The organism is Acidicapsa acidisoli, assembly GCF_025685625.1.
GTDB classification, from domain to species: Bacteria; Acidobacteriota; Terriglobia; order Terriglobales; family Acidobacteriaceae; genus Acidicapsa; species Acidicapsa acidisoli.
In genome coordinates, this window is sequence record NZ_JAGSYI010000007.1 from 1 (window position 1) to 57147 (window position 57147).

Genomic DNA, 57147 nt, shown 5'->3' on the forward strand with positions numbered 1-57147 from the left:
AGAGGCCAAAGCGTTTCTACTGGAGACACTACGCAATGGCCCTGTACCGTCGAAAGAACTTCTTGAGCACGCTCGCGAGACTCGCGACATCAAACGCGACACTTTGATTCGTGCTCAAAAGGCTCTCTCAATTACCCCTCGCAAGCTCGCCATGAATGGTGGATGGGTTTGGGAATTGCCGGTTGCTTTCAAGCTGCCTTGACTGGCTCAATGACTTCCCAATCCTCTGCTTCGATCTCGTACCAGCTTAGATCGTAAGCAGACGGCTCGCCTTTGTAGGCACTGACAACCAAAGCGTCGCCTTGAACGAACATCACCGTTTCAGCATCCCATGTTTTAGCGCGTCGAACCTTAGCGCCTTGCCTCAATGCCATCGTCACACCATCAAATTTAGCCATTACTGATTCTCCTGATAAGTTAGAGTACGCCTGCGAAGTCAGACGCTCTCTAACTAATAGCACAGACTTATACCCTGATTGCACGCCTTGGATAGATATATTTTTCCGCTAGTTTCTTGCTCATTCTTCGCTGTAGTCTATGACCTACAAGGACTAGACATCTCGATTCGGTCCCTGTAGGCCATAGACTACGTGAGCAGTCCATCCGTTTCTTCGGCAGTCGGAAGGTCTGCATCCGCATCTTCGCAGAGGGAAGAAATGGACGAAGATACTGTATTAGTCTGTACATACATATATTCGATAAACAAAGGACTTAGCTTCCACATCTTCGGAGAGTCCACAAGATCGAAGATGGGGAAGATACGGATGAAAAAGGATAATACGGAAGATGCGTACCTTCATAGACAGAGAGGTGGGAAAAGCCGTCCGCATCGACACAACGCCAGCGCATAAAAAGAGGCTGCATCGTCAATCAACAATGCAGCCTAACAACCAATGGGTAGCTTAACTATCTAATCGTTGAATTGATGCGTCATGCTGCATCATGACGAAACGGCAACAACTTACCGCCTCGCTGTGTTTGCTCCAGAAAGTCACCCCATGCTTGCATCATTACCGCACGTGGTTCCAAATAGAGCGCGTGATTGTAAGCAGCACTGACGGCATTACGCGGTGCGTGTGCAAGCTGTAGTTCGATGTGCTCATGGTTGAATCCACGCTCGTGCAAGATGGTGGATGCGAGTCCACGAAAGCCGTGTCCGGTTTGCCTTCCCTTATATCCCATGCGATCCAAAGCAAACAGAATTGTGTTGTTGCTCATCGACTTGTTGGGATTGCGCTCACCTGGAAACAGCAATTCACAATCACCCGTCAACGACTTGAGCAATTCCAGAACTTCGATAGCTTGCGACGAAAGCGGAACGATGTGCGGTGTGTCCATCTTCATGCGTTCAGCAGGGATATTCCATCGCCCATTCTCAAGATCGAATTCCGACCATCGCGCTTCGATTAACTCGGTTGTGCGAACGAATGTCAGCGCCATAAGTTTGATTGCAAGCCGTGTCACTTGCGTCCCTCGGTAAACTTCGATTGCACGAAGCAACGCTGGAAGTTCATTGGCATCGACACGAGCAAGATTGACTTTCTTGGTTGGCTTCAAAACATCTGACGGCTTGAATTCAACAATCGGATTACGCTTTGCGAGTCCATGCGCAATGGCATAGCGGAATACCTGCCCAGTGGTCTGCAAGGCGCGTTTTGCCAAGTCTGCTGCGCCTCTCGCTTCGATTGCTTTCACCATCGCTACAAGTTCGGGCGGTTCGATTTCGCCGATTGGCCTTGAGCCAATATAGGGCAGCACATTGGCTTCCAAGCGCCTTCGTGTCGAGTCAATGTGTTGGGCGCTCTTGTCTTGCCGCCAATGGTTCATCCACAAGGCAGCAACGCTCTGGAATGAGCTTTCAGCGCAGGTCTGGATAGCGATCTTTTCGGCCTTCCGTACAGCCATTGGGTCCGATCCTGCCGCTAGTTGCCTTCGGGCAGCGGCATGACGGTCCCTGGCGACCGCTAGAGGCACTTCAGGGTACTTACCGAGCGCCATGAGCTTCTGAGCGCCATTGAATCGATATTTCCAACGCCAGAGCTTTCCACCAGAAGGCGTTACAAACAAGTGCAGACCTTTTGCATCGGGAATCCGGTAAGCCTTCTGTTTGGGATTGGCGTTACGAACCTTGACATCTGTGAGCGGCATGTTTCCTCCGGGAGTGTGCTCTGCGGAAAATACCACCACATCCGAGAACGCGTAGCACCGAAAGTACCACCTTAAAAAAGTGATTGCAAGGGGATGGCGGTGAACGCTGGCGGACGGAAGATCGAAAATAGCCTGTATTTACTGGATTTCTGTACGGTTCTCTAGCTTTTAAGAATGCTTAAAGCTCGTACAAATTGCGGGAATGGTGGGCAGTGAGGGACTCGAACCCCCGACATCCTGCTTGTAAGGCAGGCGCTCTAACCAACTGAGCTAACCGCCCGCTCTGGCACAGACTTGGGCATGTTAGCCCTCTCACAATCATACCAGCGAATTCCCAGAGCAGACGCGATACCGTTCGAATTGACAACGCCTCTCAAAAATAAGCATGGCTTCGATCAGCCTGGGTCTCCTGGCCAAGCCCATCAACAGTCCACCAACGGCCTAATTGATACACTCGACCGAGTGAAGAGACTCATCATCAACGCCGACGACTTCGGCCTCACCGCCGGCGTAAATCGCGCAATAACGGAACTGCACCGTCAAAAGGCACTGACCAGTGCAACTCTCATGGCTCGCGCTACAGCCACAGACGAAGCCGTTGCTATGGCGGACCCAAGCCTCGGAGTAGGCTGCCATGTAGTCCTTGTCGACGGACAATCCGTTCTGGCCCCGCGACGCGACCTCGTCCTGCTTGTCGATCCGGTAAGCACAGGAGGTCGCTTCAAACCGACGCTCCTCGGCCTTCTGCGTCTTCTGTATTTGCAACGTAAGTCCCGGTCATTTTCGAATCGCCGCCTTGAAGAAGAAATCCAGGCCGAAGCCGCCGCTCAAATCTCGCTCCTTCAAGGCCATGGCTTCAACCTGACCCATATCGACACACACAAACACACCCATATGTTCCCTCGCGTGTTGCGTCCCGTGCTCCGCGCAGCCCGAGCCGCGGGCATCCGCACCATCCGCAACCCCTTCGAGCCAGAATGGAGCATCCGCGCCACTCCCCGCGCGCCTTGGCTTCGTCGTATTCAAGTGCAACTTCTGCGGACCTTCGAGCCCATATTTCGCCGGATCGTAGCCGAAGAAGGCTTCGTCACCACAGACGGCGCGATCGGCGTCCTAGCCACCGGAACGCTCGATCCCGCCACACTTGCCTCCCTGCTCCGCGCCGTGCCGCATGGCACCTGGGAGCTCGTCACCCATCCCGGATACAACGACGCAGAACTCGCCCAAGCTGGCACCCGCCTGCTGGCCTCACGAGAGATCGAGCTAGCCGCTCTCAGCGCCGCATCCTTCGCGCCCGATATCGAACTCATCCACTTTGGCCACCTTATGCATCGCAACAGCAGTTGAGCCAGCATCCGTCCAACTAGCAGTCACCAGATCTTCGCAACATCGTCATGCACTTCTGGAATCTTCCCAGCCACTTCCACCGTCCTATCCAGCAGGCCTATGCGCATCGGAATCACGTGTTACCCAACCTACGGCGGCAGCGGTGTGGTCGCCACGGAACTCGGCATTGAACTGGCTGCTCTGGGCCACGAAGTCCACTTCATCAGCTATTCGCAGCCCTTCCGGCTCACCGGCCGCGAAACCGGCATCTTCTACCATGAAGTTCCAGTTTCGAACTATCCCCTCTTCGAATTCCCACCCTACGACCTGGCCTTGGCTTCGCGCATGGCCGAGGTGGCAGAATATTACCTCCTCGACCTTTTACACGTGCACTACGCCATCCCTCACTCCGTCAGTGCGCTGCTTGCCCGCCAGATGCTGGCCGAACGCGGCAAGCGCCTGCCCTTCGTCACCACCCTGCACGGCACCGACATCACCCTCGTCGGCATGGATCGCTCCTACCTGCCCATCACCCGCTACTCCATCCAGCAAAGCGACGGCGTCACCAGCATCTCGTCCTACCTGAAGGAAGTCACCCAAACCAACTTCGGCATCACCCGGCCCATCGAAGTCGTGCATAACTTCGTCAACTGCGATGTCTATCAGCCCATCGCTGATCTAGAAGCCCGGTCTAAAGCGCGCCGCCGCTACGCCGCCGACGACGAGTTTCTCCTCGTCCATCTCTCCAACTTCCGCCCCGTCAAGCGCGTCACCGATGTAATCCAGACCTTCGCCCAGATCGCCGACCAAATCCCCGCGCAGCTCATCCTCATCGGCGACGGACCCGACCGCTCCACTGCCGAATGGCTGGCGCACACACTCGAAATCCAGGATCGCGTCCACTTCCTCGGCAAGCAGGATCGCGTCAACGAACTCCTTCCGCTCGCCGACCTCATGCTCATGCCCAGCGAAATGGAGTCCTTCGGCCTCGCAGCCCTCGAAGCGATGGCCTGCCAGACGCCAGCTATCGCGACCCGCGTAGGCGGCGTGCCTGAACTCATCACCGATGGCGTCGATGGTCTGATCTTTGCCGTACGCGACGTCGACGCAATGGCCCAGGCCGCTATCGCGCTCCTCACCGACACCGAGCGCCACCAGGCAATGCGCAAAGCAGCTCGCAAAACCGCGCAGGACCGCTTCTGCTCCACGCGCATCGTGCCTCGCTATGTCGAGTTCTACGAGTCGCTCGTCGCACGCACCTGAACCTGAGAGCGGCTTTCAGCGACATTGCCGCCAAACTCCGCCACATTCGCCGGAAGCTCAATCGAAACCAGCGTTCCCCGGCCAGGCCGCGAAACCACAGTGAACCTCGCGCGATTGCCATACAGCACTTCAAGCCGTTCGCGCACATTTTTCATGCCAATTCCTGCGCCTTGACGCTCGAGCGTCGTCGGTGGGTTGAGAACAATCCCAACACCATCATCCTCGACCTCCACCACCACGCTGTCGCCCTGCATCCGGCTGCGAATCGTGATCGTGCCGCCGTGAATGCGCGGCTCAAGGCCATGTTTGATGCTGTTCTCGATCAGCGGCTGCAACAGAATGCTCGGCACCAGCACATCCAGCGTCCGCTCATCCAACTCCTTCACTACGCGCAGCTTCTCCACGCCGAAGCGCACAACTTCGATATCCAGATAGTCGTCGGTAAAGCTAAGCTCCTCGCGCAACAACACATATGTCCCGTGGTCCTTGAGCATCGCCCGCAGCAGGTTTGCCAGCTTTACGATCATCTCCCGGGCCAGATCCGGGCGAAACCGCACCAGTGAAGCAATCGAATTCAGCGTATTGAAGAGAAAATGCGGATTGATCTGCCGCTGCAGCGCATCGAGGCGCGCTTCGAGAACCAGCCGCTTCTGCTCCTCAAGCTTCAGCTCGATTCGCAACGCGTTCCACACCTTGAGCATGATTCCAACCACGACCGGCGCGCACAGCCACACTAGAACCTGCAACAGGTTGGACTCCGAATCCAGCGCAAACAGCCGATGCGGATACTCGCTCGACAGCCACACATGGACCACCTCCATGCCGGTAATCAGCACCAGGAGCAGAATCTGCCGGTCGAACTTCGGCTTCCGCAAATTGCGCCTAACCCATCGATAGATGCTTAAATCCACAAACGGCGTAAACGACCAGATCTCCTCTTTTTCGACCCACGCGCCAAAGACTCCGCAAATGAGTCCCACCCCGCAAAGAATCGGAGCAGCCAGGTATTCATGCCGGATCTCTGCCGGAAGCGCCAGCACCACGGCGCTCAGCATTGCCCACCCCGGACCCAGCATCAGGCCCAGCAGAATCACCGTTTCAAACGAAATATCCGCAGCCTGAAAATTCGGCACATTCAACCGCACCCAAACCCCCAGGGTCAGCGGCACCAGAAAAAATGCCAGCAGGCTAAGAGTTTGCTTGGAACTTCGGTTCTCAGCAAAGAGAAGACGCTGAAAGGTGCGGGATCGGGCCAGCGCGCTCGCAACCGAGGCGGCCACGCCTAATTTCACCAGCAACGTAATGAGAATGAGTTTGTCGTCTACCACGCTTTCACTGTATCGCGCTCGATTGCATCCCGTTTCAGAATCCGTCATCCAATAGCTAGAACCGTGAGGCCGTAAAATAAGCTATGGGTTTTGACCGAGTCGTAAAAGTAGCCGATGCAGACTTCCCAACCCGCTGGGGACACTTCCGCATTCTGGGCTTTGAGGGCCATCTGGCCGAGCCACGTCCCTGCTGCGAAGAGTCTGCAAAGCATGGAAAGCGCATCGAAGGACTAGTCGCCCTCGTCCTGGGAGACATCCACTCCGCACCGCCGCTCGTGCGAATCCATTCCCAATGCCTCACAGGCGACGTCTTCGGCTCCCTGCGCTGCGACTGCCGTCTGCAATTGGAACTGGCTCTCAGTAAAATCAGCCAGGAAGGCGCGGGCATCCTGCTCTATGAGCAGCAAGAAGGCCGCGGCATCGGCCTCATGGCCAAGCTCCGCGCCTATGAACTCCAGGACCACGGCCGCGACACCGTCGAAGCCAACGAAGAACTCGGCTTCGCCGCCGACTGCCGCGAATTCGAGCTTCCCGCCGAAGTCCTGAAGCTCCTCGGCGTCTCAGCCGTGCGCCTGATCACCAACAACCCCGAAAAAGTAGCCGCTCTCGAAACCGGCGGCATCGAGGTAGTCGAGCGCGTCTCAGCCGAAGTAGTCCCGCAGGAATCCTTTGAAAAGTACCTCAAAACCAAGCACGAAAAGATGGGTCACATAGTCGAGTCCTTGGTCACCGAAGAACAGCCCGGTTAACACCCCAAAGGCGTATCGAGTAGTCCGGAGGGAGCCGGGGGCTTCAGCCCCCCGAATAAGTCTAATTTTGCTGAGCCTTTAGGCTCGGGCTCTTGCTTCATTCGCCCAACAGACCACAAGGCTTAAGCCACTCCTTTAGCACCCTCAAACACATCCACAAACTCCCGGTATCGCCTAGCCATTTCCGTCACAGCTTCTTCGCGCGTAATCTTCCCAGCCCGCATATTCACCAGCGGATCCCAGAAATCCGTCCGTCCCACCGCAAACCCGATAAATCCCGGAACCGCCGCAGCCGTCGTCAGCCATTCATGCACCTTCTTGTCATCCTCACCCCGGCCCAGGATGATGCAGCTCACATTGCCGCGCCCGCCCTGCCGCGCCGTAGCCACCATCTTCTCGCAGTCCTCGCGCCGGTCCAGCCCTTCAATCTTCCAGACATCCGGCTCCACGCCCGCCCGCTGCAACTCTTCAATTGCGCCAATCATCAATTGAGGCCGCAGCTCCCGGTCATAAGCCTTCTTGTCGCCCTTGAACTGCTCAAGCTGCTTCTTCTCCGCTGGAACCAGCAGCTCAAACATGAACAGGCTACGCGCCGCGCCTTGCAGATAATCCGAAAGCCGCTTCAACCGCGCCGCCTGCTCCCGATTCAGATCAGCATCGCCGCCCGGGTTGTAACGCACCAGCACCTTGCAGAACGTCGGCTTGAAAGCCTCAATATGCGCCGCAAAATCCTCGCCGTACTCAAAATCGAACTCCGGCTGACCGCTCTTCTCAGCAGCCATGGCAAAGTGAAACCCCAGTGCCGCGGCATCTCGAAGAATCGCCGCCCCAAACTGCTCATCCACCAGAATTCCGGCCTTGTCCTTGTCAACGCCATCCCCAACAGCCTTTTGAAAGCCGTCAAAAATCACCCGCTTGGCTGCGGCAATCTCCGCCGTCTGTTCCGGCGTAAGGTCACCCTTCCAGCCAAACATGCCGGTCTCAAACGATCCGCGATGGTCAAAAGGAAGAATATAAAGTGGCTTGGTAAATCCGCGAGGTGTCATATTGTCTCCAGAGACTGCTCTGATTCATTCCCTGTATCAGATGCAACCCGCAGACATTCTGTTCGCACAATTCTCCAGGAGAATTCACCACACCGGCAGCACTCCGGACACAAATCTACGCTCGCAGCGCCACCAGCACCTTCGCCGTCGTCACCGCCTGACCAACATGCCGCTGCGTGTGGTCGGCAACATGAATCAGCGCCCCGCCGATGCTGGTCGGCAATTGCTTCCGTCCCACCCCGCGAAAGGTATTGAAATCCGCCGTAGCCAGCGCCCGCACCCGCTCCGCCGCATTGCTGAAGGAGGCTTCCACCCCAGCCAGCAACTCCGCCAAAGTCTCATCTCCCACCTGCTCCGACTTCAGCGTAGCCAACTGCTCAGCCGTCAACTGATTCCCTTCCGCATAACTCAGAATCCGGTCCACGCTACCCGCAATATGGCGCAAATGAAACGCCAGCGAAGAAAGCTCCAGCGGCCGCGAGTGTACCTCGGCATCCGTCAGCCCCGAGGTCCACTTCGTCAGGTCATCCAGCCCAAGCTCCAGCGCATGCAAAACAGCCCGCCCCACCGCCGGAACATCCGTATGCGTTCCACGCAGCCATGGCTCTATATAAGGAACAGTTGCAGGCGAAGTACTCATGCGAATCTCATCCTCAAAAACTACAGCTACGTCGTGCTTTTCACCCGCACAACCGTGATCTTGCTGAACCCCTCATCAAACGCCGGCGGCTTCAGCCGTTCAGCCATCTTGTGCATCACGTCATCGCCCACTGGCCGGTCGCGCCTACGGTTCCGCTCCAGACAAACCTCCAGCGGCACATCGAAGAAGACCGCCTGCACCTCATACCCAAAGCTCATCGCCATCTTGATCCACTGGCGGCGCTCATGCGGAGAAAGATTCGTCGCATCGACATAATTCCACGGCATCCGCGCAATCAGCCGCGCACGCAGCAGCGACCGCAGCGTCGAAAACACCAGTCCCTGATACCGCTGCTCCGTGATGTCGTCGAACAGGATCGTCCGCAGCATATCGCTCGACAGCGGCGTCACCCCGCGCCTCTTGAACCAGGTCGTCTTTCCCGAACCCGGCAGCCCGATCGTCAACACAACAAATCCCTTGGGATCTTGCGGCGTCCGTCCAGCCGCCTCGTTCTCCTGCGGCGGCAGCGACGGCATATCCGGCTGCGTCTCCATCTCCAACCGCCCGGTACCAGGGTCTTCTTCCGAATAAGACGGTGCAGCAGGAGCATGGCGTTGAACATGCGGTCTCGCCACTGGCCTAGCTTCCGAACGGGCTTCGGGCCTAGCCTCGGGCTTCCCCGTGCCACTCTGCGCAGAGGCTTGCCGGACAGGCAAATCTTCCGGGTAAGTCGGCACCAGCGGACGCGGCTGGTTCGCCGGCAATTCGTGACCGATCTTTCCGGTCGACTCAGAAATATTGGGCTCTCGTTTTGAACGTCTTCTCATGCTTTAATTCCCGATTATCACACCCATGGCTATCATACTTAGCCCATGCACTTCAAATTGTGCATATCTATGTACCCCATCTTTCCCCGTCTGCCTGACCCTGTACCGCCCGTCACAGGTTTCAGTCTGAAAAAGGACCAAACTAAACCTGCGTTTTCGTTTTGTTCTTGTTGACAGGAGTGTTAGTCTGATGGGTTTGGTGAAAGGCCGCGCCGGGCGCCGAAACTGCTGAAACCAAACATCTGGAGGCCCTACAGTCCAGGCAACTGTCGTTTGATTCTGTATTTTTGAAAGAAAAAACACATCGCAGGTCCTTTAAGGAGAGATAAACATGGCAGTCAAGGTTGGAATTAACGGCTTCGGCCGCATCGGCCGTAACGTGTTCCGTGCAGCTTTGGGGAACCCCGAAATCGACTTCGTCGCAGTTAACGACCTCACCAGTCCCGCAATCCTAGCTCATCTTCTCAAGTACGACTCCATCCTCGGCAACATCGAAAACGAAGTCGTCGCCGGCGAAGACTTCATCTCAGTCGACGGCAAAAAGATCAAGGTCTACGCCGAGCGCGACCCCGCCAAGCTCGATTGGGCCTCCACCGGCGCACAGATCGTCGTCGAGTCCACCGGCCATTTCACCGATGCCACCAAGGCCAAGGCCCACCTCGGCGAGACCGTGAAGAAGGTCATCATCTCCGCCCCGGCAAGCAATGAAGACGTCACGCTGGTTCTCGGAGTCAACGACAGCAAGTACGATCCGGCCGCACACCACGTCATCTCCAACGCGAGCTGCACGACGAACTGCCTCGCACCGGTCGTCAAGGTCATCCTCGAAACCACCGGCCTCGTCTCCGGCGTCATGACCACCATCCACAGCTACACCAACGATCAGGTCATCCTCGACTTCCCGCACAAGGACCTGCGCCGCGCCCGCGCCGCCGCCATCAACATGATCCCCAGCTCGACCGGCGCCGCCAAGGCCCTCAAGCTCGTCCTACCCGAAACCGCCGGAAAATTGGACGGCTTCGCCATCCGCGTCCCAACCCCCAACGTCTCCATTGTTGACCTCACCTACGTCGCCGAAAAGCCAACCGACGTCGCTACGCTCAACGCCGCCTTCAAGGCCGCCTCACAGGGCGCGCTCAAGGGCATTCTCGGCTACGAAGAAAACGAGCTCGTCAGCTCCGACTTCAAGGGCAACGCGCTCTCCTCGATCGTCGACGCAAAGCTGACCAAGGTAGTCGGCAACAGTGTCAAGGTGCTCAGCTGGTATGACAACGAGTGGGGCTACTCCAACCGCGTGGTCGACCTGATCGGCTTCCTCGTCTCCAAGGGCCTCTAATCTTCCAGGCGCGGCGAGAGCCGCGCCTCAGTTCTCTGCTTCCAGGTGGCTTAACCATGCGTCAAGTTCACGAGGTCGTGCGTCTGAGTCGTAGTGTCGGAGGTGTTCCCAAAGGAACCTCGGGCACGATTATGATGACCATGCCCGACGAAACGTCGTGCTGCCTTGTAGAATTTCCAGACCCTGAAGGGAAAGAGATAATTCTGGTCTCCATCCGTGAAGACGATTTGGAGAAAGCCGAGTTCCTACCCACTCCGGAAGACCTTCGCCTCTGGTCCAAGGGCTGGGAAATTAAGAATGACTGAGATTTGATAATGCGCCAAAACATTCCGGGCACATCCCCATACGAGCCAATCATCGGCTTTTCCCGCGCCGTCCGCGCAGGTAACTCCATCTACATCTCAGGAACCGGCCCCGTAGGCGCCGACGATCTGGATGTAGAAGCACAAACCCGCCAGATCTTCAAAATCGCCGCCGAGATCCTCGAGCGCGCCGGTTCCTCTCTCAGCGATGTCGTCCGCACCCGCATGTATCTCACTCACGCGGAAGACTGGGAAATCGTCGGTCGCGTCCACGGTGAGTTATTTCGAGACGTCCGCCCCGCAGCCACGATGGTCGTTGTGGCTCAGCTCCTCAATCCCAAATGGCGCGTGGAAATCGAACTGGATGCCGTCATGCAATCGGCCCCGATTTCCCCCAGCGCAGAAGGCAAGTGATTCCCATGCCCAAACTCTCCAAACTTTCGATCCGCGATCTCGACCTCAACAACAAGCACGTCTTCATTCGCGTAGACTTCAACGTCCCCCTCACCGAAGACGGCTCCGCCATCACCGACGACACCCGCATCCGCGCCACTCTGCCCACCATTGAGTACGCCATTCGCAACCATGCCAAAGTGATCCTCGCCTCGCACCTCGGCCGTCCCAAGGGCAAGCCCAATCCGAAATACTCGCTGCGCCCCGTCGTCGACCGCCTCCGCGAACTCCTCAATCACGAGCACGGCCACGACACCAGCCTCAATCTGAACGTCGCCTTTTCGCCCGACTGCATCGGAGAAATCGCCACCGAACTGTCCAGACAGCTCGAATCCGGCCAGATTCTCCTGCTCGAAAATCTGCGCTTCCATGCCGAGGAAGAAGCCAACGACCCGGACTTCAGCCGCGCCCTCGCCTCGCTCGCCGAAATCTACGTCAACGACGCCTTCGGCTCCGCCCATCGCGCTCACGCCTCCACCGAAGGCATCACTCATTTCCTCAAGCCAGCCGCAGCCGGCCTGCTCATGGAAAAGGAGCTGACCTACCTCGGCAAAGCCCTCGAATCGCCCGAGAAACCCTTCGTCGCGATCATCGGCGGCTCCAAGATCTCCGGCAAGATCGACGTCATCGACAACCTCCTCGACAAAGTCGACACCCTGGTCATCGTCGGCGGCATGGCCTACACCTTCCGGCGCGCCCTCGGCGTCACCACCGGTAAATCCCTTGTAGAAGAAGATAAGATCGACGTCGCAAAAGAAGCCCTAGCCAAAGCCGAAAAGAACGGCGTCAAGCTCGTCCTGCCCGTAGACAACATCCTCGCCGACGACTTCGCCCCCGACGCCAAGACCCAACCCTGGGATTCGTCCGTCAACTTCCCCGCCGACTGGCAGGGCCTGGACATCGGCCCCAAGACCGTAGCGCAGATCACCGAGATCGTCTCCCAGGCCAAGACCATTCTCTGGAACGGCCCCGCAGGCGTCTTCGAATTCCCAGCCTTCGCCGTCGGCACCAACGCCATCGCCGAAGCCGTCGCAGCCAACACAGCAGCCATCAGCATCATCGGCGGCGGCGACAGCGTCTCAGCCATCAACCAGGCCGGAGTAGCCGACAAAATCACCCACATCAGCACTGGCGGCGGCGCCAGCCTGGAGTTCCTGGAAGGCAAGAAACTCCCCGGCGTAGAAGCCTTAACGGATAAGTAATCCCGGACCATCGAGTCAATCGCCTGTGACGTTGGCGTAGTAGCCAAGTAGCGGCAAAACGTGTCCCATCCTGTCCATAGCCAGGATGGGACGCTTCTTAGGGGACAAGCGAGATAACATAACTCGCATGAACATGGACTCGACAAAGCTAGTAGCCATCTATGGCGCCCTGGTATCCACGTTTGCCGTCGGATGGAACGTGTATAGGGACTTCCATGACCGGGCGCGGCTCAAGCTGTCGACAATGCTGGGCCATCCATTCAAAAACGGAGATCGGATGAGCATCATCTCAAGCTCGTTTGCGGTGGAGCGATGGCCTGAACGATTCAGAGACAAAGCTCCTAGTCTCTTTCTAACAATTACAAATATTGGGAAACGGCCCGTAATCGTCGAAAGTTGGGCCATTCGCACCGATAGAAGAAAAACTGGGAATGACAATTTCATTTTTCCGCTCACTGTCCTTCCAAAAGCCTTAAAGGAAGGGGAATACGCGGTGGAGCACACAAACGACTTATCCCTTCTTAAGGACGGTGCAACAAAGATTTATGCGTGGGACACGACCGGCAAGAAATGGTCATTGCCTCGCCGCGCACTTCGCGAGCTTCAGAGGGAGGTTCGGAACATCAAGATCGAAGAATGATGCATAGAGCCAACGACGCCGGTTCCGTGCTTTAGAATCCGGTTTCCCATTATAATCAAGGCTGTGGAGATCACGTTCGACCCGGCAAAGAATGAACGCAATCTCCGCTTGCGCGGAATCAGCTTTGAAAGAGTCGCCGAATTCGATTTCAACTCGGCAACCTTCGACGAAGACAAACGCAAGGACTACGGCGAGATTCGGACACGAGCTCTCGGATACATTGGAGACACGCTTCACGCGCTCGTTTTCACTCTCCGAGATGGCAAAATTCGTGTAATCAGTCTTCGAAAAGCTAATCGAAAGGAGCGAGATCGATATGCAAAAGCGAGATCTTGAAAATCCGAACGTCGAAGCTCCAGACCCCGAATTGATCGACGAAGAAAACCCGGAATGGACGGACGAAATGTTTGCGCGCGCTGTTCCCTTCACCGGCCTGCCAAAAGAGCTGCAAGAACTCCTCTCTCAGCCGAAGACCATTAAACCAGACGCAGAAGACGAGCCCGCTCACCATCCCGCAGCATGAAACGCCAAACCTCGACTCCTCAAGCCCCGTATTCAGGGACAGGATCGTAACGTGAGCACGCCCAAGACAATCCAGCGATTCTCAAGCCACGCCGAGCAAAAGGCCGAGATCAACCGCTACTGGCAAAGCCGCACGCCGGGCGAGCGGTTCATCGCAGTCTGGGAAGCCACAGCCGCCGCCTACGCCTTCAAAGGAATCCGCTACGACGCCACCCGAAGATCTCCGGTAACTCTCACTCGCGTTCAACGAACAAAGGGTTAGACTCCTGCAAGTCGGCCTTCGGTCTCCACAACTCACTCTGTAAGAACTCCTGCAACTCACATCCCACCCACCCGCAGCACGCCAGTGTAAAATCGCTCCGAGTCAAAAAAGCCTCCGGAACCCACCCCAAACCGAGGCTGGCGGAAAGGGCGACAAAATGACGACCGCAATACTGATCCCCAACGCAGAGCGAGTAAAAGCCGCATGCGACCAGTTCGACCACGACAACGAACTGGTCGAACAAACCCTTGAAGAACTCTTCCGTCAGTATCCGGCCAACAGTGACCCTCGCCATGTGCTGCTCAAGGTAGTCGGAGTCAACTCCCTCTACCACACCTGCATCTTCGCCCTCGACGTAGTCGCCCGTCACATCCACGAGCATCACAAGGAAATCGACGCCGCCCTCGCCGCCGGTTCGCCCGAAATTGTCGAAAAAATCGCAAGAGTCAAGGTCAAAGGCAAGATCTATAACTTCTTCTCATTCGCAACCAAATACTGCAGTTGGCAGAACCCAACCGCCTTCCCTATCTATGACGCCCACGTCGATCATTGCCTCTGGACCCTGCAACACCACAACCACTTCGCATCGTTTCTTCATCCCGATCTATGGAATTACCCTAAGTTTCTAAAAATTATGGCCGAATTTCGCACCTTCCACGGCCTCAACGACTTCACATTCAAGGAAATCGATAAGTTCCTCTATCTAGAAGGCGCACCGAAAGCGGCCGCATTCCCCGACGGACCACACTCCGCAGTCGGAGCCTTTGATTTCTACCCCACCGAAGAGCTAACCTCCTGACCAACAAAAAGCAAACTCAGTCTAAGGCGTCAAGCTTCTATCTCAGACGACTTATCCATCTCGATAACTCTTGTAACGCGAAAACTATTCCATGCCCTAACTCGCGGCCCGCCATCCCGGCTGTGCTGTTCGTCACTCAACCCAAGCAAATTCTTCTACTAGAATTGATCCCGAGGAACCCGACCGATCATGTCCCGTAAAGCCCTCATCGCCGCCAACTGGAAGATGTATAAGACCCCAGCCGAAGCCAAAGCCTTTGTAGACGCATTCCTCCCGCTCGTCGCCGGCCACGACCGCGACGACATCGCGCTCTTTCCGTCGGTAACTTCCCTCGCCACCGTCGTCGAAGCAGTCAAAGGCTCGAAAGTAGCCGCAGGCCTCCAAAACATGCACTTCGCCGAAGAAGGCGCCTACACCGGCGAAACCTCCGCCGTCATGCTCAAGGCGGTCGGCGCGACCCACACCCTCATCGGCCACTCCGAACGCCGCCAGTACTTCAACGAAACCGACGAAGTCGTCAACAAGAAGCTGCACACCGCGCTCAAGCACGGCATCGTCCCGGTCGTCTGCATCGGCGAACTCCTGCATGACCGCGAAGCAGGCCTAACGGCAGACGTGCTCGTCAGGCAGCTCAAGGGCGCGCTCGCTGGCGTCACCGCCGAAGCCGCTCACTCTCTCGTCATCGCCTACGAGCCCTGCTGGGCCATCGGAACAGGCAAGACCGCAACCCCGAAAATGGCTGTCGAGGCTCACGCCATCGTACGCGCCGAACTTGCCAATCTCCTCGGCGCAGAAGTCGCCAAAGCTACGCGCATCCTCTACGGCGGCTCCGTCAAACCCGAGAACGCCAAGGACCTGTGCTGCGAAGAGGAAATCGACGGCGCACTCGTCGGCGGAGCCAGCCTCAAACCCGACTCCTTTGCAGCCATCGTCAAGTATTAGTCGCGGTCTCTATCATTCAGGCCGCTCCGGCGGCCTCACCAGCAACTGTCCATCCCGGACAACCGCCTCAAAGATCGGCACTCGCGCCGTAGGATTGTGCAGCGCAGCGCCCGTCTTCACGTCAAAGGCCCACCCATGGTACGGACAGACCACTCTTCCGTCTTCCACCATCCCCTGACCCAGCGGACCCTCATTATGCGGGCAGACATTGCTCATCACCGCAATCTCGCCATTCACCCGGGCCACGCACAATGCACCGTCAGCCATCTCACAAACCTCGCCCTCGCGGGGTAACTCCGCCTCGGCGCAGATTCGAACCAATTCCGGCATCCTCAATTGCTCCTTCCTCAGCATCCATACTAGCCCGAAGCCCCCTGATTTAACCCAGCTCTAAGCCAGCCCGCCAACCAACCGCGATACCATGGAGTTGAACCTCAACCGTTCTACCGCCAAAGATCCCCGACAAATGCCCCGCGCCAAATCATCCCGTCCCACACAAACACCACCGTCAAAACCTCGCAGCCCTCATCCGCCGCAAGCTTCATCCGCATTTGAAAAAGCGATGCGTGATCTGCAACACTCCCCCGGCGCATTTCCCAATGTTTCAGCTCGATGGCTTCTCGCAGCCGCCGGAATCGCCGTCCTGGGCGCAATCTTCTGCGCCTGGCTAACACTTTGCCTGCTCTATTGGCAAGGAAGCTGGCAGCTCCTCTACCACCCAAAATCTACTATGATCCGCACCCCGGCATCCGTCGGAATAGCTTTCGAGCCAGTTCACTTCGCCGCCACCGAAACCGGCACCACCCGCCTGACTGGCTGGTGGATTCCCAATCAAAACTCCCGCTTCACCGTCCTCTATCTCCACGGCTCCGACGGCAACCTGAGCGACTCCGTAGACCCTCTGGCCGCACTCCATCGGCAAAACCTGGCAGTCTTCGCAATCGACTTTCGAGGCTACGGCCAAAGCCAGTCAATCCATGACACGGGTCACCCCGGCGAAAAACAGCTTCGCCAGGACACAGAATGGGCGCTGACCTGGCTCACCCTGACGCGCAACATCCCGGCGAAAAGCATCGTTGTCTTTGGTTCCTGCCTGGGCGCAAACCTCGCCGCCGAACTCGCCGCCGACCACAGCGAACTCGCAGGAGTCATTCTCGACCAGCCAATTCAGAACCCGATGGCCCCAGTCTTCAACGATTCGCGCAGCAGACTAGTTCCTGCCCACTGGCTCGTGCACGACAGATTCGACCTAAGCACAGCGGCACTCTCGCTGCGAGTCCCATCTCTCTGGCTCATGGCCAAACAACAAGACCAGACACCCGCAGCGTACCAGGCCGTCCCAGCCAACAAAACGGCAGTCTGGCTAATCCCACCCACAACCGCCGACGCCCATTTCGCAGAAGCCCTGCAACGCTGGCTAGACGATCTGCAAAACCAGCTAAACCCGATCCCAGGCATCAATCCGCTAACTCGCTAACCTGCTAACTTGCCAACTCGCTAGCCAGCAATCGACCGCTCAATCAGCCGCGTAGTCGAGTGTCCCTCGACAATCGGCACAATCGCCACCTTGCCGCCCCACGACTTCACTTCCTTCGCGCCAACCACGGTGTCCTCGTTGTAATCGCCGCCCTTCACGATCACATCAGGCCTCGCAGCCAGAATCACCTCCAGCGGCGTCGCTTCGCCAAAAATCACCACAGCATCCACAGCCGCCAGCGCAGCCAGCACCCGCGCCCGATCGTTCTCGCTCACCACCGGCCGGCTAGGCCCCTTCAGGCACGAAACGGAAGCATCACTGTTGATCGCCACAATCAGCCTGTCACCCAGCCGCCGCGACTGCTCCAGCACAGTGATATGCCCCACATGCAGCAGGTCAAAACATCCGTTGGTAAACACCACCCGCTCGCCGCTCGCCCGCCAGACCGCCACCCGGCGCATCAGCTCCTCGCGCGTCAGTACCTTGTCCTCGGCATGAAGCGCAATATCCGGTGCAAGCGCCGCCAGCAACTCATGCTTCTCCACCGGAACCGTCCCAACCTTGCCCACGACAATACCAGCCGCAATATTGGCCAGTTGCACCGAGGGCTCAATCCCCAGCCCGGACGCCAGACAAAGCGCCAGCACCGCGATCACCGTGTCTCCCGCACCCGAGACATCGAAGACCTGCCGCGCCACAGCGGGCGCCACAAACCGATTGCCCGGCCGAATCACCGCAATCCCCTTCTCGCTCAGCGTCGCCGTGAGATATTCCAGATCAAATTCCCCGACCATTCGCTCGCCAGCCGCAAGCATCGCCTCAAGATTGTGAACATCCTCCCGCGAAGCAACTGAAAGCTCCTGCAGATTCGGGCAAATCGTCGTCGCGCCCCTATACCGGCTGAAATCCGCCGTCTTGGGGTCTACCAGCACTGGAATCCCCAGCTTCCGCGCCTCGGCAATCACCGCCTGGCATAGCTTCGGCTCCAGCACGCCCTTTGCATAATCGGAAAGCACCACCGCATGGCAGCTTGGCAGTTCCTGCCGCACCCGCGCCAGCAGGCGTTCATGTTCCCCATCGGCCCGCTTACCCAGATTCTCGCTATCCAGCCGCAGCATCTGTTGGCGTCCGCCCACAATGCGCGTCTTGGTAACCGTAGGAAATCCCTCGCACGCCACAAAGGCCGGATCGATCCCGTGTACCCGAAGACCGGAAGTAAGCAGCTCTTCATCCGCATCGCCGCCGGTAAAGCCCACAAGAACCACGCCTGCGCCCAGCTTGGCCAGGTTCATCGCCACATTCGCCGCGCCGCCCGGCTGTTCGCTCTGGTGCGTTGCGCGAACCACCGGCACCGGCGCCTCAGGCGAAATCCGCCCCACATCTCCCCAGATGTACTTGTCCAGCATCACATCGCCGAGCACCAGCAGCCGCTTTGCCGGCCACTCCTGCTCAATCTTATGGATCACTTCGTGCAGTTGCTCGATCAACGAACACCTGCTTCCCCGGATATGATCTGAGACAAAATCTCAGGCTCACCGTGGCTTTGCGAAGCAATCCAATCCAACTCAAGCCAGTCGCAAATCATGTGCCCAGCCAGAATATGCGCCTCCTGAATGCGCGCCGTATCCCGCGAACCCACAGCAAACAGATGATCTGCGAGGGCACCCATCCTGCCGCCGCCCTCGCCAGTGAAAGCCACCGTCGTCACCCCATGCAATCGTGCCGCTTCCAGCGCAGCCACCACATTCCGGCTGTTGCCCGAAGTCGAAATTCCCACCAGCACGTCTCCCGGCCTGGCCATCGCTTCTACCTGCCGCGAAAACACAGCCTCATAGCCGTAATCGTTCGCCACCGAAGTCAGAATCGAAGTATCCGTGGTCAGCGCAATCGAAGGAAGTCCACGCCGCTCCCGGCGAAATCGCCCCACAATCTCCGCAGCCAGATGCTGCGAATCACCCGCGCTCCCGCCATTGCCGCACCACAATATCTGATTCCCGCGATGCAGCGCCGCAGCCATTGCCCGCGCAATCCCCTCAAGCAACTCCTGCTGCTCTTTCACACCATGTATCACTGCCAGATGCTCGACAATAGCCTTGCCGAAAACCGTCTCTCGATCCGGATGGTTTGCCATGCGCTCCTTTGCCATGCGATCCGTTGAAAACAAAACAAGATGCTCGAACCTCACTCACTCCGGCCCGTCATCAACTTATTGCTATCATAGCCGGGTGAAGATCGAGCCAAAAGACCCTCTGCAAGCCAGCACTCAAAACAGCACAGAAACCACACAATCCCGCCCCACTCTGCGCACCGTCTTTCTCGATCGCGACGGCGTAATCAATCGGAAAATGCCCGAAGGCCAGTACGTCACAAGCTGGCAACATTTCGACCTTCTGCCCGGCGTGCCCGAGGCCATCGCCCGTCTCAATCAAGCCGGCCTCCGCGTGCTGGTCGTCACCAATCAGCGCGGCGTCGCCCTCGGCCTCTACACCGCGGCAGACGTAGACGCCATGCACACCAAACTCCAGCGTGTCTTATCTGTATCCGACGCACACGTGGACGGCTTCTACTTCTGCCCGCACGACAAGCACCAATGCAACTGCCGCAAACCACTGCCCGGTCTATTCGAACAGGCAAAGAAGCAATTTCCCGAGATCGAACCAGCCACCAGCCTCGTCATCGGCGATTCCCTCTCCGACATCGAATTCGGCCACAACCTCGGCCTCCAGACCATTTTCCTCGAAGGCGACGAATCCCACCGACAGCACCAGAAACCCGGCGCATCAAAAGCCGCCGACCTGGCCGACCGACGCTTCCCATCCCTGCCCGACGCAGTGGATTACCTGCTGGCCTAAGCCGCAACGCCTATTCGCCAATCGCCGCCAGCGTCGCGTAAGTCTCCGTAATCCCGGCCTCAAGCTCAGTCATCGGGCCGTCATATCCAATCGCCCGAAGCGCCGTCAGATCAGCCTCCGTAAAGTGCTGATACCGCCCTTCCAGATCCGCCGGAAACGGAATGTACTCGATCGGGCACTCGCCATGCACCGTCATCAGCGACTTCGCCACATCATTAAACGTCCGGCTCTTGCCCGAACCCGCGTTCGCCAGTCCCCGATACACCTTTGCATTCTCCCCCGCCTTGGGAGCATACGGCCCAATCTGCGCAAAGAACATATTCAGCCGAGCCAGATCGCGGACATACACAAAGTCCCGCCGCTGCTCTCCGTCAGCATAGCCGCCTGTACCGGCAAACAGCCGCACCTTGCCGGTTTCCTTCATCTGCTTTGTAAAGTGATGAATCACTGAAGCCATGCGTCCCTTATGCTGCTCACGCGGCCCATACACATTGAAGTAGCGCAACCCCACAGCCGTGATCGGAACCCGTCCCAGCGTCAATTCATTGCGAAAATAATGATCGAAAACCAGCTTCGAATACCCGTAAATATTCAGCGGACGCTCATTCTCAAGCGTCAGCGTAAACCGCCCCGGCCCGCTCAACCCATAGACCGCCGCCGTCGAAGCAAACACCAGCGGCGCGTTCCGCTCAATGGCAAAGCGCAGCACTTCCTTCGTGTACTCGAAGTTGTTATCCAGCATGTACACGCCGTCGTCTTCCAGCGTGTTCGAGCAGGCTCCCTGATGCAGAATCGCCTCGACCTTCCCAACCCCAAGGGTGCCTTCCCCAATGGCCCGCCGGAACTCGCGCTTGTCCATATAGTCGACGTAGCGCGCTCCATGCAGGTTGGTAAACTTCCTGGCATTGGCGAAGTTATCCACGATCAGGATGTCGGTGATGCCGTGCGCGTTCAACTCGTGCACAAGATTGCTTCCGATAAATCCCGCTCCGCCGGTAACGATGTACATGTATGAAACTTCTCCTCAGAAAAATGGGGGATGTAGACACCAACTGCCGGAGTAACGTTAAAGATCCGGCAAATTACGTTCAAAGTCCGACGATCTACATTAAAAATTGGACAACCTGCGTTGCGAATTGGACAGTGAATGTTGCCCATCCCGACAAGCGCATCCGCCTTACTAGTCTCGTAAAACCACCAATTTGGGATCAAGTACGGCCGCGACTGCTTCCGCCATCTCCTCCACCGTGATCGAAGTCAGGCACTTCCTGCCCTCGACAATGCAGGTCTCGAGATTGCATCCAAAGCAATTGACCTTATGGTAAATGACTCGATGTTGCAGACCGGCCGGATACCAAACCCCCGGCAGCCCACGCGCAGAAAATGCAATCACGCAAGGCACCCCAGCGCAAGCCGCCAGATGCATTGGCCCCGAGTCCGGACCAAGAAAAACATTTGCTCCCTCGAAAACAGCCGCAGTCTCTCGCGGACTCAGCCGTCCACATAGATTCACTTTGGGCCCGGGCCAGTCCCGCGCGACATACTCGCTAATCTCGGCATCTTCCTTCGCGCCAATCAGCGCCAACCCGAAGCCGGGATAGCCCACCGCAAGCTTCGTCAAAAGTGCACGCCAGTTCTCCTGTCCCCAATCCTTGGCCTGCATCTTGGTGCCCGGCCCGCAGACGATAAGCGGTCTGTCCGCCAACTCGCCCAACGCAAAGCGCGCAGCATCTTTTTCCGCCGCAGTAAGCCGCAGACTCCAGTTCTCAAGTCTCTCCGGTGCTGCGTCGCCCAGAACCCGCACCGTCCGCCCCAGCCGAACAGCCTCAGCCTGGAACATCCCCGTCGCCTGGTCCTGAATACGAACCAGCTCCTCCTCCGCAGGCACGCCCACAATGCGCTTCACCCCGCCTGCCAGCCGGAAGAACCAGCGATCCCGCCGCGCCGCCTTCGCGCTTCGCACTGGCATCAGATACACCAGCACATCCGGTGCAAAACGGCGAATCTCGCCAGCCAGCCGCAGCAGCTCCGAGGGGCTGCGAGTGCCAATGGTGTAACGCATATATCCATGCACCAGCCCTGACTCGCCCAGCACAGCAGCCGAAGCGGGAGCCTTCGCATGTACAGGGAAATTCGTCAGCAGAATTCGCCTGGAGTTGGGATACGCCCGTTCAATCAGGTGAAAGCACGGCAGCGCGACCGTCGTGTCGCCAAGGCTGCCAAGTCTGTAAATAAGAACTCGCTGAACCGAAGTGTCTGGCTGCAAAAGGAGTGTCTCCCGAGTCAGTGCGCTGCGGTGAACCGGAGCAGGTTGCGGTCCCGCTCCGAATTGAAATCAAGCAATCTCAGGGACTCGCACATTAAAATGCCCGCAACTCCAGAATCGTTCGCAGAATATCCTCCGGCTGCGGCAGAATCGCGTCTTCTAGCTCCGGCTGATAGGCCACAAAGCTGTCCATCGCCGCCACGCGCTTCACCGGCGCATCGAGATCTTCAAAAAGCTCGTCAGCGATGCGTGCGGCAATCTCCGCGCCATAACCCCAGCTCTTCATGTCCTCGTAAGCCACAATCACCCGACTGGTCTTCCTGACCGACGCGACAATCGCTTCCCAGTCATACGGACTCAGCGTGCGCAGATCGATCACTTCCGTCTGAACGCCGTGTTCCCGCTCCGCTTTTTGCGCCGCCTGCAACGCTCGCGGCACCAGCGCACCATAGGTCACAATCGTCACGTCCGTTCCTGAGCGCGCAATCGCCGCCTTGCCGAACGGCACCATGTACTCCGGCCCCGGATAAGGAGCGCGCCCGTAAGGCTCGCGATAAAGCCGCTTATGCTCCAGAAATAGCACCGGATCGTCGCAGCGAATCGCCGTGCGCAGCAAGCCGTTGGCGTCGAGAGCATTCGATGGAAACACCACCCGCAGCCCCGGAATATGCGTAAAAATCGACTCACCGCTCTGCGAGTGATAGATCGAACCGCCCGTCAGATAGCCGCCAATCGGCACACGAATCACTACCGGCGCGCGGAAAGCTCCATTCGACCGCCAGCGCATCAGCGCCAGCTCATTCCGGATCTGGTGGACCGCTGGCCAGATGTAGTCGAAGAACTGAATCTCAACCACCGGCTTCAACCCACGAACCGCATACCCGACCGCCCGTCCGACGATATTCGCCTCAGCCAATGGCGAATTGAACACGCGCGTCGAGCCAAATTCCGTCTGCAACCCCGCGGTCAGTCCGAAAACCCCACCCTTGCCCTTGGCTTCTTTGAGAGCATCCGCGCGCGTAGCGTCGGCCACGTCTTCGCCATACACGAGAATGCGTGGATCGCGTCGCATCTCATCGCGCAGGCAAAGATTGATCAGGTCGGCCATCGTCCGTTCGGAATCCGGTTCGCCCGCCTTGATCTTTTTAGGCTCTGTCGCCAGTTCCGAGCGCGTCGGGTCAAAATCTTCCGAGTAAATATGCCTGCGAATGCTCGAAATCTCAGGGATCGGCGCAGCGACTGCACGAACCGCAGCAGCCGCCACATGTTCGTCAATCTGCTGCTCCAGCGCATTCAGTTCGCTGGTGCTCAGAATGCCCTCCCGCAGGAGGCGCATCTGGAGCTTGTGCAGCGGATCGCGCATCGCGTCGGCTGCTCGCTCCTCATGGAGACGGTATTTCTTGTCATCGTCCGAGAAGGAATGCGAGTAAACCCGCACGCAATGTCCATGCACAAAGGCTGGCCCCTTGCCCGCGCGACAGTGTTCTACGGCAGCCGCAAATGCGTGATAACTGGCCTCCGGATCGGTCCCGTCGACCTCGGCAAAATAGAAATTCGGGAAATTCGCCACCAGCTTCGAGATATTCCCGCCCGGCGTGTTCACTTCGACCGGAACTGATATCGCGTAGCCGTTGTCTTCCACGCAGAAGATGACCGGAAGCTTCTGATTCGAGGCCGTATTCAGCGCCTCCCAGAACTCGCCCTGCGACGTCGCTCCCTCGCCGATGCACGTCAGCACCACCTCGTCGGACTCGAACCGGACGTCGTGAAATGCCCGGTAATCAGCCCCGCCGGTCTCTTGACCAGCCGGTTTTGCCGCTGCGTCCGGAAAGCGGGAGTAGTAAAGGCCGGCCTCCGCCACGCCAACCGCGTGGAGCGCCTGCGTAGCCGTAGAAGAAGAAGTACTGACGATGTGCAGCGCCGGGCTGCTCCAGTGAGCAGGCATCTGCCGTCCGCCGCTGGCCGGATCGTCCGCCGCTCCAACAGCCTGCAGCAGCATCTCCTCGGCTGTCACGCCCAGCGTCAGGCACAACGCCCGATCCCGATAATACGGAACAAACCAGTCGTAGCCGGGGCGAAGCGCCAACCCCGCCGCAACCTGCAATGCCTCATGCCCAGCAGCGGAAATCTGAAAGAAAATCTTCTGCTGCCGCTTGAGCATGATCTCCCGGTCGTCGATCCGACGCGAGGCGTACATCAGCCGGTAAAACTCGACCAGTTGGCTCGCAGTCAGCGGCGCCAGATCGCCCTCCGATGCAGTGGTGGTTCCGTTTGCAGAGCCGGAAATTGCGGTCTTCGGAGAACCCGAGGCCTTCCCTGAAACTACTTCCCCTGTCCTCAAAGCAACACGAGCCATCTTCGCAACCTCCCCGTCAATCCTATCCAAGACCCTGCCCAACCGGCCTGTCTCCCCCAAACCTAACCCTTGTCGATTGTATCAACCCCACCGATCCTGACAATGGTGTCCGCAATCACACCCATTCCCCCCTCCCTCCGTCGCGGCATATTGACGATTGAATTGTCGCCGTGTTTCTATTCGTCGTACCGTGATGACCGGATTGGACCCGGGATCTAAGGCGAATAAATTCTGTAGACGCCCGATTCCAAACCCCAACATCTGACGGTAAGACTAGGCGGAACCAGTTTCTTAAACTTTCAGGAGGCACATCCCCGAATGGTCGTTTCAATTTCTGCACTTGCCACGCTGGCCGATCCACTCGCCAGCGGTGTTTCAGGCAATGACACGGTGTATCTTTGGATCGCCATCGCAGCCGGAGTCCTGGCCCTCGCCGCGGCCCTTCTTTTCGCCCGTTCCGTCCTGGCTTCCGATCAGGGCACTCCCGAGATGCAGCACATCGCATCCGCCATCCGAGAAGGCGCACAGGCCTTCATGGGCCGCCAGTACAAGACCATCGCCATCATGGCTGTCGTGCTCGCCGGGGTTCTCTACGCCGGATATCTGGCCTACCCGCTGACTGCTCCACTTGCCTCGAAGGTAGTTATCAGCTTCCTCGTCGGCGCGGCGTGCTCCGGCTTCTCCGGTTATACCGGCATGTTCGTTTCGATCCGTGCCAACCTGCGCACCGCCGCCGCAGCCCGCACCAGCCTATCCAAAGCGCTCACGCTCGCCCTCCACGGCGGAGCCGTCACCGGCCTCATCGTCGTCGGCCTGGCGCTGCTCGGCATCAGCCTGCTCTTTCTGCTCTTCGGGGGCACCGGCACTCACCCCGAGGCAGTTCCCTACCAACTGGTGGGCTTCGGCTTTGGAGCCTCGCTCGTCGCGCTTTTCGCCCAGCTCGGCGGCGGCATCTACACCAAGGCAGCCGACGTCGGCGCTGATCTGGTCGGCAAAGTCGAGGCAGGCATCCCCGAAGACGACCCCCGCAACCCCGCCGTCATCGCCGATCTCGTCGGCGACAATGTCGGCGACTGCGCCGGCCGCGGAGCTGACCTCTTCGAGTCGAGCGCCGCTGAGAGCGTCGGCGCCATGATCCTCGGAGCCGCCCTCTATCCCGTCTTCGGCATCAAGGGAATCCTCTTCCCGCTCATCGTTCACGCCATCAACATCGTCTCCTCCATCATTGGCGTCTCCTCGGTACGCAGCAAGGAAACCGACGACCCCATGCACTCGCTCAATCGCGGCTTCTACATCACCAGCTTTCTCGCCCTGGTCGGATTCGCCGCAGGAGTCCATTTCCTCCTTCAGGACCGCTGGTGGCTCCTCGGCGCAGGCGTCGTCGGAATCATCACCTCATTCCTCTTCGTCTCCATCACCGAGTACTACACCGAAACCCGTTATCGCCCTGTGCAATCGATAGCAGAAGCCTGCAAGACCGGCCCAGCGACTAACATCATCACCGGCCTCGCCGTCGGCATGGAGACGCCTGCTCTTCCCGTCGTCGTCATCAGTGGCGCATTGCTGCTCAGCTACTACTTCGGCGTTCGCGGCCTCGAAGACGCCACCGGCATTGCCGACTACGCCAAAGGCATTTATGGAACGGCAATCGCCACCATGGGCATGCTCTCCAGCGCCGCCTACATCCTCGCCATGGACACCTTCGGCCCCATCACCGACAACGCCGGCGGCATCGCCGAAATGAGCAATCAACCCCACGAAGTCCGCGACCGCACTGACCGGCTCGACGCCGCCGGCAACACCACCAAGGCGCTGACCAAGGGTTATGCCATCGGCTCCGCATCCCTGGCTGCGTTCCTGCTCTTCTCGGCTTATCTCGAAACCATCCACAACATCGTCAAACACCGCGTCGAAGCCGCTGGATTCACCCTTCCGCTCGATTGGACTTTCTCCAACGTCAACCTCGCCAGCATCCCGGTCTTCGTCGGAGCACTCCTCGGCGCAATGCTGACCTACCTGTTCTCCTCCATGGCCATCAGCGCCGTGGGCCGCGCCGCGGAAAAAGTCATCGAAGACGTTCGCGCCCAGTTCAAGGAAAACCCCGGCATCATGAACGGCACCAGCCGCCCCGACTACGCCCGCTGCGTCAACATCGTCACCGGCGCCGCGCTCAAGGAGATGGTCCTGCCCGGAGCCCTCGCCGTCCTCATGCCCGTGGTCATCGGCGTCCTTTTCCGGCACCTTAGCACACGCTTCCACCTGAAGAGCAGCACCGACCTGCCCATCGCCTTCGGCAATATCGTCAATCTCTCGGGAGCGGAAGCGGTCGCAGCCTTCCTGATGGTCGGAACCATCAGCGGCATCCTGCTGGCAATGCTCATGAACAACGGCGGCGGAGCCTGGGATAACGCCAAAAAACTCATCGAAACCGGCCATTTTGGAGGCAAAGGCTCCGACGCTCACAAGGCCGCGGTTGTTGGCGACACCGTAGGCGATCCATTCAAAGACACCGCCGGACCGAGCCTGCATGTGCTGATCAAGCTGCTGGCCACGGTTACGCTTGTCCTCGCGCCGCTCTTCGTCTAGGAAGCTGTCAACACACCTCAGACGGTATGCGCCGCTCAGATTCCTGCCGGCGCTTACCGTCTGTAGCTTTCGATCATCTTGTCACGAATCCCATGGGCCAGCTTGGCTATCTGCTCCGCCTCGCGAACGGCATCGGCCGATCTTCCAACCTGGTCTACCTCGGACTTCAGGTGGGTCGCCAGCCTGAGCAGCTTCTGCCCATCTTCCGCGATCTGTTTCTGGCGCTCGTCGTTGCGCCATTTCAGGGTCTTCCGTGCCACATCGCCCGTTGGATCGTCGAGGTTGCCCAAACTCCCGGGCGGCATAGCCGAATACGGATACCTGGTACTAATCTGCGATTGCATTCCAGACTGGGCGCAGCAGACCAGTACGAAAACCGCTCCGATGGCCGCCTTCCGCATCCATCAGCCTCTTTCGAGTTCTAATTGCCGATGCTTGCCTTCATCTCGTCGCGCACCTTGTGGGCCAGCTTTTCCACCTGCTCAGCCTTTTTGACCACGCTCAGAGAAAGCGTATCTTTCGTGCTCTTATCCATCTCAGCCTTGAGTTCGTTCGCCAGTTGCAGCAGCTTCGCCGTATCCGCCGCCAGCTGATCTTTTCGCTGTTGATCCGCCAGCTCCTGCGGACTCATCTTCGCCGTCGTACCCTGCGAATTATCCGGCCTCTGCGCAGCCGGAGCAGGATTCTGAACCGCCGTCCCAGCAGCGCTCTGTCCCATAGCCGGAACAAAGGAAATTGCGGCGAAGACCATCAGGACAAGAACGCCCTGGATTGGGCTTCCCGGCATCGGGAATTTCAGCAATTTGTACTTATCGCCTAAACTTCTCATTTCCGCCACCACTTTAATTTGAAACGGAAGCCTTCATTTTTTGGCGAACATTGTGCGCCAGCTTTTCGATCTGTTCCGCCTCGCGCACCGACTCCATCGAAAGCAGATCCTTCGAGTTCTTGTCCGCTGCGGTCTTCAACTGGTTGGCCAACGCAAGCAGTTTCTCGGTATCGGACGTCATCTCCTTATGCCGCTGCAAATTCAACTGTTCAAATCGCTTCTGGTTCTCGTGCATCTTCATCGAGTCTTCCATAATGCGATTGGCGTCGGCAGTTCGATTCGCCAGCGGATTGATCGGCGGCCAGGTTGATACGTCATGCGGCTGCGGTTCTCCAGACATTCCTTGCTGCGCACTCGAGATACCGCTGGAGCATGGGATTGCGATTACAGCTGCCAGGCAAACGAGGTTCCGTGCCCAGGGTGCTAACTTGAAAATCGAATTGAGCATTGAGCCTCGCCGCCTGAACGCATCAAAGCGAGTGTGCGTGATTCTCATGCGGTTAAGTATAGAGACAAAATGGAGGAGTGAATATGTTTCCTTTCGCACTTTTGATCAGATGGGGAATCTTCGCTGAAGGCCGCTTCCTTGGCAAAATTCTCGACGAGTGGATTGACGACGCGCAGGAGTTCATCCACGCCAAGCTGCCGCATCTGATTGTCGTCATCGTCATAGCCATCGTCCTCACCAGGGTCATCGCCATTACCACCCGCCGCATGGTCCTCATGGCCGATGGCAGGAAACCAAGTCCCGGACGTCAATCGCAGGTTAAGACCTTCGCCAGCATCCTCCGCACCACGCTCAACGGCACCCTCTGGGCACTGACCGCGCTTCAGGTGCTGACCGTCCTGGGCGTGAATCTGGGACCGCTGCTTGCTTCCGCCGGCATCGCCGGCGTGGCCATCGGCCTCGCCGCCCAGACCATCGTCAAAGACGTCCTGAATGGCATGTTGATCATTCTCGAAGACCAGTTCAACGTCGGCGACACCGTCCGCCTCACCGGCATGACCGGCGTCGTAGAATCCATGAGCCTGCGCCGCACTGAGCTGCGCGACGGAGACGGCACCCTCTACATCGTCCCCAACTCACAGATCACCACCGTAGCAAACCTCAGCCGCGACTTCTCCGTGGCCACCGTCAACGTTTCCGTCGACTTCTCCGCCTCGCCTGACCAAGTCGTCCCGCTGCTCACCGCGATTGCCCTGGAGATCCGCAACGACGCAGCCTTCGCGCCCGTCTTCCTGGCCGATCCCCAGGTTCTGGGCGTGGATTCCATCGCCGGCTCCCAGGTCATCTATCCCGTTATTTTCAGGACCCTGGCCACCAAGCAGTATGGTCCAATTCGCGAGTTCCGCCGCCGCGTCCGCATTGCTCTTGAAGAAAAGGGCATGTTGCCCGGCGACCCGAATCGCATCTTCCGCGAGTTCGCCGGTAAAGCGGATGGTCAGAATAGGCTCCCGAGCCCGGAAGACGAGCCAATCCGTGGGAACGAGCCCAGGGAGAAGCCTGCGATCGATCCAACGTCGCTTCCTCCCGCCGAGACCCACAACCCCATGATTGCGCAATCCTGACTGCTGAATCCCGGCCGCCACGTCCTATATTTCCAGGACGTGGCAGTCAGACCGCAGCTTCAAGCGCATCCAGCAGCAGTTCCGAACTGGTGATCGGCGCCATGCACGTCCGCCCGCGGCAGATCAGCGCCCAGGCTGCCGCACCCTCCGGCTGCGGCACCTGCGTCAGAGTCTCGGCGAGCGCCTCCGGCAGTGTCTCCGCAGTAATCTGTCGCGACTGCAACCGGATCACCGTCTTGTTCACCGCAAATCGCGCCGTCGCCAGCGCCTCCAGCCTGCTCGCCTCAGCGCCGCGACCGACCACCACGACCTGGATCGGCTCCAGCAACAGCCGGTCCAGAGCCAGCGCATAGGTGCCCGCGTACAACCCGAAATGCTCGACGATCCCCGCAAACGACCCTAGCGTATCCTCTGCAATGTCGCGGAAATCCTGCCTGCCCGACAACGCTTCCAGCCGTAACAATGCGGCGGCAGCCGTCGGATTACCCGCCGGGGTGGGGGCATCCTGCAGCGGCTTGCGCCGCGCTGTCAGCGCGCCCAGTTTCCCATCCTCTGGCGCGTCCAGCGGAGTATCCACAAACGCCCCGGCCGCGCGGTCAAAAAAGCGGTCGATCATCGCTGTAGCCAGCGTCATCGCCGACCGGTAATACGCAATCTTCCCGGTCGAAAGCCAGGCATCCACGCACGCGTGCACCGTAAACGCAAAGTCGTCCAGATTCCCTGCGACCCGGGAGGCCGGCGACTGATCGTCCGGATACGCAATCACATGCGCCAGCTCCGAGCCGCCATCCCAAGCCTGCACCAGCATCCGGTCCAGCGTCTTGAGGGCAAAGTCCCGGGCAGCATCCAGCCGCAGCACTCGCGCCGCCTCCAGATACGCCGTCACCGCCATCGCATTCCAACTCGTATAGAGCGTCCGGTCAATAAACGGAGTCGGCCGGGCATTCCGCACCTCCAGCAGCCTCCCTCGCGCCGACGAAAGCAGCGTCACCGCCTCTTCCAGCAGAATCCCCGCCTCCTTGGCCACGTCTCTCACGCTGAAGCGAATATGCAGCACATTCTTCTGAGGATTGTGATGCATATCCCCGAGATCGCCGATATCCCAGTACCGCCCCGCGACTGCCCACTCATCCGGCGTCAGAACCGCCTGCGCCTCGGCCTTGGTCCAGGTAAAGTAATCGCCGTCGTCATCGAGATCGATATCCGCATCCTGCGAAGCATAAAAACCGCCCCGATCCCGATCCGTCATCGTCGCGTCCAGCCAGCGAATCATCTCCCCGGCCACATGCGCAAACTCCGGTTTCACAAAGCTCTGGTAGGCATGAACATAATTCCGCAGCAGTTCCGTATTGTCGTAAAGCATCTTCTCGAAATGCGGCACCACCCAGCGCTCATCCACCGAATAGCGGTGGAATCCGCCCGCCAGTTGGTCGTAAACCCCACCTTGGCTCATCTTCGTCAGCGTGAGAACCGCTGCGTCCTGAGCCTCCTGACTGCCCGTCCTCGTCGCCACCTCGATCAGCAGATCGATAGCGCCCGGATGCGGAAACTTGGGTTGCGAGCCAAATCCTCCATTGCGCGCGTCAAACTGCTTCAAAATCGATGTTGAGATTTTCTCCACAAGCGCCAGATTTAACTGCCCGCCGCGCCCTGAAAAGCTCTCATTCTGCTCGACGGCGGCCATCACGCTTGCCGCCGACTCCAGCGCCTCCTCGCGCCGTTCGCGCCACACCTGCGCCATCGTCAACAGCACCCGCTTGAATCCTGGCCTGCCATACCGGTTGTCCGCTGGAAAATACGTGCCGCCAAAGAATGGCTTTCCCACCGACGTCAAAAACGCCGTCAGCGGCCATCCCCCCTGGCCGCTGATCGCCGAAACCGCCGACTGGTAGCGGGCATCCACATCCGGACGCTCATCGCGATCGACCTTGATCGCCACAAAATGCTCGTTCAGAATCGCCGCAAGCTCTTCATTTTCATACGATTCGCGATCCATCACGTGACACCAGTGGCACCAGACCGCGCCAATATCCAGCAGAATCGGCTTGTCTTCCGCCTGCGCGCGAGCAAACGCTTCTTCTCCCCACGGATGCCAATGCACCGGCTGATACCGTGCCGACCGCAAATAAGAAGAAGCGGACTGATCGAGCAGATTCGCTACAGATGCGTGAGTTGTCGCGTGACCTGACACCGGAGCAGACTCGTGACTAGTCATGCTCTGAGAATACATCCACCATCCATTCGGAACTCAATACGCAGGATGGGGACGCTCACGCACTGCTCGCAGGTAGTAGGTCACTCCGACCGTACCTCCCTGGGGGGTCAGATCGTTCGGGCCATGGTATTGCCGCCAGAACTGATACTCATACTCACCGCGGAAATACACCCTTCTCGTGATCGGAATCTCCAGGCCGCCGCTCGGAGCAGCAACCGCATAAGAATCACGAGTATACAAAGGATTTCTTGAAGGAAATTCGATAGTTCCGATTCCCGCCCCGAAGCGCACGAATGGCCGGATATGCCAGAACGTAGCAGGCTCGTAAAACCCGCCACCAAGGAATGTATTCTGTTGCATCCGGGTCAGTTGCGGTGGCGTATTGATGAAGATCGACCGTGCATTGGCATCGATGCCAAGACCATGAAAGAGGCCCACTCCGCCGCGGAGAACAAGGCCCTGCATCCTGCGTCCGGGGCCGTTGTCAATGTCATAATCCGAGACGCCGACACTGATTCCAATCGGACGGCCTCCCGCAGTCGCCGGCGCCACCACCTGCGCATTTGCCGCATGAACACCAAATCCCGGCAGGACGATTAAAGCTGCCGTGGCACAAAAAGCTCTCAAATGCATAGCCTTTCCTCCATTTCGGTTGAAGCCCGCCCCGGAACACTTGAATCTACGGAGTCTAACCCCCAACCTCATCCGGAAGTTGTGGCGAAAAACACACTTGTGCATTTGGAGGCACGCCTCGGGCCAGGAAACCTTCATCGAAAGGAGAAAATCAAGATAAGGAAATCGAGCCTGCGTCCCTCAATCAGCCGAGGAGCCTTTTCGCAACCTCGACGTACAGATCCACCGCTTCCAGCAGCTCGCGCTTCGCCAGCTTTTCATATGGCGTATGCGCCACATGGATCGACCCCGGTCCAAGCAGCAGCGGCTCGCCCCAATTGTTCAACTGAGGAATATCCGTGGTGAATTTCGCCACCATCGTCGGAAATCCCTCCAGCGAACGTAGACGGACAAAGGGTATCTCCAGCGTAAAATCGACCTCCGCCAGCCCTGCGGCACACTCCTCAATCGCCGCCCGAGTACTCGCCGAATCGCACACCAGCCGGATCAGCACCTGTGCCTCCGCGTGATCGGCAATCACATTCGGTGCGCGTCCGCCCTGAATCAGTCCGATATTCAGCGTGCTTGGCCCGATATCTTCTTCGACGGGCAGTTCGAGAGCCCGCATCCGCGCCAGCACTTCCACCAGCTTGTGAATCGCACTCTCGCCCAGCTCCGGATACGCAGAATGCGCCATCGTTCCCCGCGCCGTCAGAACCACCCGTAATGCGCCCTTTGACGCCAGCGCCAGCCGATTGTCTGTCGGCTCGCCATTGATCAGGAACCGGCTCGCCTTGGCATTCTCATTCGCAACCTTCGCCCCGGCAGAATCCCGCTCCTCGCCCGAAAGAAAGAGCAGCCCGACCGCGTAACCCTCGGCCCGCAACCTCTCCGCCGCGGCTACCTGCGCGGCAATGATCCCTTTGGCGTCCGTAACCCCGCGTCCGTACATGAATTCAGCGTCCTCGCTGAAAGGAATGTAGGGCGGAACCGTATCGATATGCGTGGAAAAGACCAGTTCCGGAGCATCCGGCCCCGCATACACATTCCATCGCTCCCCGGTGCGACCACTCTCCTCCGGCTGCGGAACCGGCGTCTTCTCGACTACCCAACCGCGGCTCGCCAGAAATTCCTCCAGAAAATCTCCAGCCGCGCCTTCGTGATAGGTTGTCGAATCAATCCCCACCAACTCACGCGTGAGCCAAATCGGGTCCAGCGTCATTTCCAACTCTTCTCTTGCCACTCTTGTCATTTCCACGGGATCAAATGAGGGAACAAAGTCAATGGGCGCCACAGGATCATGAGGCATCGTGAAGCCAGAATACCCCACGCGCCGCGGCTACTTTGCATAGAATGAATTTCAGACATGCCCGCAAGCGCCGACAAATCGGTTTTTCCGAGGCCGCCTCTCACTTCCGCAACGCCCGAAGCACCCAAAGTCCCGGCGTCGCTCCGCAGCTTCGATCTTTGCGGACCGGCTGGACGCCTGGAAGCGCTGCTGAACGAGGGCCATCCAAGCGCGCCCTTTGCCACGCTGCTCTGCCATCCCCACCCGCTCGGCGGGGGCACCATGCACAACAAAGTCGTGTACCACGCCATGAAAGTCTTCAACGGCCTCGGCTGGCCGGTCTTACGTTTCAACTTCCGCGGCACCGGATTGAGCGAAGGCTCACACGACGGCCGCGCCGAAGCAGACGACGTGCGAGCGGGCCTCGACTGGCTCAGCAGGGAATATGGCAAGCCCATCGTCGCCGCCGGCTTTTCCTTCGGAGCAGCCATGGGGCTGAATGCCTGTTGCGGCCACCCCGGAATCAGTGGCTTCGCCGCCCTCGGCCTTCCCACCCACGCCGAAGGCCGTGACTACAAATACCCGTTCCTGCCCAGCTGCAACTTCCCAAAACTCTTCCTAAGCGGCGACCACGACCAGTATGCCCCCGCCAATCAACTTCGCTCCGTGGCCGATTCCGCCCGCGAACCGAAACGGCTCACCCTGATCGAAAATGCCGATCATTTCTTTGTAGGCCATCTTCCAGCCATGCAGGTTGCGCTCGGCCAATGGCTTCGCGCAACCTTCCTGACGGCACAGGATTCAGACCAAGACCGGGCCCCAGACTCAGATCCAGACAGACCGGCACGAGAAAGTTCTTCCCAATGACAACCAGCGAACTAGCCCTAGAGTCCCTTCACGCCACCGCGACCGATATCTTCACGCAGGCACTCGACGCCTGCAGTATCGAGTCGGCCTTTGACCGCCGCATTCGCTTCGAAGGCACGACGCTCCACCGCCTGCTGCCTGAAAGCGGCGGCGCAACCACTTTGGATCTCAAAGACTTCAAGCGCATCGCCGTCATCGCCATCGGCAAAGCCGCCCCAGCCATGCTCGATACCCTGCTCACGCGCATGAAACGTCGCCAGGGCCTGCGCGGCATCTGCTGCTCCTTTGAGATTCCCCCCAATCGCAACTGGCGGATTCGCTACTTCGAAGGCGGGCATCCGCTCCCGACCGAAGGCTCTTTCGCTGCAGCGCGCGCCACCCTCGCGCTCCTCCGCAAAGCCCGCAAGGACACCCTCGTTATTTTTCTCATTTCCGGCGGTGCATCGGCGCTATTCGATCTACCTCTCGACCCCGAAATCACGCTCGAAGACACTATGGTCTTCCATCAGGCGCTCATCGCCAGCGGCGCGCCGATCACTGAGATCAACGTCGTACGCAAACACTTCTCCGCCGTCAAAGGCGGACGTCTCGCCATTGCCGCGCCTGAGTCGACCAAGATTTCCATTCTTCTGCCGGATGTACCACTGCGGAGCCTCGACACCCTCGCCTCAGGACCGACATCGCCGGACCACACCACAGTGGAACAGGCCCACGCAATACTCGCCAAATACAAACTCCTGCCCGAGTTCCCCGATTCAGTACGCGCCTTTTTTGAGCGTGGAGATCTGCCGGAATCCCCCGGTAACAAAAGCCGCCTCGCGCCATTTCTGCCGCGACTACCCTGGAAAGACAATCCCGCCGCAATCCCGCGCAAAACGGATCAAGCCGCCCTGACCACCGAAGACGACGCATTTCGCAACTCCATCTTCGAGGTCCTGCTCTCTAGTCACGATCTCGTCGAAAGCGCCCGCACCATTGCGGAGAAACTCGGCTACCACACCGTCGTCGACAACTCCTGCGACGACTGGGATTACGCCGACGCAGCGGGCTATCTCCTGCAGCGCTTCCACGCACTTCGCGCCGAGCATCCCCACTGTTGTCTCATCTCCGGCGGCGAAGTCACAGTCACGCTCAACCGCACTCCCGGAGCCGGCGGCCGCAACCAGCAATTCGCTCTCGCCTGCGCCCTCGAACTCAATCGCTATCCCGGCGAAAATATCCTCGTCCTCAGCGCCGGCTCCGACGGCATCGACGGCAACACCCGCGCCGCCGGAGCCATCGCCGATCCCACTACCGTCAGCCGCGCTATCGCATACGGCTACAAGCCCTCGGAGGCGCTGGAAACCTTCAACGCCTGTCCCCTCTTCACCGCTCTCGGTGATTCGGTCGTGACCGGCCCCACCGGCCACAATCTCCGCGACCTGCGTCTGCTCATCTCCGAACCTGCGGCATCTTCCCAAAGTTAGGACCCGAGTTAGGGCAAAAAAAGCGGTGGCCGTTTGACCACCGCAATGCTCTCTGCTCTGTATTGCTCTGCGGAACTCGCCGAGATCTGGGTCTCGCCAATCGAGTTCCTTTTTGGCGCGCCGGAGAAAGCCGTCAGAGCCCATCCAGCGCGCCAAACCCTTCAAACCTGCCTTTATTCGTTCTCACCCGAGCCCGGCGAGGGAGGCGGAGTCCCGCCGCCTGATGCTCCAGAACCCTGACCGTCTCTATGCCACCTCGGCCCATCGCCCTGACCGGATCCGCCGTGGTGCATTGACTCTCTGCGCGCCGCGCGATCCGCCTGCATAATCTTCCACTGCTCCGGCGTCAACTGCCTGCGAAGCCCAAGCAGCATCCGCGCATTGGCCTTTTCCAACTCCGCCCGGGCCTGCGCCACCTGGTCGATCTGTGCCAGAATCCTGCCTTCGTCGGGCTGATCCGCGCTCATCAGCGGCTCCATCGCCAGTTCCGCCTTTTCCAGCGTGGCGTGCAGATCCACCAGCGTCAGCCGGTGTTGCATGTAAATATCGTCCATCGCCTTCCGCTGCGCATCCGTCAGCTTCAGCTTCTCGATCGCATGTTGCCCATTCCACCACCGTGGATGGTCGCCCTGCGGGCCCATCTCCCGCTCCATCGGAGGCCGATGCGGCCCCATGCCCAATCCGCCCTCCGGGCCCTGCGCCCAAACAGTGGCTGCACCCACAACCGCCAGCACGGCAACCGCCAACCCCGCTCCGATTTTCCTCATCCCCGATGCCCCAGTCCCCGTCGCCATTTTCATCTTTCCCCGATTCCTCGCCAGATTGAACCCCGTTGAACGTCTACTCGCATTTCTTTTTGTCAATTCGCAACTCTGTTTAACCAATTTTGTTTCACTAATTCCCGCCATGCACAGTAGCCAATCCTCCATCCGGCTACTTGGCCGAGGAATCGCTCATCAGGCTAGCCAACGGCTCCATGGCATCCGGAGCAGCTTGCGCGATATCGCTATCCACGTGAGCTAGTAGTTCGTCGTCACTCATCGCAACAGCCTCCTGCCGCGTCGCTTCCTTGGCCGCTTCCTGCTGCCGCAGCATTTGTGCATTGCGCTCGGCAACCAGTTGCCGCTGATGATGCACTGTCACCGGAATCCCAACCGAAGTCACCACCAGAGCGCACGCCAGCGACCAATCCAGCACCGGATTCGCCATCACCCGCCAAAACGCATCCCACTGAGACCGTCGAACTGTCCGAGCCTTGCTGAACTCCTGCTCGCTCCAGGCATGTACGCTGTCGCGATAATTTCGCAGCGCCAACTCCACCTGCGCGTCCTCTGCTTCCCGATTCTTTTCCTCGAAACTCATCGTTTTCCTCCCAGTTCAGCCCGCACCCGGACCATGGCCCGCGACAGGTGCGCCTTCACCGTTCCCTCACTTAACCCTATTGTGCTCGCGATCTCGTGGATCTCCATCTCTTCCACGTGCCGCAACAGGAAGACCGTCCGCTGCCGATCGCTCAGACCCTTGACCACTTTCCACACCAGCCGAACCTGATCCTTGGCCATCACCTGCTGCTCCGGTGACGATTCCCCGCTGGGCAGCCACTGGCTCGCATCCTGCGCATCCACCGAGTTGGTGGCGGTCAACTTCCAGAACTGCAACCGGCGGCTGCGCCAATGATCCTTCTGAAGATTGATCGCGATCCGCAGCAGCCAGGTCATCACGCTGGATTCGCCACGAAAGCTGGCCCAGTTTCGATGCGCCTTCAGCAGACAGTCCTGGGTCAGCGTCTCAGCCGCATCCGGATCGCGCAGCGATGCCAGCAAAAAGCGAAAAATCTGCGGCCTGTAGCGAGTTGCGACCTCGGCAAAGTCCGCCGAGTCGTCTCGCGCAAATGCGGCGGCTACCGCTCGCTTGCCCATACTCTCCAGTACTGTGGTAGTGGTCGCCATCATCAAAGTAGACGACGGTTCTGGACGCAAGTTTACATCCACTCACACGACGGCGCAGCATTCCGGAGAACGCCGAAATTTCCCACGCGAGCCCGATCGGCTCATGATCTCGACTGCGTCAGAAATCGCAACTCCCAGGACGTAGTAGGCTGCCCGGTCTGCTCTGCAATCGCCCGCAGAACGACACGCCCCGGTTGCTCCGGATACTCCGCGGGAATGTAATGAAACGGCGTCTGCGCAATCGGCACAACAAAGGCCGGAATCAAAGCCGGAGGCGGAGGATTGCCCGGCGATCCAGCCTCCATCCCCGCCAGCCGGTTTTCCGGGGTTAGCTCATTGAAGTAAGCAGGATTCTCCGAAGCCGGCGCGCCCAGCAGCCATGGCCCGAAGAAGTACGCCGTCCGGTTCTTCCCCGCATCTTCCTGCCGCACTTCCATCCCGTAACGCAAAGCAACCAAATCCCCTGCCCGCCATTCGCGCCGAAGCCTCACATAGCCATCTTCCGCCGATTGCTGAATCGCCACGTTGTTGATCTTGACGGACAACTCATTTGCCCATTCTGGCCTGCGAATACTCAGCGACGCCGGCGCCTTCCCCGCCGACAGGATGGTTATTCGCACCGTTGCATCATGAGCCAGAAACGACTCAGCTTTCGCAGAGAGACCGGGTTTCTCGATCCGGCCATCCATCGGGAGGTCAAAAGTCAACCCGCCTTCTTGCGCCCGAAAGACGTTGTTCTGAATATCGGGAAAACAACGCAAACCATGCAGCGTGCAGCACCACCATGCCCGCACCGCACCGGCAGCCGGTAAACCCGTTTCCGTATACACCCGGTGGCCGAAGTCCCCCATCTCGTACTGATTAAAGGCGAGTTCGTTGAAGATTGTCCGCTCCGCCATTTGCAGATACGGTGCGTTGTCCGTCGCCTTCCAGAGCGCCAGGCTCAGCCTGACCCAATCGGTCTCTCCGCAGCCCTCGGTGCGGTGGTTATTCGGGCTCCAACCTTCAGGAACTCCCCCGGTAATCAGCAGATCCTGCGACTGCACCACATCCTGCCAGGCCGCCTCGCACCTGCGAAGCAACACGCTGTCGGGAAACGCGTTGTACAGATCCACCCACCCGCGTACGCTCGTCAGATACCCATGCGCATGGTCTCCGGCGCGCCTTTCCGTAACCGCGATAATCGCCTCGGCAAGGACCCGATACCGCTCGTCCCGCGTCACCTGATACAGGTTGGCAAGCCCCTCCACCTGCTGCGTCCAGCAGATATAGCTCGAAGCAAAATGCTGGGCTCCAAATCCATCGCGAATCTCATTGGAAAGCATCAGCGGCCCCACCCGCACCAGGAAATTCCCCAGCCGGACGCAGGCTGCCAGCACCGCCGGCGACGGCACGAGCCGGTAATACTCGATCAGCCCCACCAGCAGCCGGCCATTGCCCCAAAGCAACGCCATATCCAGATCGGTCGGCTTCTCATAATGAAACCCGCTCCCGAAGTAGCCATCCGGCTTCTGCAGCGCGATCACCTTCGCGACCAGCGCATCCAAGCCCGGAAAATGGGTTCCGTAGACTCGGGATGCCGTAGATAATGCGCCAATATATCGGCCCGAAATATCCCCGCTGTATTCCGTAAATCGCCGCCCGGCAGCAGGCCGCACATCGTCGAGCACAAATTCCTCGGTGTATTCTGGCGATCTGCCCTCCAGTACCCGCCGAAGGGTCAGTTCATAACGGTCGTGAATCGGAGTCCCCGGCCAGTCCTGCTCCGCCATAGAAACCGCCGCCTTGCCGCTCTCAGCAGACGACGAAAAGCCAGACGCGAACGCAGACCGCAAATTCCCCGCAGCCAACGGAGCCAGAGCGGCAGCCTGAACGAACTTCCTCCGATTCATCCAAAACCCTCCTGCCGCGCGCCACGCAACACATACCACCAAATTCGGTCCCCAAATCATACTGCAACGCCGCGTCCTGACATTTCCGTTCTTCCGGGGCAACTGATAAACTGTCGCAGAAAACGATTTCTCAGCAAACCCTATCCGCTAGGACCCATCCCATGCTTCTACCCGCTCTTCGCGAACAAGTCCTCCACGCCAACCAGGAAATCGCGCGCCGTGGACTCGCGGTCCACACCTTCGGCAACGCCAGCGGAATTGACCGCGCAGGAGCTGACGGCTCCGGCAAAGAACCTCTCGTAGCCATCAAACCCAGCGGCGTCAGCTACGCCACCCTCACCGCCGCCGATCTCGTCCTCACCCGTCTCGACGGCACAATCATTGAGGGCACGCTGAACCCCTCAAGCGACCTCGATACCCACCTGCTTCTCTACCGCGAATTCCCCCAGATCGGCGGCGTCGTCCACACTCACTCCGAGTTCGCAACCTCCTGGGCGCAGGCCTGCCAGCCCATCCCCTGCCTCGGTACCACCCACGCCGACTACTTCCACGGCCCCGTTCCCATCACCGAATCCCTCACCGCCGAAGAAGTCCACGAAGCCTATGTCCTCAACACCGGCGCAGTCATCGCCCGTCTCTTTCGCGACCAGAACCTCGACCCCATCGCCGTCCCCGGAGTCCTCGTCGCCGGCCACGCGCCCTTCGCCTGGGGCAAAACCCCGGCAGCCGCCGTCGAAAACGCGGACCTCCTCGAATACATCGCCCGCCTCGCCTACCGCACCCTAACTCTGGGAGCCCCAGCGGACGGTCTGGCCCAATACGTGGCCGAACACCACTACCAGCGCAAACATGGCCCCAAAGCAACCTACGGACAAAAGGCGGTGTGAAGTGTGGAGTGGTCTTATGTCGCGGACCGATGAATTCCTTCACACTTCGCACTCCACACTTCACACTCCCAATTTCCATATCCAAATCCCATTCTTCATATTTTCATCAACTTTTTCTCGTTAAGAACTGCTAAAATCTGAAATCGGCGATTACCTCCGGAACATCTCAAAGTCTCTATACGTATTCCTTTCAGCTGTTTGACCCGGATTCCCGAAACAGAAAGTTTTCCTCCGGAACATGGCATCCTACGTGCATGTTTTGTCGGTTCAGGCTCCCCCACAATGGAGACAAATCTATATAACCGGGTTGTTGCGACGCTATTGGCTCTCGCCACGGTAGCCCTGGTATTGTTCGCGGTCTTCAATCTCCAACAAGAGGGCCGTTACCAGCAGCCCGACGACGGAGTCATCTGGACCGAGGGAAGCAGCAAAGTCCTCCCCGGCCTGATCGCAGTGCGGGTCATGGAGGGCGGTCCCGGCGCTCAGGCCGGCATCGACCCGGGAGACTTGCTGACCGCAGTCAACGATCACACCATCGAATTCGGCGCGGACCTCGACCGCGAACTCAAGCACACCGATGTCTACGGCAAAGCCGAATACAGCATCATCCGCCGCGGCATTTCGCTGGACCCCATCACGGTCATTCCCATCCCCGCTGATCGCGGCCTGCAGCAGTTCACCCGTGTCGAAGGCCTCATCTATCTCGCCATTGGCATTTACGTCCTGTTCCGACGCTGGACCGCTCCCAGAGCCACGCACTTCTACATCTTTTGCCTGGTATCGTTCGCCCTCAACACCTTCCACTACACCGGCAAATTCGATCTTCTCGACTGGACCATCTATTGGGGCAACGTCGTCGCGGAAGCCCTGCAACCCGCGCTCTTTCTGCATTTCGCCCTTGTCTTTCCCGAGGAGAGCCTTCGCCAGCGCAACCGTCGCTGGCTGCTTCCGGTCATCTATGCGCCGGCGTTCGCCGTTATCGTCTTGCGCATCTCCGCCATCCTCTTCTGGCAGGCAACCTTCGCTCTCAAGCTCCGCCTCGATCAGATCGCAATCGCCTACGTGGCTGCGTATTATGTTTTGGCGGCAATCCTCTTCCTGCGCAGCTACGCCCGCGCTAACACTCCGCTCCTGCGCCAGCAACTCAAGTGGCTCACCCGCGGAACTATGCTCGCGGTCCTGCCTTTCACCGCTATCTTCGCAATTCCCTTCCTCACTGGTCTCCCTGTTCCGGTCCTGCTCCAGAAGGTCGCCGGACTCTCGCTCGTCATCCTGCCGCTTACCTTCAGTTGGGCCATCGTCCGCTACCGGCTCATGGACACCGACCTGATCTTCAAGCGCGGCGTAGCTTACACACTCGCCACGGGAACCCTCGTCGGCGTCTACTTCGCTGTCGTCGCCCTCATCTCCGAGCAGATCCACACCCGCCTGCCCGAAGCCGTCCGCGAATGGGGACTCGTCCTCACCATCCTCATTACCGCGCAGCTCTTCGACCCGCTCAAGCGCCGCTTCCAAAGCTGGATCGATCAGGTCTTCGACCGCCATCGCTATGATTACCGTAAGGCTCTTGTCGACTTCGGCCGCGGCCTCAGTTCCGAAACCGACCTCGAAGCCCTCCTGCGCTCCATCGTCGACCGCCTGCCCAGCACCCTGCTCGTCGCCAAAGTCGCTGTCTTCCTCGCCGACTCACCCGACGCATCCGGTCATTTCCGCCTCGCTGCCAGCCACGGCCTTCCCTTCAGCGGCGAACAATACACCCCGCGCCTCGATCTTGATTTCCTCGACTTCGACCTTCCCGGCGGCCATTCGCATATCTTCCTCGAAAACGCCCAGCAGACCCCCCATCTGCCCGACGAGCAGCAGCGCACCGCAGCCCTCCTCGACCTGAACTACTACCTTCCCTGCCGCGTACAGGACGCAACCCAGACCGGCGTCCACGGCGGCACTCACCCCGGAGCCAAAACCCGCACCATCGCCGTCATCGGCCTCGGGCGCACCATTGGCGGCGACTTCCTCTCCAGCGAAGACGTCGAGCTCCTCGAGTCCCTCGCCAGCTACATCGGCATCGCCCTTCAGAACGCCAGCCTCTACGCCCGCCTCGAAGAGCAGGTCAGCGAATTCGAGCGCCTCAAGGAATTCAACGAAAACATCGTCGAATCCATCAACGTCGGCATCCTCGCCGTCGATCTCGAAGACCGCATCGAGAGCTGGAACGCGCAGATGGAGGCCATGTACGCCCTCAGCCGCAAGGAAGCCATCGGCCAGCCGCTCACCGCCGTCTTCCCACCCGAGTTCATCGAGGCCTTCGACCGTTTCCGAAACGAGTCCGGCGTCCATCACCTCTACAAATTCCGCCTCACTACTCGCGCCGGCGAATCCCGCTCCGCCAACATCGCTGTCGCCCCGCTGCTCTCGCGCGACTTCGTCGCCGTCGGCCGCATCGTCCTCGTCGACGACATCACCGAGCGCATTACTCTTGAAGCGCAGCTCACCCAGGCCGACAAGCTCAGTTCCATCGGTCTTCTCGCCGCTGGCGTAGCCCACGAAATCAATACCCCGCTCGCCGTCATCAGCTCCTATGCGCAAATGCTCACCAAGCAGATGAAGGAAGACAAGCGCCTCACGCCTCTTCTCGAACGCATCACCCAGCAAACCTTCCGCGCCTCCGAGATCGCAAATGGCCTGCTCAACTTCTCCCGCACCAGCACCACCGAGTTCCGCGATACCGACCTCAACCAGGTCATCCGCGACACCCTCGCGCTCGTTGAGCATCAGATGAAGACCGCCCGCATTACCGTCGCCATGGAACTCTCAGACGAGCTCCCGCGCATCCATGGCAACCCCGGCAAACTGCAACAGGTCTTCCTCAACCTGCTTCTGAACGCCAAAGACGCCATGCCCCAAGGCGGCGAACTGCGCATCACCACCATCACCAATGGCCACGTCGAGGCTGTCATCGCAGATTCCGGCGCAGGCATCGCCCCCGAACACCTCAAGCGCATTTATGATCCTTTCTTTACCACCAAATCTACGCCCAAGCCTGGCGAGCGGCGCGGCACCGGCCTCGGTCTCTCCGTCAGCTACGGCATCATTCAGGAACACGCCGGTAAAATCAACGTCGAGAGCACTCTCGGCGTTGGAACCACTTTTCATTTAGAGTTCCCCCTCTTAAGGAATTCCGTCCATGCCTGAGGTCCTTGCGCACTTGAGCCAGTCAGCCCTGATTCCCAATTCCGAAGCCACTGCCGACGCCCGGATACTCGTCATCGACGACGAAGCCGGTATTCGCGAATCGCTGGAGATTCTGCTCACCCTTGAGGGCTACGCGGTCCAGATGGCCGTCGACGGTGAAGAGGGCCTGTCAATGCTCGAACAAGGCAACTACGACCTTGTCCTGCTCGACCTCGCCCTGCCCGGCCAGACCGGCCTTGAACTGCTCCCGCAGATCCACGAGCGCTACCCGGAACTGCCCGTGGTCATGATCACCGCCTACGGGACGGTGGACAATGTCGTCGAAGCCGTCCGCGCAGGCGCGGAAAACTTCGTTCAGAAGCCCTGGGACAACGAAAAGCTACTCGCCGACATCCGTTCCGCCATTGCCCGCCACAAAGCCGAGGCGGAAAACGTCCAGCTCAAGCGCGCCCTCAAGCAGCGCTACAACTTCCACAACATCGTCGGCAAATCGGAAGTCATGCTGCGCATCTTCGACCTCGTAAGCCAGGTCGCGCCCAGCCGCTCCACTGTGCTCATCCAGGGCGAAAGCGGCACCGGCAAGGAGCTCATCGCCAAAGCCCTGCACGCTAATTCGCCGCGCAAAGACAAGCCATTCGTCCCTGTCAACACCGGCTCCATGCCCTCCGAGTTGCTCGAATCCACCCTCTTTGGCCACGTCAAAGGCGCCTTCACATCGGCAATCGCCACCAAAAAAGGCCTCTTTGAAGTCGCCAACAGCGGCACGCTCTTCCTCGACGAAATCGGCAATATGGGCATGGACACCCAGGCCAAGATCCTCCGCGTCCTGCAGGATCGCCGCTTCACCCCGCTAGGCGGCACGCAGGAGATGCAAGTGGATGTCCGCATCGTCGCCGCCACCAACGTCGATCTGCGCCAGGCTGTCCGCGAAGGCAAATTCCGCGACGACCTCTTCTATCGCCTTAACGTCATCTCCATCGACCTGCCGCCGCTGCGCAGCCGTCGCGAAGATATCCCGCTCCTCGTCCATCGCTTCCTCGAACACTTCTCCAAGGAAAACGACCTCGAAGTCCGCAAGCTCACTCCAGACGCCATGCGCGCCCTCGTCGATTACGAATGGCCCGGCAACGTCCGCGAACTGGAAAACATCATCGAACGCGGCGTCGTCCTCTCCAGCACGCCAATCATCGGCTCGGGCTTGCTGCCCGGCCACATCACCGGCCGCAGCTTTCAGGACGCGCTGCTCGAACACAACCCCAATTCATCCCTCTTCGACATCCTCGAAGACATCGAGCGCCGCATCATCATCGAGAAGCTAGAGCGCTGCAACTGGAACCAGACCGATGCCGCCGAACAGTTCCACATCCCGCTCAGCACGCTCAACCAGAAAATCAAGCGCCTGAACATAGAGATCCGCAAAAAAGGCCGCGACTAAAACGCACTACTTCCAAACACACCCATCACCGCTTCTGTCCCGCCCCGATCGAGTCGAGATCAGCCAGGATTTCCGCCGGAATCCGCAGCGAAGCAGCCTTGAGATTCTCGCGAAGGTGTTCGAGAGAAGACGTGCCCGGAATTAGCAGCATATTCTGCGAACGCTGCAGCAGCCACGCCAGCGCAACCTGCATCGGAGTAGCCCCCAGAGATGCTGCCGCCGCATCCAGAATCGAAGACTGCAACGGAGTGAACCCTCCCAGCGGGAAGAACGGCACATACGCAATGCCCTGTTTCGCGAGGTCGGTGACGAATCCGTCATCACTCCGGTGCGCCACGTTGTACAGATTCTGAATGCAAACGATCTCGGCGATAGCCAGAGCCTCCGCCAACTGCGTCGGGCTCACGTTGCTCAAGCCCAGATGACGAATCAACCCCTGCTGCTTGAGCTCCGCGAGCGCCGTCATCGGCTCCTCAATCGACCCCTCCTCAGGCCCCATGATCCCACCCACCCGAAGATTGACCACATCGAGCTTGTCGAGGGCAAGATTGCGCAGGTTGTCATGCACCGCATCGATCACTTCCTGGCGCGATCGCGCATGAGGCCACGACTTATCCGCAGCGCGCTTCGCGCCAACCTTGGTGACGATCACCAAACCATCGCGATAGGGATGAAGCGCCTCCTTGATGATCTGATTGGTCACATGCGGACCATAAAAGTCGCTGGTGTCAATGTGATTTACGCCAGCCTCAACCGCTTCCCGCAGCACAGCAACCGCCAGATCCCTGTCACGCGGCGGCCCAAACACATGCGGACCGGCCAACTGCATCGCACCATAGCCCATGCGGTTCACAGTCATCTCGGTACCGGGAAATGTGAAGCTGCCGCCCAAATTCATGCTTCCATCCATCTGTTTCGTCACTCTATCTCTCCTCGTGTGTGTGCATTTCTGTTGAAGTTTATGCAAACTGGTGATTCGATGAAGAAAGCTTCAGTTTAGGAGTTCGCATTTGCCGCCATGTTCCCAAGTGTTGTTAGAGCCACGTAAATCGCCAGTTCAAGCCCGTTCCGCAGCCAGCGTGGACGCAATTCTCGAAGCCACTATTCAGGTTTTGCTCCATATCGGCAAGGAACGCCTCACCACAACCAGAGTAGCCGCACGAGCCGGTGTATCCGTAGGAACCCTGTACCAATACTTCCCGAACAAGAGCGCGCTCTTGCAGGCCGCGTTGAAGCGTCACCTCACAGAAGTCACAGAAGCCGTCGAACGCGTCTGCATGGAACAGGAAGGCAAAACCCTCCGTGAAATGGCGACTGAACTCATCACGGCTTTTCTTGAGGCCAAAATGAGAGCCCCAAAGACCAGCGTCGCTCTCTACTACGCCAGTTCCGACGTGGACGGAGCGAAAATCGTGCAGCAGATGAGAATCCGCTCCGATAAGGCCATCGTCCGGATGCTGGCGAGCGCCTCCGATCCGCTCACAACCGATCCGCATCTGGTCTGCTTCATGCTTCAGGGAGTGATGGTCGGCGTCAGCCGCCGGATGCTAGAGTCAGCAGCTCCCGAAAAGCAACTCAACGCCCTGCGTCAGGAGATGATCTCGATGGCATGCGCCTATCTGGACACCTGTTCCGCCCGTGTCCCACCGGATAAATAGCGGATAAACTCTGACCATGAGTTCTTCGCACGAGATCGAGTCCAACAATCCGCTGGAGTTGTTCGACACCTATTTGCAACAAGCCCAGCAAACCGAGCCCAACGACGCCAACGCGGCCGCCCTGGCCACTGTCGCCGCCGACGGTGCGCCCAGCGTCCGCATGGTGCTGGCAAAGCAGGTACGCGAACACCGCTTTTGCTTCTTCACCAACGCAGAGAGCCGTAAAGGACTCGAACTCGCAGAGAATCCCAGAGCCGCACTCTGCTTTCACTGGAAATCGCTACGCCTTCAGGTCCGCGTGGAAGGATCGGTGTCGGAACTCGATGCGCAGGACGTCGACACCTACTTCCACAGCCGCGCCAGGGCCAGTCAGATCGGCGCGGCAGTCTCCAATCAGAGCCGCGTTCTAACCAGCCGGGAAGAGCTCGAAGAACGCGTGCGAAAATTCACCGAAGCACATCCCGGCGAGATTCCAAGACCAGCCTACTGGCGAGGTTATTGCCTGCATCCGCAGCGAATCGAGTTCTGGTTTAACGGCCCAGACAGACTCCACGACCGCTTCCTTTTCACCCGGCAAGCGGACGGCTGGCAAAAAGCCCGCCTCTACCCCTGAACGGCTCCTGAAATCCACCGGAGAATTGGCGCAACGCAAGGCTCCGGAGTTAGTCTTTCCAGAGGAGGAAAACGCATGGACTATCTCGCTCATAAACCGATAGCTTTCGTCGTCCTCCTCGTTGTCGCCATCGCACCCGGTAGAGTGCTGGCAGCCCCCGCCGAAGACACCCCAGATGAGCCCTCGGCTCTCGTTGTAACCAGCGACTTCAACCGCGACGGCATCACAGATATCGCTCGGACATCCGCACCCAACGGTGACTCAGCTCCGAGCATACTCACCGTGATGCTTGGCCAGCCCGATGGCACCTTCCGGGCCGCCGCTACAACTCCCGTTATCGGCCTCGATCCCAAATCCATCGCCGTAGGCGACTTCAACCGCGACGGGAATCCAGACCTAATCGTGGGCGACGCCGACGGATCACTGATCATTCTCCTCGGCGATGGCAAAGGCAACCTCACTCCAACTCCCAACGGAATTCGCCTCGCCTCGGTAGCATCCATCGCAGTCGGAGATTTCAACCACGACGGCATCCTCGACATGGTGGTCTCAGACCCTCACTCGAACACCGCAACAATTCTGCTCGGATCAGGCGACGGCTCATTCCATCCTGCGTGGTCCTTCAAGTTGCCAATGCAGGGAAACGTCTACCATCTCGCCGTAGCCGATTTCAATGGCGACGGCATCCCCGATATCGTAGTGACGAACGAAGACCAGGACTCATTCGAAGTGCTGCTCGGTAACGGCAACGGCACCTTTACGAGCAATCCAGCCCTGAGTCATCTCATCGATCCCAATGCTCACTGCGCTACCTGACGATTAAAGCTCCAGCGCAATATCCAGCCCGCCGATTCAAGCTTCCCGCCCGACGCTTCCCGCCGATTCACCATTTATTCTTCCCGCGCCTCAAAATCCCCGACTACACTTTGACTCTCAGATTCACCATCCGCGAAAACCGGGAGAAGACCGCCATGGGACTGCACAACACCGAAGAACTCACCGCCGCTCCCACCCACGAAGTCGAACACAGCGCCCACGACGCCTCCGCCGAAACCTACGTCTTCCCCGAATTACGCCAAAACCCGCAATCCGTCTACGAGTGCATCCACAACCAGCTCATCCTTGACGGCAACTCCCAGCAGAACCTCGCCACCTTCTGCACCACATGGATCGAGCCCGAAGTCCAGCAACTCATGGACGAGTCGGCCGACAAGAACATGATCGACAAAGACGAGTACCCGCAGACCGCAGCCATCGAAGAGCGCTGCGTCCACATGCTCGCCGATCTCTGGAACTCCCCGGAAGCCGCGACCACCATCGGCTGCTCCACCACAGGCTCCAGCGAAGCAGCCATGCTCGGCGGCCTCGCCCTCAAGTGGAACTGGCGCAAACGCCAGCGTGCCGCGGGCAGATCCACCGAAACGCCCAACCTCATCATGGGCCCCGTCCAGGTCTGCTGGCACAAGTTCTGCCGCTACTTCGACGTCGAAATCCGCGAAGTCCCCATGGAAGGCGACCGCCTCCTGCTTACCCCTGAAGAAGTCCTCAAGCGCTGCGACGAAAACACCATCGGCGTCATCGTCACCCTCGGCGTCACCTTCACGCTGCAATACGAGCCTGTAAAAGCTATCAGTGACGCCCTGGACGAGCTGGAAGCGCGCACCGGCCTGCACATCCCCGTCCACGTCGACGGAGCCAGCGGCGCATTCCTCGCCCCATTCCTCCAACCCGACCTGCTCTGGGACTTCCGCCTGCCCCGAGTCAAATCCATCAACGCCTCAGGCCACAAATTCGGACTCGCCCCGCTCGGCGTAGGCTGGGCACTCTGGCGCGAGAAACACGACCTGCCCGAAGAGCTGATCTTCGACGTCAACTACCTCGGCGGCAACATGCCCACCTTCGCGCTCAACTTCTCCCGCCCCGGCGGCGAAATCATCTGCCAGTACTACAATTTCCTCCGCCTCGGCAAAGAAGGCTATCGCGAAATCCAAACCGAATGCGCAGCCCTCGGGCGCTATCTCGCCGAAAAAATCGCCGCCCTCGGCCCATTCAAAATCATTTACGACGGCATCGGCGGCATCCCCGGCCTCTGCTGGGAACTCAAAGACCCAGCCAACGCCACCTTCACCCTCTACGACTACGCCGACCGCCTCCGCGAACGAGGCTGGCTCGTCCCCGCCTACTCCATGCCGCCAAACCGCGAAGACCTCGTCATCCAGCGCATCCTCATCCGCCACGGCTTCACTCGCGGGATGGCCAACGCGCTCCTCGAAGAAATGCAAGCCGCACTCGACCACTTCGCCGAGAACCCCGTAGACCTGACTCTCGTTGGCGCAGAATCCAGCGGACACGACCACTCCGGCCGATAAGCCATCGCACTAAAGAATTCCTTGACCTTTGTGGGCAGATAAGTCAATCTTTCTGCCCATGACAAAACTCTCCCTGCAAGCTCCCCTGTACCTTTTGCTGGCCCTCGCTGCCCTGCTCCCATCTCTCGCCCATGCGCAACCCACCCAGAAACCCACCCAGACCGCGCCTGCCGCCAAACCTAACCCGCAGCAGCAAGAAGTCGACTCTCTCGCGGCCTGCGTCAAAGCTGTCCTCGGCGGCATCCGGCCCATCGCCAACACGCGTGACGTCCGCTTCGAGGGCAAAGTCTCTGAAGCCAACGCCCTTTGCCGCGGTGGCCAGCAATCTCTCCAATTCCGCCTCACCCCCTGGGTCGACTGGCAAACCTATTGGGGCACTGGAGACATGTCTTCTCTGCCCAACATCCTCCTCAAAAACGGCCCTGCCTTTCGAGGCGTCACCGGCGCCCTCACCGATCTCGAATTCCAGCGTATCGAACTCATCAAATTCAACCTCTTCGATAACGCCGGCACCTTCCAGGAATACATCTCCGGCCGCAATGGCACCGGTGGCCCCGCGCTCAAAGTCTGGCCCGAGATGCGCCTGCCCAAAACCGACCCCAACTACGCGGCCGTCGGCGGCGACGGAACGCAGGTTTGTAAAGGCGACCTCGTACGCGGCCGCACCCTCACCGGCATCTGCAACGACGTCAAAAACCCGCTCATGGGCTCCAACGGAACGCCCTTCGCTCACAACGTCGAGTTTGAAACAGCCTTCCCCGACCGCGGCGCTAACGAATACACCCGCAACCGCCATGGCGGCCGCCTCAGCCTGCTCGAACCCGACCCGCAGGTTATCAGCCGCGTCCTCTTGACGCGCCAGCAGTCCACGCCGGACACCTGCAACGCAGGCTTCGGCCTTCCCAATAACTCTCCCAACGCCAACTGCGACTATCAGAAGGCCACCTTCTTCAACGTCCTCGCCGCCTACTGGATCCAGTTCATGACCCACGACTGGTTTTCGCACATGGAAGACGGTCACAACGGCCCGCAATACTTCGACGTCGGCTGCAAGACCAAGCTCGTCAACAACGTCGAAGTCCCGCTAACCCCCGAAGATATCCAGCAGTTAGGCTGCCGTCCCGGCGACCAGGTCGACAAAACCCTCGTCGATCAGGACACCGCGCCAAACACCTTCAAAGTAGGCGACAAAACCTACATGACCCGCGCCGCCGAAACCTTCACCAACACCAACACTGCCTGGTGGGACAGTTCCCAGATCTACGGCTTCGACGACGAATCCCTCAAGCGCGTCAAGCGCGATCCCGCCGACCCCGCAAAGCTCCTGCTCGTGCCGCTCCCCGGCGGCGATCTTTCAGCATCCGGCTATCTTCCCGTCCTCGGCCCAGACGACCCACAGCAACCCCAATGGGCTGGCCAGGAATCCGTGGCCTTCCCAGATAACTGGACCATCGGACTTAGCTTCCTGCATAACTTGTTCGTCCGCGAACATAACTCCTTCGTAACCGAATTCCGCAATCAGGCGAAACTAGCTCCGAACAAAGACTGCGGCCTCCGCGATCCATCCAATCCCAAGCGAGTTATCCGCTACAAAGACATAACTCCCGACGAATTATTCACCGCCGCACGCCTCGTAGTCGCCGCCGAAGTCGCAAAGATCCACACCATCGAGTGGACCCCGCAGCTTCTCTACAACGAGCCGCTCTATAAAGGCATGAACGGCAACTGGAACGGCCTGCTCGGCACCGGCGACCCCGACGTCTCCAAAGCCCTCTCCGACATCGTCACCAAAGACTTCGGCAAATCCAAAGACGTTGCCAAGGCAACCCAGTGGTACTCCGTATTTGCCTCCGGCCCTGGAATTTTCGGCCTCGGCAGCAAGGCCCAGCACTACGACATCACCAAGGCCGACAGCATCAACGGTGGAGTCAACCACTTCGGCTCGCCTTTCAACTTCCCCGAAGAATTCACCTCCGTCTACCGTCTGCACCCGCTCATCCCCGACCTCATCGAGTACCGCGACCTGAGCAAAGACCCCAACCAGATCATCGAAAAAGTTCCCGTCATCAGCACCTTCGAGGGCAAAGCCACCGACGCCATGCACCTGGGCGGCATGGCCAACTGGGGCCTCAGCCTTGGCCGTCAGCGCCTCGGCGCGCTCGTCCTGCACAACCATCCCCAGTTCATGCAAAACATCACACTACCACGCCTAGACACCCCCACCAAACAGATCGATCTCGCCGCACTCGACATCATTCGCGACCGCGAACACGGCGTCCCGCGCTTCAACGAATTCCGCCGTCAGTACGGCCTCCGTCAGCTCACCAGCTACGACGACTTCATGGACCCCGACGTCCGCGCGCTGCCCGCCGATGACCCCACGCGTAAGCCGCAACAACAAGCCGTCGATGAACTACGCCAACTTTACGGAACCCACACCTGCGATGCCTCCAAGGTCATCACCGACGCCCAGCTCAACGAAGACGGAACCCCCATCAACGACTGCCTCGGCCATCCCAACGGCTCCGTCATCGACAACATCGAAGACGTCGACACCGTAGTCGGCTACCTCGCCGAATTCCGTCGCCCCCACGGCTTCGCCATCTCCGAAACCCAGTTCGTCGTCTTCATCCTCAACGCCTCGCGCCGCCTCTTCAGCGACCGCTTCTTCACCTCCAGCTTCCGCCCCGAGTTCTACACGCAGCTAGGCGTCGACTGGGTCACCAACAACGGCCCCGGCCCCGCGCAAATCGAAAAAGGCGAACCCAACGGCCACACGCAGCCAGTCTCGCCCTTGAAGCGCATCCTGACCCGCAACATCCCCGAGTTAAAAGCTGAGTTAGACCCCGTAGTCAACGCTTTCGACCCCTGGGCCCGCGACCGCGGCGAGTATTACTCATTGGCATGGAAACCAAGACCCGGCGCAGAATCCGACCCAGCCTTCAAACAATAGCTGATCGGCCTAACTGAACTGTCATCCTGAGCAAAGCGAAGGATTTGTTTTTATCTCAATTACCATCCTCGCTCAACCCGACAGATCAACTCCGCAATGGCGTGGCCGATTGCAGCAATTCGGCAAATCGCTCGGCAGGCACGGGGCGGCTGAACAGGTACCCCTGCCCCATCGCGCACTCATGCTCCTGAAGGTATCGATTCTGCGCCTGTGTCTCGATACCCTCTGCCACAATAAGAAAGTTGAGACTTTTCCCAATCGCTATAATGGCGCCAACGATAGGCGAGTCTCCTGTGACATCCTCGATCTGCCGTACGAAAGACCGGTCGATCTTCAGTACATCAAAAGGAAACAGGCGGAGATAGCTCAGGCTGGAATATCCCGTGCCGAAATCGTCCAAGGCAAGCCGTATCCCCATGGCTTTCAGTTCCTGAAGCACGGCGGCCGCTGTCCCGGCATTCTTCATCAGCACTCTTTCCGTAACTTCAAACTCAATATGGTTTGCCACCACTCCGGTTTTCGCAAGAATTGCCTGAACCTCTCGAATGAAATCCTTATCCCGGAATTCGATCACCGATACATTGACGGAAATTGTCAGAGACGGCAGTCCTGCTTGCTGCCACGCACCCATCTGACGGCACGCCTCGCCAAGCACCCAACGCCCGATCGGAACAATCAGGCCGCATTCCTCGGCAATCGGCACGAATTCGGAGGGATAAATCAGTCCTCGATCCGGATGTTGCCACCGCACCAGCGCTTCCGCTGCAATGATCTCGCCGCTATCAAGCTTGACCTTGGGCTGGTATTCCAGCAGAAACTCATTCCGCTGCAGAGCCTGGCGCAAACCACTCTCGATGCGCTGCCGCTCCACCACCTTCAGATTCATCTCTGGTCTAAAGAACTGGAATTTATTGCGCCCCTCTTCCTTCGCGTGGTACATCGCCAGGTCAGCGTGTTGGACCAGCAATTCAGCATCTTCTCCGTCACCCGGAAATACACTGATGCCAATGCTGCCGCTGCTGTGCAGTTCATAACCTCCGACGGAATGAGCCGAGTTCAGGCATAACAGCAGTTTCTCCGCACTCTTGGCCGCGTCTTCCAAATGCGCAATCTCCGAAAGCAGAATCACAAACTCGTCCCCGCCCTGGCGACTGACCGTGTCGGAATGACGTACCGAAGCCACCAATCGCTTCGCGACCGACTGCAGAAGCCCGTCTCCAATTGCGTGACCAAGAGAGTCGTTGATGTATTTGAAGTGATCCAGATCCAGAAACATCACCGCCAGCGACCGATTCTCTCGCCGAGCCAAAGCGATAGCCTGAGTGATGCGGTCGCTGATCATCATCCGGTTGGGAAGCTCGGTCAGCACATCGTGCTGCGCCCGGTATGCAATTTGTCGCGACACGTCGCGAGATTCGCTTACATCTCGAAACACCAACACAGCCCCCAGGATGCGGCCCGACCGGTCGTGTATCGGCGCCGTCGAGTCCTCGATTGCGAGTTCGGTCCCATCCCGCCGCACCAGCACGCAGTTCTCCGTCAACCCCCAGGTCCGGTCTTGCTGAAGCGCTATCGCCGTTGGGTCCCGAGCAATATTCCCCGTAGCGCCGTCAATGATATGCAGGATGTCGGCAAGCGGTCTTCCCATGGCTTCCTGGCGGTTCCACCCCGTCATGGCCTCTGCGACAACATTCAGGTAAGTCACACACCCGGACAGGTCCGTCGAGAGCACCGCGTCGCCAATCGAGTTCAGCGTGACCACCGCCCGCTCTCTCTCCAGAAACAGAGCGTCTTCGATAGCCTTGCGTTCAATGGAGTTACGTAACGCCCGGGGCAAAGTGTAATTGTCAAGGTGACTGACCAGAAGGTAATCCTGCGCACCATGCTCCAGTGCTTCCACTGCGAGCGCTTCGTTGGCCTTCTCTGCGAGTATGAGGATGGGAATGTCGGACGCAGCGAAGAATAGCTTCGAGAAACCCTCCATCCCCTGACTATCGGGCAGCGATAACTCGAGCAAGACAGCCCCAACTCCTTTCTTACCAAGTCGCTCCAGTCCTTCGGTAAGCCGCCGCACCCACTCCACTTGGAAGCCTATCCCCTTTTGCACAGTAAGTGACTCGCGCACCAGTTGCGCAATCGCCGGGTTATCGCTAATTAGAAGCACAGTAGCCGGTGCTTCCTTGTTCGTTGATACCATCATCTCCTTCAGGAGAGCGCACGACCCTGAATGAAATATGTACACTTCTGCACATCCCATGAGTTACTAACCTGCCGGGTGCCCCCTCCTTGACGCGCACTTTGCGGCAAGGGCGGGATACCACAGAAGTCAGCTCTGTTCTTACTGTTGCGTTCTTGCTGTTACCCGGCAACAATTCTGACGCCGAGTTCAAAAAAAAGGCTGCGGAATCCCTTCCGCAGCCGCTCGATCACGCTCGATCCGTTCTAGTGAACCTGTTCAAACCCATCGCAACCGCTGATTGGTGTCACCTTCAGGTGCAGATCGGCATGTCTTGGATGGCCGCACTCCTCCAGAAACTTCAGATCAGCCTGATGGCTGGTCATAATGCTCACCAGAACATCGGTCTTGTGATGCTCGCCGAAGTGGGTACAAAGGCCGCATTGTCCATTCTGAACAGTTTCCATCGAGTTTTCCTCCATTTCAGTTTTTAGAATCTGAATTCGAGTTGCACGGTTGCAAACAAAGAGCGCGTGCGTAACTTTTCCCAACGTACTCCCGTTTTTGCCCCTCTGTAAATTGCCGGCCTTTCGGGCGTGATTCCCGCGCCGACGGGTAAGGTGCGGAAGGACCGTTAACGAATAGGCTTACCGCATGATCCGCGTGCCGTTGCATCGCGATGAGTAAAGGCCAGGTGTCTTCCCTTGTAACCTTCTCGATGCTTAACCCTCTAATGGGTGATGCCACAAGGTTGGCAGGAATTCGATCGATTTATTACTGAGGCTAAACATGAAGACATCCCTGGCTCTTCTGACGATCGCCGGAGTTGGCATATCCGGACTGCAGTCAGCCCACGCGGCCTACCATGCTCAGACACCTGAGTACGTTTATGTTGAATCCAACATCAAGACCCCCAACGGAAACTCCATCGAAGGCTTTGTCCGAGGCGCAAATGGTCAGCTTACACCGATTCCCGGTTCTCCCTTTCTGACAGGTGGAGCGGGGACTCAATATACAGGCGTCGGTCTCGGACCTCAAGATTCTGACCAGAATATCGTCACGAACCAGGACAATACTCTGCTCTTCGCGGTGAACTCCGGATCGGATACGATTGCGGTCTTCCATATCGGCTCCAATGGAGCTCTAACGCCTGTAGAAGGATCTCCTTTCCCTTCCGGTGGCAACGACCCGGTCAGCATCGGGTTCAGCGGAAATACACTTTTCGTGGTGAATAAGAGTGGCGACTTTGGACGTCCGTCTGCAATTCTCCCCAACTACACGATGTTCCGGGTGAGCAATAACGGCCAGCTCATCACCATCTCGGATACTGCCAACGACTCAGCGCATCACTTCGATTTGACCGTGTCGGTCGCAGTTGGAGCTTCGCCGAGTCAGGCATACACAGTGCCTGGCACTAACCTCCTTTTCGGCGATGACTTTTTGGGAGGTCTCATCCAGCGCTTTCAATTCGACTGGGGTAGTGGGTTACACCAGCTCTCGCCCCTTGCTCTTCCAGCGTCGGAGTTTTCTGATACCACCACTCCCAGACTGCCACTCGGTCTGACCAGCCACCCCCGCAACCATCTGCTGTATGTTGGATTTGTTACTGAAAACAAACTCGGCGTCTATGAGTATGGCTCCGATGGCAGCCTGAAGTTTCTACGCGCAGTTCCGAACAGCGGCCAGGCTATCTGCTGGTTGAGAACGAATCGCGCAGGGACCAGGCTCTATTCGACAGATACGGGCACAAACTCTGTCTCCGTTTATGACATTTCTGATCCCGCGTATCCTCGTGAGATCCAGAACCTCGTGTTGTCCGGCCAGGGAAACGTATTACAGTTTTCGCTGTCGACAG

Annotated in this window: 54 protein-coding genes and 1 tRNA gene (1 of these 55 only partly in view); 29 read left to right on the top strand and 26 right to left on the bottom strand. The window is 58.8% G+C overall.

Annotated features, from left to right (window positions below):
• A partial coding sequence (locus tag OHL23_RS27465; protein ID WP_263355284.1) for a hypothetical protein occupies positions 1-202 on the top strand: 202 nt, incomplete at its 5' end.
• Here the strand turns inward: OHL23_RS27465 and OHL23_RS27470 are convergent.
• The 3 genes from OHL23_RS27470 to OHL23_RS27485 form a co-directional block, all read right to left on the bottom strand.
• The gene (locus OHL23_RS27470; RefSeq protein WP_263355286.1) at positions 189-398 is read right to left on the bottom strand and encodes a hypothetical protein; all 210 of its coding nucleotides are present in this window, start codon (positions 396-398) and stop codon (positions 189-191) included. The two genes, OHL23_RS27465 and OHL23_RS27470, sit on opposite strands and share 14 nt — an antisense overlap.
• Positions 399-930: 532 nt before the next feature.
• Positions 931-2148 (bottom strand): tyrosine-type recombinase/integrase, encoded by a 1218-nt coding sequence (locus tag OHL23_RS27475; RefSeq protein WP_396127436.1) that lies wholly within the window; start codon positions 2146-2148, stop codon positions 931-933.
• Positions 2149-2351: 203 nt separating this feature from the next.
• Positions 2352-2428, bottom strand: a tRNA-Val gene (locus tag OHL23_RS27485).
• 182 nt (positions 2429-2610) lie between these two features.
• Here OHL23_RS27485 and OHL23_RS27490 point away from each other — a divergent pair.
• Both OHL23_RS27490 and bshA read left to right on the top strand, forming a co-directional pair.
• Positions 2611-3495, top strand: a complete 885-nt coding sequence (locus OHL23_RS27490) for a ChbG/HpnK family deacetylase (RefSeq protein WP_263355288.1) — start codon at positions 2611-2613, stop codon at positions 3493-3495.
• 99 nt (positions 3496-3594) lie between these two features.
• Positions 3595-4737 carry an N-acetyl-alpha-D-glucosaminyl L-malate synthase BshA gene (gene bshA, locus OHL23_RS27495; protein WP_263355290.1) on the top strand — a complete coding sequence of 381 codons (1143 nt, stop codon included), beginning with the start codon at positions 3595-3597 and terminating at the stop codon, positions 4735-4737.
• On the opposite strand, the gene OHL23_RS27500 is transcribed toward bshA, so the two are convergent.
• Positions 4710-6113, bottom strand: a complete 1404-nt coding sequence (locus OHL23_RS27500) for a sensor histidine kinase (protein WP_263355291.1) — start codon at positions 6111-6113, stop codon at positions 4710-4712. The genes bshA and OHL23_RS27500 overlap by 28 nt on opposite strands.
• Positions 6114-6148: 35 nt before the next feature.
• Here OHL23_RS27500 and ribA point away from each other — a divergent pair, with 35 nt between their 5' ends.
• Positions 6149-6814 (top strand): GTP cyclohydrolase II, encoded by a 666-nt coding sequence (ribA, locus tag OHL23_RS27505; protein ID WP_263355292.1) that lies wholly within the window; start codon positions 6149-6151, stop codon positions 6812-6814.
• 122 nt (positions 6815-6936) lie between these two features.
• On the opposite strand, the gene OHL23_RS27510 is transcribed toward ribA, so the two are convergent.
• The 3 genes from OHL23_RS27510 to OHL23_RS27520 all read right to left on the bottom strand — a co-directional run bounded on the left by OHL23_RS27510 (position 6937) and on the right by OHL23_RS27520 (position 9327).
• Entirely contained in the window at positions 6937-7860 is a 924-nt protein-coding gene (locus OHL23_RS27510; RefSeq protein ID WP_263355294.1) for a DUF2090 domain-containing protein, read from the bottom strand.
• Between the two features lie 115 nt (positions 7861-7975).
• The gene (locus OHL23_RS27515) at positions 7976-8500 is read right to left on the bottom strand and encodes a DinB family protein (RefSeq protein WP_263355296.1); all 525 of its coding nucleotides are present in this window, start codon (positions 8498-8500) and stop codon (positions 7976-7978) included.
• Positions 8501-8526: 26 nt separating this feature from the next.
• Complete coding sequence (locus OHL23_RS27520; RefSeq protein WP_263355297.1) at positions 8527-9327, bottom strand: ATP-binding protein; 801 nt, start codon at positions 9325-9327, stop codon at positions 8527-8529.
• 331 nt (positions 9328-9658) lie between these two features.
• On the opposite strand from OHL23_RS27520, the gene gap reads away from it, so the two are divergent.
• From gap to tpiA, 10 genes are all read left to right on the top strand, one after another.
• On the top strand, positions 9659-10663 hold the full coding sequence (gene gap / locus OHL23_RS27525; protein ID WP_263355299.1) for a type I glyceraldehyde-3-phosphate dehydrogenase: 1005 nt from the start codon (positions 9659-9661) through the stop codon (positions 10661-10663).
• A 56-nt stretch (positions 10664-10719) separates the two neighbouring features.
• Positions 10720-10968 (top strand): hypothetical protein, encoded by a 249-nt coding sequence (locus OHL23_RS27530; protein WP_263355301.1) that lies wholly within the window; start codon positions 10720-10722, stop codon positions 10966-10968.
• 9 nt (positions 10969-10977) lie between these two features.
• Complete coding sequence (locus OHL23_RS27535) at positions 10978-11379, top strand: RidA family protein (RefSeq protein ID WP_263355303.1); 402 nt, start codon at positions 10978-10980, stop codon at positions 11377-11379.
• 5 nt (positions 11380-11384) lie between these two features.
• The gene (locus OHL23_RS27540; RefSeq protein WP_263355304.1) at positions 11385-12620 is read left to right on the top strand and encodes a phosphoglycerate kinase; all 1236 of its coding nucleotides are present in this window, start codon (positions 11385-11387) and stop codon (positions 12618-12620) included.
• Between the two features lie 277 nt (positions 12621-12897).
• Positions 12898-13260 carry a hypothetical protein gene (locus OHL23_RS27545; RefSeq protein WP_263355305.1) on the top strand — a complete coding sequence of 121 codons (363 nt, stop codon included), beginning with the start codon at positions 12898-12900 and terminating at the stop codon, positions 13258-13260.
• A 63-nt stretch (positions 13261-13323) separates the two neighbouring features.
• A complete protein-coding gene (locus OHL23_RS29120) occupies positions 13324-13596 on the top strand; it encodes a BrnT family toxin (RefSeq protein WP_396127437.1) in 273 nt (90 codons plus the stop codon).
• Positions 13577-13783: a hypothetical protein gene (locus OHL23_RS27550; protein WP_263355306.1), complete on the top strand. Its 207-nt coding sequence runs from the start codon at positions 13577-13579 to the stop codon at positions 13781-13783. Before OHL23_RS29120 ends, OHL23_RS27550 begins: the two co-directional genes overlap by 20 nt.
• 51 nt (positions 13784-13834) lie before the next feature.
• Positions 13835-14044 carry a hypothetical protein gene (locus tag OHL23_RS27555; RefSeq protein WP_263355307.1) on the top strand — a complete coding sequence of 70 codons (210 nt, stop codon included), beginning with the start codon at positions 13835-13837 and terminating at the stop codon, positions 14042-14044.
• Between the two features lie 157 nt (positions 14045-14201).
• The gene (locus OHL23_RS27560; protein ID WP_263355308.1) at positions 14202-14843 is read left to right on the top strand and encodes a hypothetical protein; all 642 of its coding nucleotides are present in this window, start codon (positions 14202-14204) and stop codon (positions 14841-14843) included.
• Between the two features lie 189 nt (positions 14844-15032).
• A complete protein-coding gene (gene tpiA, locus OHL23_RS27565) occupies positions 15033-15785 on the top strand; it encodes a triose-phosphate isomerase (RefSeq protein ID WP_263355309.1) in 753 nt (250 codons plus the stop codon).
• 12 nt (positions 15786-15797) lie between these two features.
• Here the strand turns inward: tpiA and OHL23_RS27570 are convergent, their stop codons facing one another.
• Positions 15798-16115, bottom strand: a complete 318-nt coding sequence (locus OHL23_RS27570; RefSeq protein ID WP_263355310.1) for a Rieske (2Fe-2S) protein — start codon at positions 16113-16115, stop codon at positions 15798-15800.
• Between the two features lie 232 nt (positions 16116-16347).
• On the opposite strand from OHL23_RS27570, the gene OHL23_RS27575 reads away from it, so the two are divergent.
• Positions 16348-17262, top strand: coding sequence for an alpha/beta hydrolase (locus OHL23_RS27575; RefSeq protein ID WP_263355311.1), 915 nt, complete (start codon positions 16348-16350; stop codon positions 17260-17262).
• 20 nt (positions 17263-17282) lie between these two features.
• Here the strand turns inward: OHL23_RS27575 and hldE are convergent, their stop codons facing one another.
• Together hldE and OHL23_RS27585 are read right to left on the bottom strand one after the other, a co-directional pair.
• Entirely contained in the window at positions 17283-18749 is a 1467-nt protein-coding gene (hldE, locus tag OHL23_RS27580; RefSeq protein WP_263355312.1) for a bifunctional D-glycero-beta-D-manno-heptose-7-phosphate kinase/D-glycero-beta-D-manno-heptose 1-phosphate adenylyltransferase HldE, read from the bottom strand.
• Complete coding sequence (locus OHL23_RS27585; RefSeq protein WP_263355313.1) at positions 18746-19393, bottom strand: D-sedoheptulose-7-phosphate isomerase; 648 nt, start codon at positions 19391-19393, stop codon at positions 18746-18748. The genes hldE and OHL23_RS27585 overlap by 4 nt, the downstream gene beginning before the upstream one ends.
• A gap of 94 nt (positions 19394-19487) precedes the next feature.
• Between OHL23_RS27585 and OHL23_RS27590 the strand changes: the two genes are divergently transcribed.
• Positions 19488-20114, top strand: coding sequence for a D-glycero-alpha-D-manno-heptose-1,7-bisphosphate 7-phosphatase (locus OHL23_RS27590; protein ID WP_263355314.1), 627 nt, complete (start codon positions 19488-19490; stop codon positions 20112-20114).
• A 10-nt stretch (positions 20115-20124) separates the two neighbouring features.
• On the opposite strand, the gene rfaD is transcribed toward OHL23_RS27590, so the two are convergent.
• The 3 genes from rfaD to OHL23_RS27605 form a co-directional block, all read right to left on the bottom strand.
• On the bottom strand, positions 20125-21123 hold the full coding sequence (rfaD, locus tag OHL23_RS27595) for an ADP-glyceromanno-heptose 6-epimerase (protein ID WP_263355315.1): 999 nt from the start codon (positions 21121-21123) through the stop codon (positions 20125-20127).
• Positions 21124-21294: 171 nt separating this feature from the next.
• Positions 21295-22380, bottom strand: a complete 1086-nt coding sequence (locus OHL23_RS27600) for a glycosyltransferase family 9 protein (protein WP_263355316.1) — start codon at positions 22378-22380, stop codon at positions 21295-21297.
• 94 nt (positions 22381-22474) lie between these two features.
• Positions 22475-24736: an alpha-ketoacid dehydrogenase subunit alpha/beta gene (locus OHL23_RS27605; RefSeq protein ID WP_263355317.1), complete on the bottom strand. Its 2262-nt coding sequence runs from the start codon at positions 24734-24736 to the stop codon at positions 22475-22477.
• Between the two features lie 318 nt (positions 24737-25054).
• Here OHL23_RS27605 and OHL23_RS27610 point away from each other — a divergent pair, with 318 nt between their 5' ends.
• Positions 25055-27322 carry a sodium-translocating pyrophosphatase gene (locus OHL23_RS27610; protein WP_263355318.1) on the top strand — a complete coding sequence of 756 codons (2268 nt, stop codon included), beginning with the start codon at positions 25055-25057 and terminating at the stop codon, positions 27320-27322.
• 53 nt (positions 27323-27375) lie between these two features.
• On the opposite strand, the gene OHL23_RS27615 is transcribed toward OHL23_RS27610, so the two are convergent.
• Genes OHL23_RS27615 through OHL23_RS27625 form a run of 3 tightly spaced genes read right to left on the bottom strand, consistent with a single transcriptional unit; the run spans position 27376 to position 28491 of the window.
• Positions 27376-27723 (bottom strand): hypothetical protein, encoded by a 348-nt coding sequence (locus OHL23_RS27615; RefSeq protein ID WP_263355319.1) that lies wholly within the window; start codon positions 27721-27723, stop codon positions 27376-27378.
• Between the two features lie 20 nt (positions 27724-27743).
• Positions 27744-28151: a hypothetical protein gene (locus OHL23_RS27620; protein ID WP_263355320.1), complete on the bottom strand. Its 408-nt coding sequence runs from the start codon at positions 28149-28151 to the stop codon at positions 27744-27746.
• 13 nt (positions 28152-28164) lie between these two features.
• A complete protein-coding gene (locus OHL23_RS27625; RefSeq protein ID WP_263355321.1) occupies positions 28165-28491 on the bottom strand; it encodes a hypothetical protein in 327 nt (108 codons plus the stop codon).
• A gap of 191 nt (positions 28492-28682) precedes the next feature.
• Here OHL23_RS27625 and OHL23_RS27630 point away from each other — a divergent pair, with 191 nt between their 5' ends.
• Complete coding sequence (locus tag OHL23_RS27630; protein WP_263355322.1) at positions 28683-29720, top strand: mechanosensitive ion channel family protein; 1038 nt, start codon at positions 28683-28685, stop codon at positions 29718-29720.
• Between the two features lie 46 nt (positions 29721-29766).
• On the opposite strand, the gene OHL23_RS27635 is transcribed toward OHL23_RS27630, so the two are convergent.
• The 3 genes from OHL23_RS27635 to OHL23_RS27645 all read right to left on the bottom strand — a co-directional run bounded on the left by OHL23_RS27635 (position 29767) and on the right by OHL23_RS27645 (position 33769).
• Positions 29767-31935 (bottom strand): thioredoxin domain-containing protein, encoded by a 2169-nt coding sequence (locus OHL23_RS27635; RefSeq protein ID WP_263355323.1) that lies wholly within the window; start codon positions 31933-31935, stop codon positions 29767-29769.
• A 33-nt stretch (positions 31936-31968) separates the two neighbouring features.
• Positions 31969-32568 carry a porin family protein gene (locus OHL23_RS27640; RefSeq protein WP_263355324.1) on the bottom strand — a complete coding sequence of 200 codons (600 nt, stop codon included), beginning with the start codon at positions 32566-32568 and terminating at the stop codon, positions 31969-31971.
• 184 nt (positions 32569-32752) lie between these two features.
• The gene (locus OHL23_RS27645; protein ID WP_263355409.1) at positions 32753-33769 is read right to left on the bottom strand and encodes a M20/M25/M40 family metallo-hydrolase; all 1017 of its coding nucleotides are present in this window, start codon (positions 33767-33769) and stop codon (positions 32753-32755) included.
• A gap of 144 nt (positions 33770-33913) precedes the next feature.
• On the opposite strand from OHL23_RS27645, the gene OHL23_RS27650 reads away from it, so the two are divergent.
• Together OHL23_RS27650 and OHL23_RS27655 are read left to right on the top strand one after the other, a co-directional pair.
• Positions 33914-34702 (top strand): alpha/beta hydrolase, encoded by a 789-nt coding sequence (locus OHL23_RS27650; RefSeq protein WP_263355325.1) that lies wholly within the window; start codon positions 33914-33916, stop codon positions 34700-34702.
• Positions 34699-36168 (top strand): glycerate kinase type-2 family protein, encoded by a 1470-nt coding sequence (locus OHL23_RS27655; RefSeq protein WP_263355326.1) that lies wholly within the window; start codon positions 34699-34701, stop codon positions 36166-36168. The genes OHL23_RS27650 and OHL23_RS27655 overlap by 4 nt, the downstream gene beginning before the upstream one ends.
• Positions 36169-36341: 173 nt before the next feature.
• On the opposite strand, the gene OHL23_RS27660 is transcribed toward OHL23_RS27655, so the two are convergent.
• The 4 genes from OHL23_RS27660 to OHL23_RS27675 form a co-directional block, all read right to left on the bottom strand.
• Positions 36342-36962: a Spy/CpxP family protein refolding chaperone gene (locus OHL23_RS27660; protein ID WP_263355327.1), complete on the bottom strand. Its 621-nt coding sequence runs from the start codon at positions 36960-36962 to the stop codon at positions 36342-36344.
• Positions 36963-37101: 139 nt separating this feature from the next.
• Entirely contained in the window at positions 37102-37530 is a 429-nt protein-coding gene (locus OHL23_RS27665) for a hypothetical protein (RefSeq protein ID WP_263355328.1), read from the bottom strand.
• A complete protein-coding gene (locus OHL23_RS27670) occupies positions 37527-38087 on the bottom strand; it encodes an RNA polymerase sigma factor (protein WP_263355329.1) in 561 nt (186 codons plus the stop codon). Before OHL23_RS27670 ends, OHL23_RS27665 begins: the two co-directional genes overlap by 4 nt.
• A gap of 131 nt (positions 38088-38218) precedes the next feature.
• A complete protein-coding gene (locus OHL23_RS27675) occupies positions 38219-40009 on the bottom strand; it encodes a glycoside hydrolase family 127 protein (protein ID WP_263355330.1) in 1791 nt (596 codons plus the stop codon).
• Positions 40010-40170: 161 nt separating this feature from the next.
• Here OHL23_RS27675 and araD point away from each other — a divergent pair, with 161 nt between their 5' ends.
• The 3 genes from araD (at position 40171) to OHL23_RS27690 (ending at position 45523) form a co-directional block, all read left to right on the top strand.
• Positions 40171-40896 carry an L-ribulose-5-phosphate 4-epimerase AraD gene (gene araD / locus OHL23_RS27680; protein WP_263355331.1) on the top strand — a complete coding sequence of 242 codons (726 nt, stop codon included), beginning with the start codon at positions 40171-40173 and terminating at the stop codon, positions 40894-40896.
• A 282-nt stretch (positions 40897-41178) separates the two neighbouring features.
• On the top strand, positions 41179-44088 hold the full coding sequence (locus OHL23_RS27685) for an ATP-binding protein (protein WP_263355332.1): 2910 nt from the start codon (positions 41179-41181) through the stop codon (positions 44086-44088).
• A complete protein-coding gene (locus OHL23_RS27690) occupies positions 44081-45523 on the top strand; it encodes a sigma-54-dependent transcriptional regulator (protein WP_263355333.1) in 1443 nt (480 codons plus the stop codon). Before OHL23_RS27685 ends, OHL23_RS27690 begins: the two co-directional genes overlap by 8 nt.
• Before the next feature lie 25 nt (positions 45524-45548).
• Here the strand turns inward: OHL23_RS27690 and OHL23_RS27695 are convergent, their stop codons facing one another.
• Positions 45549-46433 (bottom strand): aldo/keto reductase family oxidoreductase, encoded by an 885-nt coding sequence (locus OHL23_RS27695; protein ID WP_317891735.1) that lies wholly within the window; start codon positions 46431-46433, stop codon positions 45549-45551.
• Positions 46434-46533: 100 nt separating this feature from the next.
• On the opposite strand from OHL23_RS27695, the gene OHL23_RS27700 reads away from it, so the two are divergent.
• The 5 genes from OHL23_RS27700 (at position 46534) to OHL23_RS27720 (ending at position 53116) form a co-directional block, all read left to right on the top strand.
• Entirely contained in the window at positions 46534-47181 is a 648-nt protein-coding gene (locus tag OHL23_RS27700; RefSeq protein WP_263355334.1) for a TetR/AcrR family transcriptional regulator, read from the top strand.
• 16 nt (positions 47182-47197) lie between these two features.
• Complete coding sequence (gene pdxH / locus OHL23_RS27705) at positions 47198-47794, top strand: pyridoxamine 5'-phosphate oxidase (protein ID WP_263355335.1); 597 nt, start codon at positions 47198-47200, stop codon at positions 47792-47794.
• A 75-nt stretch (positions 47795-47869) separates the two neighbouring features.
• The gene (locus OHL23_RS27710; RefSeq protein WP_263355336.1) at positions 47870-48610 is read left to right on the top strand and encodes an FG-GAP repeat domain-containing protein; all 741 of its coding nucleotides are present in this window, start codon (positions 47870-47872) and stop codon (positions 48608-48610) included.
• Positions 48611-48765: 155 nt separating this feature from the next.
• Positions 48766-50163, top strand: a complete 1398-nt coding sequence (locus tag OHL23_RS27715; RefSeq protein WP_263355337.1) for a glutamate decarboxylase — start codon at positions 48766-48768, stop codon at positions 50161-50163.
• A gap of 58 nt (positions 50164-50221) precedes the next feature.
• A complete protein-coding gene (locus OHL23_RS27720; protein ID WP_263355338.1) occupies positions 50222-53116 on the top strand; it encodes a peroxidase family protein in 2895 nt (964 codons plus the stop codon).
• 85 nt (positions 53117-53201) lie between these two features.
• Here the strand turns inward: OHL23_RS27720 and OHL23_RS27725 are convergent, their stop codons facing one another.
• Both OHL23_RS27725 and OHL23_RS27730 read right to left on the bottom strand, forming a co-directional pair.
• Positions 53202-55316 carry a putative bifunctional diguanylate cyclase/phosphodiesterase gene (locus tag OHL23_RS27725; RefSeq protein ID WP_263355339.1) on the bottom strand — a complete coding sequence of 705 codons (2115 nt, stop codon included), beginning with the start codon at positions 55314-55316 and terminating at the stop codon, positions 53202-53204.
• 242 nt (positions 55317-55558) lie between these two features.
• Positions 55559-55759 carry a hypothetical protein gene (locus tag OHL23_RS27730; RefSeq protein WP_263355340.1) on the bottom strand — a complete coding sequence of 67 codons (201 nt, stop codon included), beginning with the start codon at positions 55757-55759 and terminating at the stop codon, positions 55559-55561.
• 322 nt (positions 55760-56081) lie between these two features.
• Here OHL23_RS27730 and OHL23_RS27735 point away from each other — a divergent pair, with 322 nt between their 5' ends.
• Positions 56082-57147, top strand: partial view of a lactonase family protein gene (locus OHL23_RS27735; protein ID WP_263355341.1) — the 5' portion only. 185 nt of this gene lie beyond the right edge of the window; 1066 of the gene's 1251 nt are visible here — the first part of the coding sequence; the start codon lies at positions 56082-56084; the stop codon falls past the right edge of the window.

Bases quoted from the DNA above. Each gene is read 5' to 3' on its own strand.
- pdxH (WP_263355335.1), top strand. From the start codon at position 47,198: ATGAGTTCTTCGCACGAGATCGAGTCCAACAATCCGCTGGAGTTGTTC.
- OHL23_RS27535 (WP_263355303.1), top strand. From the start codon at position 10,978: ATGCGCCAAAACATTCCGGGCACATCCCCATACGAGCCAATCATCGGC.
- OHL23_RS27475 (WP_396127436.1), bottom strand. From the start codon at position 2,148: ATGCCGCTCACAGATGTCAAGGTTCGTAACGCCAATCCCAAACAGAAG.
- OHL23_RS27650 (WP_263355325.1), top strand. From the start codon at position 33,914: ATGCCCGCAAGCGCCGACAAATCGGTTTTTCCGAGGCCGCCTCTCACT.
- OHL23_RS27640 (WP_263355324.1), bottom strand. From the start codon at position 32,568: ATGCATTTGAGAGCTTTTTGTGCCACGGCAGCTTTAATCGTCCTGCCG.
- OHL23_RS27470 (WP_263355286.1), bottom strand. From the start codon at position 398: ATGGCTAAATTTGATGGTGTGACGATGGCATTGAGGCAAGGCGCTAAG.
- OHL23_RS27615 (WP_263355319.1), bottom strand. From the start codon at position 27,723: ATGCGGAAGGCGGCCATCGGAGCGGTTTTCGTACTGGTCTGCTGCGCC.
- OHL23_RS27720 (WP_263355338.1), top strand. From the start codon at position 50,222: ATGACAAAACTCTCCCTGCAAGCTCCCCTGTACCTTTTGCTGGCCCTC.
- OHL23_RS27520 (WP_263355297.1), bottom strand. From the start codon at position 9,327: ATGAGAAGACGTTCAAAACGAGAGCCCAATATTTCTGAGTCGACCGGA.
- OHL23_RS27605 (WP_263355317.1), bottom strand. From the start codon at position 24,736: ATGGCTCGTGTTGCTTTGAGGACAGGGGAAGTAGTTTCAGGGAAGGCC.
- OHL23_RS27500 (WP_263355291.1), bottom strand. From the start codon at position 6,113: ATGACGGATTCTGAAACGGGATGCAATCGAGCGCGATACAGTGAAAGC.
- OHL23_RS27575 (WP_263355311.1), top strand. From the start codon at position 16,348: ATGCGTGATCTGCAACACTCCCCCGGCGCATTTCCCAATGTTTCAGCT.
- OHL23_RS27625 (WP_263355321.1), bottom strand. From the start codon at position 28,491: ATGTCTGGAGAACCGCAGCCGCATGACGTATCAACCTGGCCGCCGATC.
- rfaD (WP_263355315.1), bottom strand. From the start codon at position 21,123: ATGTACATCGTTACCGGCGGAGCGGGATTTATCGGAAGCAATCTTGTG.
- OHL23_RS27550 (WP_263355306.1), top strand. From the start codon at position 13,577: ATGCAAAAGCGAGATCTTGAAAATCCGAACGTCGAAGCTCCAGACCCC.
- OHL23_RS27560 (WP_263355308.1), top strand. From the start codon at position 14,202: ATGACGACCGCAATACTGATCCCCAACGCAGAGCGAGTAAAAGCCGCA.
- OHL23_RS27670 (WP_263355329.1), bottom strand. From the start codon at position 38,087: ATGGGCAAGCGAGCGGTAGCCGCCGCATTTGCGCGAGACGACTCGGCG.
- OHL23_RS27540 (WP_263355304.1), top strand. From the start codon at position 11,385: ATGCCCAAACTCTCCAAACTTTCGATCCGCGATCTCGACCTCAACAAC.
- OHL23_RS27655 (WP_263355326.1), top strand. From the start codon at position 34,699: ATGACAACCAGCGAACTAGCCCTAGAGTCCCTTCACGCCACCGCGACC.
- OHL23_RS27530 (WP_263355301.1), top strand. From the start codon at position 10,720: ATGCGTCAAGTTCACGAGGTCGTGCGTCTGAGTCGTAGTGTCGGAGGT.
- OHL23_RS27570 (WP_263355310.1), bottom strand. From the start codon at position 16,115: ATGCCGGAATTGGTTCGAATCTGCGCCGAGGCGGAGTTACCCCGCGAG.
- OHL23_RS27660 (WP_263355327.1), bottom strand. From the start codon at position 36,962: ATGGCGACGGGGACTGGGGCATCGGGGATGAGGAAAATCGGAGCGGGG.
- OHL23_RS27545 (WP_263355305.1), top strand. From the start codon at position 12,898: ATGAGCATCATCTCAAGCTCGTTTGCGGTGGAGCGATGGCCTGAACGA.
- OHL23_RS27710 (WP_263355336.1), top strand. From the start codon at position 47,870: ATGGACTATCTCGCTCATAAACCGATAGCTTTCGTCGTCCTCCTCGTT.
- OHL23_RS27510 (WP_263355294.1), bottom strand. From the start codon at position 7,860: ATGACACCTCGCGGATTTACCAAGCCACTTTATATTCTTCCTTTTGAC.
- bshA (WP_263355290.1), top strand. From the start codon at position 3,595: ATGCGCATCGGAATCACGTGTTACCCAACCTACGGCGGCAGCGGTGTG.
- OHL23_RS27675 (WP_263355330.1), bottom strand. From the start codon at position 40,009: ATGAATCGGAGGAAGTTCGTTCAGGCTGCCGCTCTGGCTCCGTTGGCT.
- OHL23_RS27730 (WP_263355340.1), bottom strand. From the start codon at position 55,759: ATGGAAACTGTTCAGAATGGACAATGCGGCCTTTGTACCCACTTCGGC.
- OHL23_RS27620 (WP_263355320.1), bottom strand. From the start codon at position 28,151: ATGAGAAGTTTAGGCGATAAGTACAAATTGCTGAAATTCCCGATGCCG.
- OHL23_RS27515 (WP_263355296.1), bottom strand. From the start codon at position 8,500: ATGAGTACTTCGCCTGCAACTGTTCCTTATATAGAGCCATGGCTGCGT.
- OHL23_RS27685 (WP_263355332.1), top strand. From the start codon at position 41,179: ATGGAGACAAATCTATATAACCGGGTTGTTGCGACGCTATTGGCTCTC.
- OHL23_RS27610 (WP_263355318.1), top strand. From the start codon at position 25,055: ATGGTCGTTTCAATTTCTGCACTTGCCACGCTGGCCGATCCACTCGCC.
- ribA (WP_263355292.1), top strand. From the start codon at position 6,149: ATGGGTTTTGACCGAGTCGTAAAAGTAGCCGATGCAGACTTCCCAACC.
- OHL23_RS27725 (WP_263355339.1), bottom strand. From the start codon at position 55,316: ATGATGGTATCAACGAACAAGGAAGCACCGGCTACTGTGCTTCTAATT.
- OHL23_RS27630 (WP_263355322.1), top strand. From the start codon at position 28,683: ATGTTTCCTTTCGCACTTTTGATCAGATGGGGAATCTTCGCTGAAGGC.
- OHL23_RS27715 (WP_263355337.1), top strand. From the start codon at position 48,766: ATGGGACTGCACAACACCGAAGAACTCACCGCCGCTCCCACCCACGAA.
- gap (WP_263355299.1), top strand. From the start codon at position 9,659: ATGGCAGTCAAGGTTGGAATTAACGGCTTCGGCCGCATCGGCCGTAAC.
- OHL23_RS27695 (WP_317891735.1), bottom strand. From the start codon at position 46,433: ATGGATGGAAGCATGAATTTGGGCGGCAGCTTCACATTTCCCGGTACC.
- OHL23_RS27645 (WP_263355409.1), bottom strand. From the start codon at position 33,769: ATGACGCTGGACCCGATTTGGCTCACGCGTGAGTTGGTGGGGATTGAT.
- OHL23_RS27665 (WP_263355328.1), bottom strand. From the start codon at position 37,530: ATGAGTTTCGAGGAAAAGAATCGGGAAGCAGAGGACGCGCAGGTGGAG.
- OHL23_RS27635 (WP_263355323.1), bottom strand. From the start codon at position 31,935: ATGACTAGTCACGAGTCTGCTCCGGTGTCAGGTCACGCGACAACTCAC.
- OHL23_RS27690 (WP_263355333.1), top strand. From the start codon at position 44,081: ATGCCTGAGGTCCTTGCGCACTTGAGCCAGTCAGCCCTGATTCCCAAT.
- tpiA (WP_263355309.1), top strand. From the start codon at position 15,033: ATGTCCCGTAAAGCCCTCATCGCCGCCAACTGGAAGATGTATAAGACC.
- OHL23_RS27585 (WP_263355313.1), bottom strand. From the start codon at position 19,393: ATGGCAAACCATCCGGATCGAGAGACGGTTTTCGGCAAGGCTATTGTC.
- araD (WP_263355331.1), top strand. From the start codon at position 40,171: ATGCTTCTACCCGCTCTTCGCGAACAAGTCCTCCACGCCAACCAGGAA.